Source organism: Microcoleus sp. Pol7_A1 (genome assembly GCF_036701085.1).
Taxonomy (GTDB): domain Bacteria; phylum Cyanobacteriota; class Cyanobacteriia; order Cyanobacteriales; family Microcoleaceae; genus Microcoleus; species Microcoleus asticus.
In genome coordinates, this window is sequence record NZ_JAUBQD010000008.1 from 100,230 (window position 1) to 152,838 (window position 52,609).

General features: G+C 46.8%; 44 protein-coding genes and 2 tRNA genes. 23 read left to right on the forward strand and 23 right to left on the reverse strand.

All coding sequences use genetic code 11. The annotated features are described in order from the left end of the window. Nucleotides 1-159: 159 nt before the first annotated feature. The gene (locus tag QUA20_RS07515; protein WP_172185910.1) at nucleotides 160-357 is read right to left on the reverse strand and encodes a hypothetical protein; all 198 of its coding nucleotides are present in this window, start codon (nucleotides 355-357) and stop codon (nucleotides 160-162) included. A 386-nt stretch (nucleotides 358-743) separates the two neighbouring features. Between QUA20_RS07515 and QUA20_RS07520 the strand changes: the two genes are divergently transcribed. The 5 genes from QUA20_RS07520 (at nucleotide 744) to QUA20_RS07540 (ending at nucleotide 8,270) form a co-directional block, all read left to right on the forward strand. Further along, nucleotides 744-1,097 (forward strand): STAS domain-containing protein, encoded by a 354-nt coding sequence (locus tag QUA20_RS07520; protein ID WP_333187180.1) that lies wholly within the window; start codon nucleotides 744-746, stop codon nucleotides 1,095-1,097. 140 nt (nucleotides 1,098-1,237) lie between these two features. Further along, on the forward strand, nucleotides 1,238-4,054 hold the full coding sequence (locus QUA20_RS07525) for a TIGR03960 family B12-binding radical SAM protein (RefSeq protein ID WP_333187183.1): 2,817 nt from the start codon (nucleotides 1,238-1,240) through the stop codon (nucleotides 4,052-4,054). A 671-nt stretch (nucleotides 4,055-4,725) separates the two neighbouring features. After that, a complete protein-coding gene (locus tag QUA20_RS07530; RefSeq protein ID WP_281363593.1) occupies nucleotides 4,726-4,854 on the forward strand; it encodes a hypothetical protein in 129 nt (42 codons plus the stop codon). A 421-nt stretch (nucleotides 4,855-5,275) separates the two neighbouring features. Then, on the forward strand, nucleotides 5,276-7,585 hold the full coding sequence (locus tag QUA20_RS07535) for an Rne/Rng family ribonuclease (protein ID WP_333187187.1): 2,310 nt from the start codon (nucleotides 5,276-5,278) through the stop codon (nucleotides 7,583-7,585). A 1-nt stretch (nucleotide 7,586) separates the two neighbouring features. Next, complete coding sequence (locus tag QUA20_RS07540; protein WP_333187277.1) at nucleotides 7,587-8,270, forward strand: ribonuclease HII; 684 nt, start codon at nucleotides 7,587-7,589, stop codon at nucleotides 8,268-8,270. A 135-nt stretch (nucleotides 8,271-8,405) separates the two neighbouring features. Here QUA20_RS07540 and QUA20_RS07545 read toward each other — a convergent pair whose 3' ends face one another. The 5 genes from QUA20_RS07545 to QUA20_RS07565 all read right to left on the reverse strand — a co-directional run bounded on the left by QUA20_RS07545 (nucleotide 8,406) and on the right by QUA20_RS07565 (nucleotide 13,646). After that, a complete protein-coding gene (locus QUA20_RS07545; protein WP_333187189.1) occupies nucleotides 8,406-8,573 on the reverse strand; it encodes a hypothetical protein in 168 nt (55 codons plus the stop codon). A gap of 584 nt (nucleotides 8,574-9,157) precedes the next feature. Next, the gene (locus QUA20_RS07550) at nucleotides 9,158-9,403 is read right to left on the reverse strand and encodes a hypothetical protein (protein ID WP_333187190.1); all 246 of its coding nucleotides are present in this window, start codon (nucleotides 9,401-9,403) and stop codon (nucleotides 9,158-9,160) included. Between the two features lie 672 nt (nucleotides 9,404-10,075). Beyond that, nucleotides 10,076-10,162: transfer RNA gene (locus QUA20_RS07555), tRNA-Ser, on the reverse strand. 60 nt (nucleotides 10,163-10,222) lie between these two features. Next, nucleotides 10,223-12,835 (reverse strand): ComEC/Rec2 family competence protein, encoded by a 2,613-nt coding sequence (locus QUA20_RS07560; protein WP_333187192.1) that lies wholly within the window; start codon nucleotides 12,833-12,835, stop codon nucleotides 10,223-10,225. A gap of 331 nt (nucleotides 12,836-13,166) precedes the next feature. Beyond that, nucleotides 13,167-13,646 (reverse strand): DUF4079 domain-containing protein, encoded by a 480-nt coding sequence (locus tag QUA20_RS07565; RefSeq protein WP_333187194.1) that lies wholly within the window; start codon nucleotides 13,644-13,646, stop codon nucleotides 13,167-13,169. Nucleotides 13,647-13,883: 237 nt separating this feature from the next. Here QUA20_RS07565 and QUA20_RS07570 point away from each other — a divergent pair, with 237 nt between their 5' ends. Then, a complete protein-coding gene (locus tag QUA20_RS07570) occupies nucleotides 13,884-14,945 on the forward strand; it encodes an endonuclease/exonuclease/phosphatase family protein (protein ID WP_333187197.1) in 1,062 nt (353 codons plus the stop codon). An 833-nt stretch (nucleotides 14,946-15,778) separates the two neighbouring features. Here QUA20_RS07570 and QUA20_RS07575 read toward each other — a convergent pair. From QUA20_RS07575 to QUA20_RS07590, 4 genes are all read right to left on the reverse strand, one after another. Next, complete coding sequence (locus QUA20_RS07575) at nucleotides 15,779-16,117, reverse strand: DUF1815 family protein (protein WP_015176985.1); 339 nt, start codon at nucleotides 16,115-16,117, stop codon at nucleotides 15,779-15,781. Between the two features lie 315 nt (nucleotides 16,118-16,432). After that, the gene (gene radC, locus QUA20_RS07580) at nucleotides 16,433-17,164 is read right to left on the reverse strand and encodes a RadC family protein (RefSeq protein WP_333187199.1); all 732 of its coding nucleotides are present in this window, start codon (nucleotides 17,162-17,164) and stop codon (nucleotides 16,433-16,435) included. A gap of 233 nt (nucleotides 17,165-17,397) precedes the next feature. Next, nucleotides 17,398-18,021 (reverse strand): excalibur calcium-binding domain-containing protein, encoded by a 624-nt coding sequence (locus QUA20_RS07585; RefSeq protein WP_333187201.1) that lies wholly within the window; start codon nucleotides 18,019-18,021, stop codon nucleotides 17,398-17,400. A gap of 448 nt (nucleotides 18,022-18,469) precedes the next feature. Next, nucleotides 18,470-18,712, reverse strand: coding sequence for a hypothetical protein (locus tag QUA20_RS07590; protein ID WP_333187204.1), 243 nt, complete (start codon nucleotides 18,710-18,712; stop codon nucleotides 18,470-18,472). A gap of 240 nt (nucleotides 18,713-18,952) precedes the next feature. Here QUA20_RS07590 and QUA20_RS07595 point away from each other — a divergent pair, with 240 nt between their 5' ends. Then, nucleotides 18,953-19,969 (forward strand): succinate dehydrogenase/fumarate reductase iron-sulfur subunit, encoded by a 1,017-nt coding sequence (locus QUA20_RS07595; RefSeq protein ID WP_333187206.1) that lies wholly within the window; start codon nucleotides 18,953-18,955, stop codon nucleotides 19,967-19,969. A gap of 94 nt (nucleotides 19,970-20,063) precedes the next feature. Beyond that, complete coding sequence (locus QUA20_RS07600; RefSeq protein ID WP_172191677.1) at nucleotides 20,064-20,255, forward strand: chlorophyll a/b-binding protein; 192 nt, start codon at nucleotides 20,064-20,066, stop codon at nucleotides 20,253-20,255. Between the two features lie 120 nt (nucleotides 20,256-20,375). Here QUA20_RS07600 and QUA20_RS07605 read toward each other — a convergent pair whose 3' ends face one another. Continuing rightward, nucleotides 20,376-20,522, reverse strand: a complete 147-nt coding sequence (locus QUA20_RS07605; protein ID WP_333187212.1) for a hypothetical protein — start codon at nucleotides 20,520-20,522, stop codon at nucleotides 20,376-20,378. A gap of 142 nt (nucleotides 20,523-20,664) precedes the next feature. After that, nucleotides 20,665-21,285, reverse strand: a complete 621-nt coding sequence (locus QUA20_RS07610) for a pre-peptidase C-terminal domain-containing protein (RefSeq protein WP_333187214.1) — start codon at nucleotides 21,283-21,285, stop codon at nucleotides 20,665-20,667. On the opposite strand from QUA20_RS07610, the gene QUA20_RS07615 reads away from it, so the two are divergent. After that, nucleotides 21,284-21,469 (forward strand): hypothetical protein, encoded by a 186-nt coding sequence (locus QUA20_RS07615; RefSeq protein ID WP_333187216.1) that lies wholly within the window; start codon nucleotides 21,284-21,286, stop codon nucleotides 21,467-21,469. The genes QUA20_RS07610 and QUA20_RS07615 overlap by 2 nt on opposite strands. On the opposite strand, the gene QUA20_RS07620 is transcribed toward QUA20_RS07615, so the two are convergent. From QUA20_RS07620 to psbX, 4 genes are all read right to left on the reverse strand, one after another. Beyond that, nucleotides 21,455-22,903: a trypsin-like peptidase domain-containing protein gene (locus QUA20_RS07620; RefSeq protein ID WP_333187218.1), complete on the reverse strand. Its 1,449-nt coding sequence runs from the start codon at nucleotides 22,901-22,903 to the stop codon at nucleotides 21,455-21,457. The two genes, QUA20_RS07615 and QUA20_RS07620, sit on opposite strands and share 15 nt — an antisense overlap. Before the next feature lie 111 nt (nucleotides 22,904-23,014). Then, complete coding sequence (locus QUA20_RS07625; protein WP_333187221.1) at nucleotides 23,015-24,139, reverse strand: redoxin domain-containing protein; 1,125 nt, start codon at nucleotides 24,137-24,139, stop codon at nucleotides 23,015-23,017. A 282-nt stretch (nucleotides 24,140-24,421) separates the two neighbouring features. Continuing rightward, complete coding sequence (locus tag QUA20_RS07630) at nucleotides 24,422-25,240, reverse strand: Ycf66 family protein (RefSeq protein ID WP_333187224.1); 819 nt, start codon at nucleotides 25,238-25,240, stop codon at nucleotides 24,422-24,424. Between the two features lie 280 nt (nucleotides 25,241-25,520). Next, nucleotides 25,521-25,640: a photosystem II reaction center X protein gene (gene psbX, locus QUA20_RS07635; protein WP_172191671.1), complete on the reverse strand. Its 120-nt coding sequence runs from the start codon at nucleotides 25,638-25,640 to the stop codon at nucleotides 25,521-25,523. 124 nt (nucleotides 25,641-25,764) lie between these two features. Here psbX and QUA20_RS07640 point away from each other — a divergent pair, with 124 nt between their 5' ends. Further along, nucleotides 25,765-26,049, forward strand: a complete 285-nt coding sequence (locus QUA20_RS07640; protein ID WP_015176974.1) for a YggT family protein — start codon at nucleotides 25,765-25,767, stop codon at nucleotides 26,047-26,049. Nucleotides 26,050-26,190: 141 nt separating this feature from the next. On the opposite strand, the gene accC is transcribed toward QUA20_RS07640, so the two are convergent. Continuing rightward, the gene (gene accC, locus QUA20_RS07645; protein ID WP_333187227.1) at nucleotides 26,191-27,546 is read right to left on the reverse strand and encodes an acetyl-CoA carboxylase biotin carboxylase subunit; all 1,356 of its coding nucleotides are present in this window, start codon (nucleotides 27,544-27,546) and stop codon (nucleotides 26,191-26,193) included. A gap of 229 nt (nucleotides 27,547-27,775) precedes the next feature. Here accC and QUA20_RS07650 point away from each other — a divergent pair. The 4 genes from QUA20_RS07650 to QUA20_RS07665 all read left to right on the forward strand — a co-directional run bounded on the left by QUA20_RS07650 (nucleotide 27,776) and on the right by QUA20_RS07665 (nucleotide 29,475). Then, nucleotides 27,776-27,859, forward strand: a tRNA-Leu gene (locus tag QUA20_RS07650). Between the two features lie 465 nt (nucleotides 27,860-28,324). Next, a complete protein-coding gene (locus QUA20_RS07655; protein ID WP_333187229.1) occupies nucleotides 28,325-28,723 on the forward strand; it encodes a DUF433 domain-containing protein in 399 nt (132 codons plus the stop codon). Then, nucleotides 28,716-28,967 (forward strand): DUF5615 family PIN-like protein, encoded by a 252-nt coding sequence (locus QUA20_RS07660; protein WP_333187232.1) that lies wholly within the window; start codon nucleotides 28,716-28,718, stop codon nucleotides 28,965-28,967. The genes QUA20_RS07655 and QUA20_RS07660 overlap by 8 nt, the downstream gene beginning before the upstream one ends. Before the next feature lie 109 nt (nucleotides 28,968-29,076). Beyond that, nucleotides 29,077-29,475, forward strand: a complete 399-nt coding sequence (locus QUA20_RS07665) for a hypothetical protein (protein ID WP_333187235.1) — start codon at nucleotides 29,077-29,079, stop codon at nucleotides 29,473-29,475. Here QUA20_RS07665 and QUA20_RS07670 read toward each other — a convergent pair. Beyond that, a complete protein-coding gene (locus QUA20_RS07670) occupies nucleotides 29,456-32,506 on the reverse strand; it encodes a CHAT domain-containing protein (RefSeq protein ID WP_333187237.1) in 3,051 nt (1,016 codons plus the stop codon). The genes QUA20_RS07665 and QUA20_RS07670 overlap by 20 nt on opposite strands. Before the next feature lie 323 nt (nucleotides 32,507-32,829). Here QUA20_RS07670 and QUA20_RS07675 point away from each other — a divergent pair, with 323 nt between their 5' ends. Beyond that, nucleotides 32,830-33,072 (forward strand): AbrB/MazE/SpoVT family DNA-binding domain-containing protein, encoded by a 243-nt coding sequence (locus tag QUA20_RS07675; RefSeq protein WP_333187239.1) that lies wholly within the window; start codon nucleotides 32,830-32,832, stop codon nucleotides 33,070-33,072. Continuing rightward, entirely contained in the window at nucleotides 33,069-33,413 is a 345-nt protein-coding gene (gene mazF, locus QUA20_RS07680; protein ID WP_333187280.1) for an endoribonuclease MazF, read from the forward strand. Before QUA20_RS07675 ends, mazF begins: the two co-directional genes overlap by 4 nt. A 102-nt stretch (nucleotides 33,414-33,515) precedes the next feature. On the opposite strand, the gene QUA20_RS07685 is transcribed toward mazF, so the two are convergent. Beyond that, nucleotides 33,516-34,784 carry an FAD-dependent hydroxylase gene (locus tag QUA20_RS07685; RefSeq protein ID WP_333187242.1) on the reverse strand — a complete coding sequence of 423 codons (1,269 nt, stop codon included), beginning with the start codon at nucleotides 34,782-34,784 and terminating at the stop codon, nucleotides 33,516-33,518. Between the two features lie 407 nt (nucleotides 34,785-35,191). Further along, the gene (locus QUA20_RS07690) at nucleotides 35,192-38,674 is read right to left on the reverse strand and encodes a PAS domain S-box protein (RefSeq protein WP_333187245.1); all 3,483 of its coding nucleotides are present in this window, start codon (nucleotides 38,672-38,674) and stop codon (nucleotides 35,192-35,194) included. A gap of 357 nt (nucleotides 38,675-39,031) precedes the next feature. Between QUA20_RS07690 and QUA20_RS07695 the strand changes: the two genes are divergently transcribed. Further along, entirely contained in the window at nucleotides 39,032-39,211 is a 180-nt protein-coding gene (locus QUA20_RS07695) for a hypothetical protein (RefSeq protein WP_333187247.1), read from the forward strand. A 31-nt stretch (nucleotides 39,212-39,242) separates the two neighbouring features. Here the strand turns inward: QUA20_RS07695 and QUA20_RS07700 are convergent, their stop codons facing one another. After that, nucleotides 39,243-40,412, reverse strand: coding sequence for a serine/threonine-protein kinase (locus QUA20_RS07700; RefSeq protein ID WP_333187250.1), 1,170 nt, complete (start codon nucleotides 40,410-40,412; stop codon nucleotides 39,243-39,245). 556 nt (nucleotides 40,413-40,968) lie between these two features. Between QUA20_RS07700 and QUA20_RS07705 the strand changes: the two genes are divergently transcribed. The 3 genes from QUA20_RS07705 to QUA20_RS07715 all read left to right on the forward strand — a co-directional run bounded on the left by QUA20_RS07705 (nucleotide 40,969) and on the right by QUA20_RS07715 (nucleotide 43,745). After that, a complete protein-coding gene (locus QUA20_RS07705; RefSeq protein ID WP_333187253.1) occupies nucleotides 40,969-42,663 on the forward strand; it encodes a S8 family serine peptidase in 1,695 nt (564 codons plus the stop codon). Nucleotides 42,664-42,862: 199 nt separating this feature from the next. Further along, the gene (locus tag QUA20_RS07710) at nucleotides 42,863-43,399 is read left to right on the forward strand and encodes a GUN4 domain-containing protein (RefSeq protein WP_333187256.1); all 537 of its coding nucleotides are present in this window, start codon (nucleotides 42,863-42,865) and stop codon (nucleotides 43,397-43,399) included. A 172-nt stretch (nucleotides 43,400-43,571) separates the two neighbouring features. Further along, nucleotides 43,572-43,745: a hypothetical protein gene (locus QUA20_RS07715; RefSeq protein WP_333187258.1), complete on the forward strand. Its 174-nt coding sequence runs from the start codon at nucleotides 43,572-43,574 to the stop codon at nucleotides 43,743-43,745. Nucleotides 43,746-43,882: 137 nt separating this feature from the next. Here the strand turns inward: QUA20_RS07715 and QUA20_RS07720 are convergent, their stop codons facing one another. Continuing rightward, nucleotides 43,883-44,551 (reverse strand): glycosyl hydrolase 108 family protein, encoded by a 669-nt coding sequence (locus QUA20_RS07720; RefSeq protein ID WP_333187261.1) that lies wholly within the window; start codon nucleotides 44,549-44,551, stop codon nucleotides 43,883-43,885. A 99-nt stretch (nucleotides 44,552-44,650) separates the two neighbouring features. Here QUA20_RS07720 and QUA20_RS07725 point away from each other — a divergent pair, with 99 nt between their 5' ends. The 3 genes from QUA20_RS07725 to QUA20_RS07735 all read left to right on the forward strand — a co-directional run bounded on the left by QUA20_RS07725 (nucleotide 44,651) and on the right by QUA20_RS07735 (nucleotide 48,232). Beyond that, nucleotides 44,651-46,840, forward strand: a complete 2,190-nt coding sequence (locus QUA20_RS07725) for a tetratricopeptide repeat protein (protein ID WP_333187264.1) — start codon at nucleotides 44,651-44,653, stop codon at nucleotides 46,838-46,840. A 209-nt stretch (nucleotides 46,841-47,049) separates the two neighbouring features. Then, nucleotides 47,050-47,646 carry a tRNA isopentenyl-2-thiomethyl-A-37 hydroxylase MiaE gene (locus tag QUA20_RS07730; RefSeq protein WP_333187268.1) on the forward strand — a complete coding sequence of 199 codons (597 nt, stop codon included), beginning with the start codon at nucleotides 47,050-47,052 and terminating at the stop codon, nucleotides 47,644-47,646. A 91-nt stretch (nucleotides 47,647-47,737) separates the two neighbouring features. Then, nucleotides 47,738-48,232, forward strand: a complete 495-nt coding sequence (locus tag QUA20_RS07735; protein WP_333187271.1) for a GNAT family N-acetyltransferase — start codon at nucleotides 47,738-47,740, stop codon at nucleotides 48,230-48,232. Between the two features lie 10 nt (nucleotides 48,233-48,242). Here QUA20_RS07735 and QUA20_RS07740 read toward each other — a convergent pair whose 3' ends face one another. Next, on the reverse strand, nucleotides 48,243-52,097 hold the full coding sequence (locus QUA20_RS07740; protein ID WP_333187274.1) for a PAS domain S-box protein: 3,855 nt from the start codon (nucleotides 52,095-52,097) through the stop codon (nucleotides 48,243-48,245). Nucleotides 52,098-52,609: the final 512 nt, after the last annotated feature.

The following is a 52,609-nucleotide window of genomic DNA, read 5'->3' on the forward strand; positions in this document are numbered from 1 at the left end:
ACGATCGCCCTTAACAGTATCTCCTCAAATCTCAACTTCAGTAACTAGCTGCTTAAGTTGGAAAATATTCTGCTGGGGTCAAGGCTTCTGACACTCCTCTATTTCCCGGCGTGCAAGGATTTTTCCCCTCTTTGATATTCACTGGTCGTCCCGTTGCAACTATCCACAGGTAGATACCAATTGCACCCTGCCAGCATCCATTTCATCCATTAATAACTCTAAAGCCTCATAATCAATATCCGAGATGTACCCCAAACGGGTGAGCTCGTAGTTGATTTCGTTTTCAATGTCAGGTGTCAACTGCTTAATGTAGAGGGCTTTTTCTACAAGTTGACGAATAGCATGAGTTGCTTGCATAGTAGGTCGGAGAACTCCGTACAGTTTTATTTTCCTCTGAACAGTCCAGCGAGCAAGTGATCTAAATCAGAACTAACAAGTGATTCCAATTACATTGTTCAGTTTAACCTAACAGCTAGCGCAAGGTCGATCGCAATGTTTACACTTACCAATACTAAACCTACTGGCATAAATAAAAAATAGTATAGTAGCTTACTTTTCCTCCGCAAATCTTACGCAAAATTTCATAAAAAACAGTCAATAAATAAAGATTACGTAAAAATACTGAAAACAACTGGTCGGTTTCCCTTATAGTAAGTTAGGCTCAGAGTAATCAAGTAGGTTTAGGCTTACACCTGTCCAGCGCAGTAGTTGAAAATACGTAGCAACCATAGGTTTGACATATTATGCAGACACTTCTTGCCCATAAACCAATTACGGTGATTCGACCCCTAGACCACCTGAATGCAGCCACCTCCGGAGAATTCGGACGGGAACTCATCACAGCAATTGCAGCCCCCGGGGTTGTAGCGGTACTCGTAGATTTGGGCGCAGTAACATTTATTGACAGTGCCGGTTTGATGGCATTGGTTTCGGGCCTCAAGCAGGCGAAAAGAATGGGGCGCAGGTTTAGTATTTGCTCGGTATCCCCCGGGATTAGGATGATTCTGGAACTCAGTCAACTCGATCGAGTTTTTGAGATATTTGACAATGTGGATAGCTTTGAAGCCGAAAACTCCTGCGAAAACCAGCACTGGTAGAGGTTCCTCCTCGGCGAAAACAAGCAACAAAACCCAGTAAATTCGCTTAAATGCCCCAAAAGACAGAGGACTGTCGTTGGCGTGTTGGCAGATTTTAAGGTAGGCTGCTTAAGAGTCGCAGATATTTAGCGAGTCGAGCCGTGGCAGTAAAAGTCGAAGAATTACTTTCAGCAGAAATCAATCAGCCTGCTCGTTATCTGGGAAACGAATTGGGGGCTGCCCACAAGGATTGGGACGGGGCGTCTGTGCGCTGGGTGCTCACTTACCCAGAAGTGTATGAAGTTGGTGCTTCCAATCTGGGGCACATCATCCTTTACAACATTTTGAATGCCTTGCCGAGGCAGTTGTGCGATCGAGCTTATTTGCCCGCACCAGACTTGGCAGCAAAACTGCGATCGACCAAAACTCCCCTGTTTGCGGTAGAATCCAGGCGATCGCTCACAGAATTTGATATTCTGGGCTTCAGCCTCAGCTACGAACTGGGAGCAACAAACATTCTGGAAATGCTGGATTTAGCCGGCATTCCTCTAACTTGGCAAGAAAGAGCGACAAATGACCAAAACGGTCAAATGCCGCTGATTTTTGCTGGCGGGCAAACAGCAACTTCCAATCCCGAACCCTACGCTGACTTTTTTGACTTCATCGCTTTGGGAGATGGAGAAGAATTGCTGCCAGAAATTGGCTTGATTTTGGCAGAAGGCAAAACTAATAATTTGAGCCGAGAAGCATTGCTGCTGGATTTAGCGCAAATTCCAGGCGTCTACGTCCCGCAATTTTACGATATGGCGGCCGACGGTTCTGTTCATCCCAACCGCCCGCAAGTTCCAGAACGAATTCTGCGCCGCGTGGCGACTCCGATACCAGCTTATTCGATCGGCCTGGTTCCCTACGTCCAGACAGTACACGACAGACTGACAGTAGAAATCCGCCGGGGATGCACCCGCGGCTGTCGCTTCTGTCAGCCGGGAATGCTGACTCGCCCCGCGCGCGATGTCGAACCGCAGCAAGTCGTAGAGGCGATCGAACAGGGGATGCAAGCCACCGGGCACAGCGAGTTTTCCCTGCTTTCCCTCAGTTGTTCCGACTATCTGGCACTCCCAGCAGTCGGGATGGAAATCAAAAATCGCCTGAAAGATAAAAATATTTCTCTGTCTCTACCCAGCCAGCGGGTTGACAGATTTGACGATAATATTGCCGACATTCTCGGCGGCACGCGGCAAAGCGGTTTGACTTTTGCCCCGGAAGCTGGTACTCAGCGGATGCGCGACATAGTTAACAAAGGTTTGACAAACGAAGAATTGCTCCGGGGTGTCAAAACTGCGGTCGATCGCGGCTGGGATAAAATCAAGCTGTATTTTATGATCGGTTTGCCTGGGGAAACAGATTTTGATGTTCTGGGCATCGCCGAAACAGTCCGCTGGCTGCACCGCGAATGCAGGCTCGATGGCCGGCGGGGACTGAATTTTAACTTGACAATTTCTAATTTTACGCCTAAGCCTCACACTCCTTTTCAGTGGCACTCGGTTTCTACTGCTGAGTTTTCCCGCAAGCAAAAACTCCTGAAGGGAGAATTTCGGGGGATGCGGGGCGTCAAGGTGAATTACACTGATGTGCGGATTTCGGCAATGGAGGATTTTGTCGGACGGGGCGATCGGCGTTTGGCTGCTGTAGTCCGCCGCGCTTGGGAACTTGGCGCGGGTATGGATGCGTGGTGGGAAAGTTTGGATCAGGCTTACAAAGCTTGGACTCAGGCGATCGATGAGTCGGGCCTTACCTGGAAATACCGCCAAGTCGAAAGCGGCGAGTGGAATCTTTTTGAGAAGGAAGAGGAGAAGGAAGAAGGAAGAAGGAAGAAGGAAGAAGGAAGAAGGAAGAAGGAAGAAAGAAGAGAAATCAAGGAAGATTTTCCCAATTCTCCGGATCTCGCCCTCTCCCTCTCCCCCACTCTCCCCCTCTCCCCCTATCTCCCTCTCTCTCTCGATCGGGCCCTGCCTTGGGATCACTTAGATACGGGAATCGACAAAAACTGGCTGAAAATTGACTTGCAAAAGGCTTTAGAAGCAGCGACGGTTCCCGACTGTTCCTTTGAAGGGTGTTCGCGCTGCGGGGTTTGCGGCACCGATTTCGGACACAATGTGGTTGTGGATGCGCTGCCAATTCCAGAGTTTGCTGGGGAGTTCGTGCCGAATACGGAGCGGAAACAGCGTTTGCGGGTTTGGTTCGGGAAGGTGGGCGATATGGCTTTGGTTGGTCATTTGGATTTGCTCCGATTGCTCGATCGAGTAGTCCGCAGAGCTGATTTGCCCATTTCTTTTACCGGCGGGTTCCACCCGAACCCTCGGATTTCTCTGGCAAATGCTCTGCCTCTGGGCGTTACCAGCACTGGGGAAATTGCCGACTTTGAGCTAACTGAGCCGATCGATATTGAGAGTTTTCGGGAAAAGTTGGCCGCTAAGCTGCCGGAAAATATTCCGATTTACAAGGTTGAGTCGATCGATCTCAAGGCTCCTTCTGCCAGTCAGTTGTTGGAAGCAGCGGAGTACGTGATTACTGTCGCTGTAGCGGGTTCGTTGACAGAAAATGGTGAATCAGACCGTGAAAATTCTGCTCCTGTCTCCGTGGCTCCTGATGCCAACTGGGAAGCTTGGGTCAAGACGATCGCCGAAACCGAGGCTTTTTGGCGGGTGCACACTACTAAGTCGGGAAAGACGCAGGATGTCAATTTGCGCGATCGGCTGCACAAACTAGAACTTGTAGATCAGAAAGCAGAAAGCAGCACCTCTGCCTCTGGCTGTACATCCGAAAGTAGAGCCGTCTTGCGCTTTACCGGCAGTTGTCGCAGCGACGGCAACTTGCTAAAGCCAGAACATATTGTTTTCATGCTCGAACAAGTCAGCCAGCAGCAAATTCAGCTTCAGCAGGTTGAGCGTAGTCAGCTAATACTGGGTTATGGTTAAAATAGGGGAGCTGTGGTGGAATATTCACCTTCGGCTCTAGTCGATCGGGATGTTTCGTTTCACGCTATAATCGCTTGTTATGGAAGCCACGGCGGCTCGAGCGCTTTAGTCGCTCGCCGCCCTCGTCAACCAGCAACGCGGGCTGGGTGCAAATTGCTTCTGTTCAAGACTTCAAGCCTTTTTGTTGTACATTCACAGGCTAAATCTAGCGCCAAACCCGCAGGAGCGGGGTATGAACCAAATTTAGCGATTAATTTCGACCGATCGACTGGTTGTCGGCCGTCGGCTTACTCAAAAATCTAACGGTTCAAGCCGCAGAGCGGGTATTCAACAATAGATGTTTTTGCCCTGTCAAAAAACGGAGATAAGCCCCCGACTTAAGTCGTGGAGAACCAAAAATTTTAGATTTTAGACTAAAGTTCAATCTCCCAGATTCATCTGTGGAGTAAATCTAAAATCTAAAATCTAAAATCTAAAATCGACTGACCCGTCAAAAAACGGAGATAAGCCCCCGACTTAAGTCGTAGAGAACCAAAAATTTTAGATTTTAGACTAAAGTTTAATCTCCCAGATTCATCTGTGGAGTAAATCTAAAATCTAAAATCTGAAATCTAAAATCTAAAATCGATTGACGAGGTTTTAGGGTTGGCAGGGGCGGAGGTTGCAGTCGAATGCCAATCAGGGGTGTGTTGAGTGCGATCGCGCAAGAATTCAACAAAAGTCTAGGCGCTTTCACTCCTACCTACTTTCGCTCAAAACCAGCCCTCAACCACCACGCAAGCGGAGTTATCAGTTCGTAGTGTTAAGTTGTGTGTTAAGAAATTGGTACGGTGTCACTGAATTTATTCCCTGAGTTCAAAGGAAGAGTTCTAAGTGTTGAATTTTGAGTATTGATTTCGCAATTCTCAACTCAAAACTCAATATTACTAACTCGATAAAAGCCTCCTTATTTCTATCTCTCAGATTTATCTGCTGAGCATAACTCATAACTCTGTACGGGCGGGTTTAACTACTTTATCTGTAACAGTGAACCGTTAACAATGAACAGTTATCTGTAACAGTTAACAGTGAACGGTGAACGGTCAACAGTTAAATTTCCTTCCTCCCTGCACCAACTCACAGCTCATAACTCTTCAAGCTACTACTAATTACAGTCAAAGTCAGAGGCACTATGAGTGCGTAAGTGTCTCTAACTTGCTGCCAGTTTTGTGAGGAAATTGAATGACAAAGCAGATAGTTATAGCAGAGCAGCATCGCATTGCTGCCGTCTTTTCAGAAGATCAAATCCAAGAACTTGTGGTAGCCACAGGCAGCCACCAAGTCAGCGACATTTACTTGGGAATTGTCGAGAATGTACTCCCCGGGATAGATGCGGCATTTGTCAATATTGGCGACCCAGAACGTAACGGGTTCATGCACGTAACAGACCTCGGCCCGCTGCGCCTTAAACGCTCGGCAGGAGCTATTACAGAACTCCTGACCCCCCAGCAGAAAGTGGTGGTACAGGTGATGAAAGAACCGACGGGCAGCAAAGGCCCCCGGCTGACAGGTAACATTACCCTGCCGGGCCGCTATTTGGTACTGATGCCCTACGGCAGGGGAGTCAATCTTTCACGGCGGATCAAGTCGGAAGCCGAGCGCAACCGCCTTAGAGCCCTGGCTATTTTGGTGAAACCGGCCGGGATGGGGCTGCTGGTGCGCACCGAAGCTGAAGGGATGACTGAAGAAGCGATCATGGAAGATTTGGAAGTCCTCCAAAAACAGTGGGAAGCCGTTCAACTCGAAGGCGGTACCTCGCGGGCACCGGCACTGCTCAACCGCGATGACGATTTTATCCAGCGGGTGCTGCGGGATATGTTCAGCGGTGACGTGAATCGGATTGTGGTGGACTCGCAAAATGGAATTAAGCGGGTGAAGCAGCAGTTGATGAGCTGGAACGGCGGTAAACTGCCTGCGGGAGTTTTGATCGACCACCACCGAGAGCGCGCCTCGATTTTAGAATTTTTCCGCGTTAACGCTGCGATTCGAGAAGCCCTCAGACCGAGGGTTGATTTGCCTTCGGGGGGTTATGTGATTATCGAGCCGACTGAGGCGCTGACGGTGATCGATGTCAACTCTGGCTCGTTTACTCGATCGGCCACGGCTCGGGAAACGGTACTCTGGACAAATTGCGAAGCAGCAACGGAAATTGCCAGACAACTGCGGTTGCGCAATATTGCCGGGGTGATTATTGTTGACTTTATTGACATGGAATCCCGCCGCGATCAGTTGCAGGTGCTGGAACATTTCAATAAAGCTCTCAAAGCTGACAAAGCTCGGCCGCAAATCGCTCAACTGTCGGAATTGGGACTGGTAGAACTGACCCGCAAGCGCCAAGGTCAAAATATTTATGAGTTGTTCGGCCACACTTGCCCTACTTGCAGCGGGTTGGGTCATCTGGTGCAACTGCCCGGGGAAGAAGACTTCGCCGCAGCGGTGCGGGAATCGAGCGATCGCACTGTTGCTACGTCGAACCGCGTTTTGTTGAATTTGCCCGAAGGATTGGAACGCCGCAGCTTGACGCCTGTGGCTGCTGCAACTCCTGCACCAGTGCGGGAAGAACGCCCCCCAGAACCTGCTCGGGCTGCTTGGGAACCTCAGAGCGAAAGTTTGGATTTTGAGACCGGCAGCAACGCCTCGCCTTTGGACTTGCTCAACCATCCCAGCTATCAGGATTTGGGGAACGGAACGAGACGCCGCCGCCGCCGCCGGATTGGTGAAGAGCCTTTTGCCCTCCCGGTGGAGGAGGAACCGGTGCGCAGCAAGTTGCGGCTGCCGAATACTTCGAGCGCGCCCGTTGCGGAGACGCGCTCTGAGTATCTGGCACCCCCCGGTATCCGGGCAGCTTCGGAGGGCTTCGGGTTGGTGAATATGGCGACTGTTGGCAGGCGCGAGGATTTCGATCGCGTGCGTCCGGCTAAGTCTGAGTTGATGAAGCCGATGGTGGAGCCTCCGGAGGTGATTTCGGTGGAAATGACGGCGGAGGAGCAAGATGTTTATGCGCTGATGGGAGTTTCTCCTTTGGTGCTTACGGATCGCAGCGTCAAAAATCCTAAGAATGCGATCGTTTCGGTGACTCTCCCGGGAGCGGCCCCGAACAAGCCGCCTTTCGAGCAGCTCGAATTTGAATTTGAACCGGCGGCGCCTGCTGAGAATGCACAGGAACGCGATTATTATCCAGAAATGTCGGTAGCTGAGCCTGTATTTTCTGAGGATGATGAGGCTGAAATTTACGGCGAGAGTTCGATCGACGAAACTGATGATTTTGCTCATATCGAGGAAACCAGCGATGTGATGGACGAATCCTATGAGCCGTTTGAACTCAATGAGTCGAATGAATCGATCGAGCCGCATGAATTGATCGAGCCGCATGAATCGATCGAGCCGCATGAATCGATCGAACCCAGCGAACCCAGCGAACCCAGCGAACCCGAGGAGCCTGCTATCAACCGGCGGCGCAGGCGTCGCTCGTCAGCCGTTTTGGATGAGTGATATGAAGTCCGAGGGAAGAAGGAAGAAATCCGAGGTTCGAGGGAACAAGGAAGAAGTAGAAATTTTTACTCTATTCCCATCTTTCCATCTTCCCCTTTCCCCCTCTCCCTCTAACACTCTGGTAATTGCAGGTGTGGATGAAGTCGGACGAGGGGCTTTGTTCGGGCCGGTGGTGGCTGCCGCCTGCATTTTGCCCGACGAAGTTCTCGATGAATTAGCAAGTTGCGGGGTGCGCGACAGCAAGCAGTTAAGTGCCGCAGCCCGGAGTCGGTTAGCCGTAAAAATCCGGGCTGTGGCGGTTGACTGCCAAATTGGTGCGGCTTCGGTGCGGGAGATCGATCGTTTGAATATTTTGCAGGCTTCTTTGTTGGCGATGAAACGCGCAATTCTGAAGCTGAATGTTACTCCTGATTTGTGTTTGGTTGACGGGAATCAAAGGATTCCCAATTTGTCGATCGAGCAAGAGACGATGGTAAAGGGCGATTCGCGATCGATTCAGATTGCTGCTGCTAGTATTGTGGCGAAAGTTTGGCGCGATGAATTAATCCTGCGGATGGCTGTTAAGTACCCTGAATATGACTTGACAAATAACAAAGGATATGGCACTGCTAAACATAAATTAGCTTTGCAACGTTGCGGTGTATCTGTCTTTCACCGGGTGTCCTTTAGTCCTTGCCGAAAATAGTTAGTTGTATCTTACATCTAGCACCATTTTCAATAAAACTTTCACGGACGGGCTCTGGGGCTCACCGCACAAGAAACTTGATGTGTTGTGGAACAGATCGGAAAGCCTGTTCTTGACAATGGTGCTAGATATCATTTACAACCAAAACCAATTTTGGGTGTATGGCCCAGAGTATCCAAATTTACTTCGCACAGCCTGCCAGTTGGTCATAAGTTGAGAATTGTTTTTAACAACAGCAGGAGCATCTATCCCGACAATATAAACTTCGCTCGTTTCTAATACCAAATTAATATGAAGCTGCATAGAATAAAGCTTCAAAAATGAAATTGTAAGAAGATAGCGAACTGCCACAGTTTAGGGGTGATTTGTTGTAGAACTTGCTGCCAGTCGTTCGCGTAATTCCATAAGTGTCAGAAACACTTTTCCTTTGAATTTTTGTTTGATAAATTGCGAATGCAATGTTTCTGGCAATCCGGCGAGAGCCTAGCAGACTCAAGTGGGGCGATTTTCACTCTTTTACTGTTGACTACCAACAATTGGGACAATCCTCCTTGACGATACTTTTGCAGCCACGCCCGTTACCGTTGAAGCATCGCGTCCGAAAGGTTCGGCAAGGGTCTTATGCGATCGTGATTTCTCCAGTTTTAGCTCAGCATAACATTTGCAATCATTCTTTCTCGCTAGCAGTGAGACTGGTTTTTATTTGTTGGTCCAAACTCTCTCCACTTTCTGCGATCGCCATAATCAGTTGGCGTGCCATAACTAATCACCTTTAAACAGTATTTTTATTCTAGTATGCAACTTCATATAAAATTGGTAGAGTGTGAATTCTTGGGAGCGAAATATCCAATCTATTAGCCCATAAAAGTGTTAATTTTGGCTCGCTTTCAAGCGGTTTCAAAATCCCTTTTGCTGATGTGATGATGATATTTGTCGCAGTGAACTTGTAGTGAGTGAACCATCGATCGAGCTAGGATCGCCGGGTCAATTCCTAGAACTGACCCGCGAAAAGCAGAGGCATCACACAAATGGTAAGGCGTTAGGTCAACGCCTTGGTTGCGGATGCCGGAAGTAATTTTCTCGCCAAGTTCTTGATTGTTCTTGCCATCAGTTTTGATGTTTGGCAACTTCACGTTTTACAACTTCCACTCCGATCGGCAGATAGGTCGCAACGGCAAAATAAGGCGATCGGCAGTTTTGCTATCAGGTAGCACTAGCAGCCAGCCCGGTTAAGATTCAAGTTCAGAGCAGTCGAGTTTAAAGATTTGATGCGAGCGCAGACCACAGGCAGCCAACATCCCGAAGACCGATTCCCAACCAAGATTGGCGATCGCATTGCGCATCGTTTCAATTTCTTAATCCAATGGCAAATCCCTGGGCATTTTAGATCTGCACCCAGCGACTAATTCAGTAAATTTAACTTCGAGGCGCGCAAATTTGGCAAGTGCTCCATTGGTTGTTGCTTGCCGTTGACCCACGGTGTCCAATCAAATATTCCACGCAATAGCTGAGCTTCAATTTTCATAGAGCCTTAGCTTTAGCAAATCTCAGCCCCTCTGAATGCGCTGCATATCCATTGCTAATCTCATACCGTTTCGGTTTATCACCATGACCGGGCTGAGGTGGGAAAGTGGCTCGCAAGTAAAACCTCTTCCCCTTGGATCAGATCTGGACTCGATCTAGGGAATCATTAATCTTCCGCAAATCTTCCGCAAAAGCTCCCATAAAATATACCAAGTTATCTTATTTTGCTGGTTGTATCTTAAGCAGGGAGATGCCAGAAATATTGATTTTTAAAGGAAAAACGGAGAGGGTGGGATTTGAACCCACGTTAGAGTCACCCCTAAAGTAGATTTCGAGTCTACCGCATTCAACCGCTCTGCCACCTCTCCAATTGATTTGAGATGTGAGCTAAAAGTATTTTACCGCACAGTGCGCCACATTGTAAATCTTTACAGAAAAGAAGTTTGATTTTCTTCAGATTCTAGGGTGGTCTTAAATCCGGCTGCTGGCGTCCACTGGAGGGCTCCGTCGCGCCCTGTCCAGAATATTTGGGTTTTGTTTTGGCGCAGTTGGGCGACGGTTTCTGGGTCGATTTCGTTAGCAGATGCGATCGCCACTTGTGGCCCAACCGCGCTTAATAACTCAGCCGTCAGGGTTTTTCCCGACCACCACAGCACTTGAGCGGGCTTCAAGGTTCCCGTTGCTGCCAATTTTTTTTGCGCTTCCGGTGTCATTTCACCGACGAGCAACCAAGTTCGATTTCCCACCAGGAATTCTACCACCGGAATCTCCGCATTCACGAACTGCAATCGCGTCGAACCCAGATCGACTGTACTGTTAGTTTCTAAAGGAAAGTAAACACCTTGGCGAGATTGCACAGCCGTCATAAATTCCTGATTGTTGCCACGGTGAATTTGTTTCGGAGCAGTATTATCATAAAATGTTTTAATTGGCAAGCGTTCTAGTAATTTTCCCCAACCGCCGCTCAAACCTAAATGACCGTGAGTGGCGATCGCAAAATTCACAGAATTAACTCCTTGCTTCTGCAAAAAAGGCAACACTGTAAACCTTACGGTATTTTCATCACCGCTATTAATTAGCGCCACTTTTCCCCTATCTTGAATTACTAAAACAGGCTCGCCAGATGTCGCCAGCAAAGTAACTTGAAATAAAGATGCTTGAACGTGCCAAGCTGGCAAAACTATGATGCTAATTCCCGCCACAACCGCCAGCGGTAAAATCCAAGCCGCAGAAAAAACAGGCAGCGCGATAACTCTGTTTTTCCCCTTCTTCCCTCTTCCCTCTTCCCTCTTCCCTCTTCCTTCTTCCTTCTTCCTTCTTCCTTCTTCCTTCTTCCTTCTTCCCTCTTCCTTCTTCCTTCTTCCTTCTTCCTTCTTCCTTCTTCCCCCGATCCAAACCCAGCAAATTAAACTGTAAAGCGCGATTAGCTGAAACACCGATACTTGACCGACAGCTACCGAATTACCAGGCAATTGCGAGAAATATTGAGCGATCGCAATTAACCCTTTTGCCGGATAGTCCAGCAGTTGCGCTAAAACACTGCCAGCCGGCGGAAAAATCAATCCAGCTAAAGCGCTAACCATCCCCCCAATACTCAAAATCCACAGCAAAGGAGCCGCAATAATATTGACTAAAATACTGTAAGGTGATACCACGCTAAAAACGTAAAGTAGCAGCGGTAGCACCCAAATTGAAGCCGCGATCGGAACCACAATAATCGAAGCGATCGCGGGCGGCATCCAATCTAACTTTGCCATCAGCGGCGGCGTCGTCACTATTAACCCCAAAGTTGCCAAAAAACTCAGTTGAAAACCTAAATCCCAAATCCACAAAGGGTTAACTAGCAGTAAAATAGTAGCAGCGATTAACAGCAATCCCAGCGGCTTAACTTGGCGGCTCAGCACCAAAGCAAATAGTGTTCCAAATCCCATCAAAGCGGCGCGGCATACTGAAGGTTCAAAGCCAGTTAATCCCACGAGCAAAAATAAAGCACCGACGCCAAAACAAAATTGCAATTGTTTGGAAAAACGCCTGGTTAAAGCTAGAACTAAAGCCAAAACCATCGAAACTTGAGTGCCGGAAGCTGCGATCGCGTGGGCCAATCCAGCCTGCACAAAATAGTCGCGGATGTTGTAAGGTAAATCTACGGCTTGTTTGCCGAGGGCGATCGCACCGATCAAGGGCCCTTCGGGAACATTTAACTGCGATAGTTGCGATCGCACGATCCGCTGCCGCATCGCTTGAATTTTCGATGGCCGCATTCCGCTTGGCTCCCAGAAAGCATCCGCTTGACCGTTAACTCGATTTACATCCGCGATCGCATTTTCTCTCGTCCAGTCAATTTGACGCCCTTTGAGCCCTGCAAAAGCTCCTTCTCTGGCTAAATATGCTTGAAAATTAAAAGCCCCCGGATTCGACGGCGGCTGCGGTTTGTACAAAGAGCCCACAACTGCGATCGTATTGTCGGCGTACAAACCCGTTGCTTGCAGCAGGGGCACTGTAACGTAGAGTTGACCGGATACTGGGCGGTTTACGACTGCTCCTCCCTCGCCGCCGTTGATTTCGCTAACTAAATCTGTTTCTAGCCAAAATTGCGATCGACCCGATCTAGTCAATCGGGGCGTACTGACAACTCTACCGCGAACTGTCACTGCCACTTCTTGAGTGTTCCCGCCAGCCGGAATCACTTTGCTGATGTCATCTATTGCCGGTTGGGGCGATCGAACTGCAAAATAAACGCTAGCTAGAAATGCCACCAAACCCGCAACTGCCCACACCCATTTCGCTCTCGGCAGCATCTCCAACAAACTCAATTCTTCCCTCGCCTCTAAGGGTTCTTCAAGAGCATTTTCTTTTTGTCTGCTGCGTCTTTTCTTGGTGACTTTGACAGCATTTTTAGTAAATTTTCGCAACAATTTTGGCAGGGCGATCGCCACCGCTATTCCCAAAGCAAGTATCCCGTATCTACCCCAAGGAACCGCTGTAGAAATCAATCCCAAAATGTAGGCAAGACAGAAAATGACACCCGTTGCTTGATTCATTAATTAGCAAGTAATTAGCAATTTTTACTGTCACAAATAAAGTTAGTTTAAGGACTTACGCAGAACCTCTATAAGTAGGGTTCCATGCACACCGCACCTTACAGCTATCTGTAGGGCTATGTACACCGCACCTTAGGGCTATATGTAGCGTGTCAAACCACTTTTTGCGTAAGTTTTGTGTTTGATTTCCCAAGCGGAACAACTTAAGCTTAAAACCCAGACAAATTTCGCTTTGATAGTTGGTCTATATCCCCCTAACAGATCTTTTTAATGGGTTAGGGGGGATCGAGGAGCTAATCTGAACGATAAAAGACAAAAGACCGGTACTGCGTTAAATAGACAACCCCAATTTTAAACCGAAAGCCGCGTGTAGCACCATAAGTGCAAGAGCCGTCGTGCCTAAATAAGCGTGAACCGCGCGCAGTGCTGGCTTATCGCCCCCAAAACCCGTTAGCGAAATCAAGCTACCAACAGCCAGTAAAACCAACACTGCCGAACCCGTCCAAAAATGCGGGCTTTCCATGACAGGCTGGTGCTGCATCACCAGCGACAGCAAGCCGCCTGTATAGCCCAAAGCTAGAAACAGAAACATCCACGGTGCCAGCTTGCGGTGATCCGATCGACTTTTTAGTGCGACATCTTTATCGGTTGCCAAACGTCCTTGCCATCCCGTATACCCGACAAAACTGCCCATCGCCACTACCACGATCCCCATCATTACAGGGTGGCCCCAATGGGTAATTGGTTCGGGAATTCCCAGACTGCGAAATTGACTGGCGATGGGTTCTAGTAGTTCGCTGAGATCGATCATTTGCTTGAGATTCCTAACTTTGCGATCGCTAATTTTGGTTTAACCAACAACTTACTATAAATAGCAATATACCAATCGTGATTTTCAATCACTGTTTCCAGCCAGAAGTCTGTATAAAATAAAAGAACCGGACACAGGAGAAGTGTATTGCCTAGCCTCAGCAGAGGATCTGCCATTTTAGTTAATTTGAGCTGAGCAGTATCCAGTTTTTTGTCCCCACACCAGTAAGAGGATGCTATGGCAGACGGCGCTATGATTAAGCCTTACCGATTTTTGCAGCGAATTGCTCAACTGTTCGCCTACGCCTACTCCGCACTGATTGTCGGCTATCTGATTCTGAGACTGATCTTTTGGGACAGGCTGTGGCCGGTTGCCTTGATGGGGGATTTTGTTCCTTGGATTTTCTTGCCAATCTTCCTGCTGCCAATTCTAGGGTTTTTTCTCATAAAGAAACGCTGGTTCGCGATTGTTTCATCTGTGGCTAGCCTCTGCCTGCTGGGTTGGCTACACGTCACTTACTTTTCTCCCCAGCCGGCGAACATCAGTGACTCCCAACCAACGCTCAAGGTTTTTTCTCTCAACCTCGGCTGGCATCGCGAATCCCGACAAGCTTTGGTTAACCTGATTCAGGAAGAAAAACCAGACCTCATTTGTTTGCAAGAAATTAACGAGGATTACGCCACAGAAGTATTCTCTAAGTTGGCCGCATTCTACCCGCACCACCTGGGGCGCGGATACCATGTGATTCTCAGCAGATATCCCATTCGCTCTTTCCAAAAGTTACGGCTAGCCGGTGGGAACGAACCACAGCAACGAGCTATTATCGAGATGAACCAGCAAGATGTAGTTCTTTATAACATTTCAACAACTCCACCGTGGTTTCGCCAGCATAAAATTTTGCCTTTCCTCAAGATCCCAGTTTACGAGTACGGCGACCGACCGGCACAAATTCAAGATTTAGTGCGGCGACTCCAGAAAGAAACGCTGCCGACTATTGCCACCGGGGACTTTAATCTGACTGACCAGTCTCAAGACTACTATTATTTGAAAGCGGTTATGCAAGATGCTTTCCGAACAGCAGGAGTGGGTTTTGGCTTTACTTTTCCTAACGGATGGGATCTGAAGTTACTGGTTAAACAGTTAAACTGGAAATTAACTTTTCCCCTGGTGAGGCTTGACTATGTTTGGTATTCTCAGCACTGGGGGGCGAAATCAGCCAAGGTTTTACCGGCAATCGGTTCAGAGCATCGACCGGTGTCGGCCCAACTGCGGATGCAACCGGAAATTGGACGAGTATAGAGGGTTGGCAACACTTTGGTGGGGCGATCGCAAGGGGATTGGTGTCAATTTAAGCTCCGGGCGAAGATGGTGATGATCTTGGCGAATCCGTGAAGGGTGACGCCTCACATTTGCTCCCGTCGCACCCCTCTTAGAGCGTGTCCGGATAATTGCCCGCCATTAATTTTTCTATCCTTCTTCCACTTTCTTCTTCCTTTTTGGCGTACTTGGCGTCTTGGCGGTTCATTATTAAACACCCCAAAGAAACAAAGTATTGATTCGCCAACAGTCTCATGGAATTCGCGACTATACAAACAGGGAATTTTAGACAAATGAAGATGTTTTCAACCAAGCACAGACTAATGGCTCGAATTAAGCCTTACCGACTTTGCAGTTGACTGCTGAATCGCCCGTATGCCATAGCCCTTGGTCTGCGCTTCACCCAATCTTCACAGCCTCATCCTCACTCGGGATGTTAAATCCTACCTGCTTGCTCAAAGTTAATTTCAATTCCTTGACTTTTGAATGGCAAAGTGAGAAATTAACATCGCAGCCGACGAGCAGTCGCACTTCTACATTTTGCTAATCGCTCTCAAGGGAGAATCAACTGCTGAAAAAAACTAGAGGTTCCAAGTTTGAGACTTTTTGCATAAAGTATGCCGTCTGCCCGATGAGAGTTCGATCGACTGAGCGCTAAACAGTCTCAAGGCACCCTGAAAGCACCCTTGTCTGTTGAGCAGCCATCGCTGTGCACCTAAATGAACCCTATCAACTAACTCGCTGGGGATTCGGTTTTAGCAGACAAGCACCCACTTTCTTGCGTCGCCTTCCTCGGAACCGTGCAATCGCTACACTCACTGCGCCGTCGCTAAAGTAGCTTCCGAAGGTTGGATTTGATACTTTACGAGATTTGCCAGTTCTTGTAACTGATTAATCGCTTCTGCACCTTCTAGTTTCATGAGTTCGCGGTCGTCCCGCATCTCAGTCCAAGTGATACCGTAATCTGACACTAAAAATCGAATCAGATGGTTGTCCGTCAAACTGACCATAAATGAGGCACTGTTCATCTGACCCCCGCAAGTGTAGCAGGATGCCAGATAACCCCTATGCTCTAGCACGATCGCTAAAGCTTGCAGGTTCATTACCAAATCTTGAACGAATTTACGGTGTTGTTCTGCAAGTCTCAGAAACACGTTCTCCTCCTATCACCACACCGTGTATTTTACATCCCATTTAAGAATTTCTTAATAACTGGGTATTTAGGTGCTGGTTCAGTATACGTTTAGTATGCTAAAAAAAAATCGGATTAGCGACCTCTTCAGCCTACCTATAATAGATTAACCGAGTTGCGATCGAAACTAAGTATCAGCAGCGACATTCAGCCAAAACACGCTCTCGCCCGGGACTCCAGCCTCAAAATTTGCCTCCTGTAACAGGTGATTCAGCCGTCGGCAGCCCAAAGATACAAATAACTAATGACAGCAATCAAATTAGTTAAGTATAAGAGTTCAATCCCCCTGGGGATACTCGTCCCAAAGCGTCGTCGTCTGTCGCAAGCTCCGAAAATCCCCATTCCCCAAAATCAAGTGATCCAGTAGCGGAATCGACAAAAACTGCGCTCCCGCCAGCAACTGCCGCGTCAAAGCAATATCCTCCGGGCTCGGCTCCACAATTCCCGAGGGGTGATTGTGCGAGATAATCGCCCGCGTCGCCCCTTGGCGGATCACCTCCCGAAAAATATCCCGTGGGTGAGCCAAAGTTTCCGTAGCCGTGCCGATCGTAATTACCTGAGTACCCAGCAGCCGATTTTTCACATCCAGCAGCACCACAGCAAAACGTTCCTGAGACTGCCACATCAAATCGTGACTCAGAGCATCCGCCGCCGCTTGCGGAGAGTCAACCACAGCCATTTCCGGCGGCCGCGACTGAAACACCCGCTTTCCCAACTCCACTGCAGCCAAAATCGAAGTCGCCTTAGCAGGGCCAATCCCGTGAATCTGCGTCAACTCCTGAACGCCAATACTGCGCAGCACAGCCAGAGGATCGCGAGAATGCAAACTCAACTGATTTAAAATATACTGTCCGAGCCCGACGGCGGAAAGTTTGCCTTGTCCCTGACCAGTACCCAGCAGAATCGCAATTAATTCCGCAGTAGCCAAACTTTTCGGGCCACCCGCCATCAGCCGCTCCCGCGGCCGTTCACTCGTTGGCAAATCGACAATTCTCAAGCTGTAAGTCATAGACGCACCAGCACCGCAAGCTCAACAATCAAATCATGTTAGCCGATCGATTTCCATCTTCCAATCAGTACAAGCACCGAAAAAAGCCTTCATCATTAACCGAGGATTTTGGCAGATTCAGTTCGCGATCGCACGCTACCCAAAAAAACCCGGTTTCTCGTGTCGCGAGCGAGCGTATATGACCAAATTACATGAAGAAACCGGGTTTTTGCGATCGCGAACTGAGATCGAATCTAACGCAGCGTTTCGCAAGCGATCGAGTCTTTATCTCGATCGAGCTTAAACGGATCGCCCGGATATGCCTCTAACACTTGTTGCGCTTCGGCTTGAGTCGCAAAGTCAGAACAATTGCAATCCGAGTTAACGCAACTGGGAAAATCGGCACTTTTAACATTCGGTTTAGAAGACTCGTAAATAACTTTCTTGGTATCTTCCTTTGGCTGCTGTGGTGCATCAAGAGCAATTTCTGCGGTTCGTTCAACAGATTTGACTGAAGATGGCAATTTGCGATCGGGATCTGGTTTGGCAAGTGCAGGTACCTCCGCAGAAATTGCAGGTTTCGGTGTTTGTAATAGCGTTTTCGCAGTCTCCGGCTTGGGTGTCGGCACTGCCGAAAGCAGTGACGGCTTAGCGGTTTGAGATGATTTTAGCGGAGCGGTTGCCTCCGGCGTCACCGAAACTTGGCTTAGCGGTTTGGGTGCGGTTACACCAACAAGTACAAACGAAGCCGCCATCAACCCGCCGTACATCGCGGCCGATCGCTTGCGGGTTGGTGCGGCCACCCATTTCGGATTAACAATACCCAGAAAAAAGGCAGGGATCGACAATAGAAAGCTTAAAACGAAAAAATTAGACATAGCGATCTTTACCAGTAAAAAATAGAAGTAGTCCAGGACGCAGAAACCGGGTTTGTTTTACCAAAATACGAGGGTAATCACGAAGGATATTTGTTTAAAAAACCCGATTTCTTTAATCCCTGTGCCTAAGTCCTGAGAAGTGAACTTCCTTCTTTATCCGTAGACCCAATCCCAAATCCCTATGATTTACAAAGTAAATAGAACGCTGGATATCCTACGCGGGTGAAACCCGGTTTATGAGTGTATTTCTTCTTACTAAACCCAAGATTTTTTCCTACAGTTCGCGATCGCACTCCGACGCCGAGAAACCGGAGTTTTTAATTACAGTAAATGAGTAGAACCAAGTATTTTTATTAAAAAAACTAGGTTTCTCGCCCCAACCGGGCGTAAGTCCTGGTAAAATTATTTGTAATGCTGCCATAAAAGTGATATGCATACCCAGCTACGTTCAACGCAAAGGTGCGCTGACTCTAAATTCTGGCGATTCAGTTGAGGCCAGCAGCCCCGAGGAAACTGGTTGCGGTGGCTTAGGTGCTGTAATCCCAAGCACAAGGAACGAAACTGCCATCAACCCGCCGTACAAGGCAGTCGATCGCTTGCGAGTTCCCAGTCCCACCCATTGAGGATTTAGCAGACCCAGACAAAAAGCCGGCGTTGAAAACATGAAAGTTAAGACAAACAAGCTGGACATCAGGCACCTCCGACTCGCGAACTGCAGCGCTCAATTACTTGTCTCTCCTATTAACATCTCAAAAAATCCGCTTAAAAAAGTTACAATTTAGGATTTACCACTTTGGACTTATTGCCTTTTATCAAACAATAATAAAACTGGTTAAATCTCTTACTTTAGGTAGTTGTAAAAAACAACAATAGGTTTTTAGAAAACCAGAAAATTCAGTTTAAAATAGACACTAAATTCCTCCCTCAAAATATGAAAGTCCGCTTTAACGTAGTCCGCCAAAATCAAAACGAGGCTCCCCGGGTTCACACATACACCCTAGACGTGGAAGAGAGCAATACCATCCTCGACTGCCTCAACAGCATCAAGTGGGAACAGGACGGCACATTAGCTTTTCGCAAAAATTGCCGCAATACAATTTGCGGCAGTTGTTCTATGCGAATTAACGGGCGATCGGCATTAGCTTGCAAAGAAAATGTGGCCAGCGAACTCGCAAGACTGCAAAAAATAGCTTATTCAAGTTCAGCAGAAAAGCCTGCCGATTTCATCCCAGAAATCACCGTCGCCCCAATGGGAAATATGCCGGTCATTAAAGATTTGGTTGTTGACATGACCAGTTTTTGGGACAACCTGGAAGCAGTGGAACCCTATGTCAGCACCGCCTCGCGAGCAATTCCCGAACGGGAATTTCTGCAAACTCCAGAAGAGCGATCGAAACTCGACCAAACCGGCAACTGCATCCTCTGCGGCGCGTGCTATTCTGAGTGCAACGCCCGCGAAGTCAACCCGGAATTTGTCGGCCCCCACGCCCTCGCCAAAGCTTACCGCACGATCGCCGACTCCCGCGACAGCGAAACCGAAAATCGGCTCGAAAAATATAACGAAGGCACCGCAGGCGTCTGGGGATGCACCCGCTGTTACTACTGCAACTCGGTTTGTCCGATGGAAGTCGCGCCGATGGATCAAATTGGTAAGATTAAACAAGAGATTCTCGATCGCAAAGACGACCAAGCCAGTCGATCGATCCGCCACCGCAAAGTTTTAATCGATCTCGTCAAAGAAGGCGGCTGGATAGACGAGCGCAAATTTGGCATCGAAGTAGTAGGAAACTACTTCCGCGACGTTAAAGGTTTGCTGAGTCTGGGCCCGTTGGGTTTGAGAATGATCGCTCGGGGCAAGTTCCCGCTGTTTTTTGAGCCTTCAGAAGGTACTGAAACGGTGCGAAATCTGATCGAATCGGTTCAAAGTTTAGAAAAGTCAGCAGATTAGCGATCGGCTGTCATTTTCCTGGTAAATTACAAGTTGTGCGATCGCAAAGCTTCCCAAAAATCATCACTCACAACACGAAACTTAAAACTTTTAAATGACTGCTAAAACTCCTCCATCCCCAAAACCGACAACCCCAAATACCCCAAAACAACCAGAACCAGCCTTTGGCTGGAATGCCTACGCCGAACAAATCAACGGACGATTTGCGATGGTGGGATTCGTGGGACTTTTGCTGCTAGAATTCTTCACCCGCCAGGATTTTTTCACCTGGCTGGGTCTGCGTTAAATTGAGCGGTATATGAGGCACTAAAAATGCTCTAAAACCGGGTTTTTTACCGATTATAGGTCTGCCATAAAGTATTTTGGTAAAAAACTCGATTTCAGGGTACCGATGCGTAAATTATATTCATTTAGCAACCGCCAACACGGTTAGGACGTTCTTAATTCCTGAAACTAATGCGGTCGATTCCTTCTTCCTTCTCTCCTCAATAACTAAAACCTTCTTCCTTCTTACTTTTTCTATAAAAAAGCAGGTAAAAAAATAGATAATCATCCATTTTTTACCTGCATTCCTGCTTATAAAAAGCGGAAATCAAGTTAAGTTACTGCAAATTTAACCTGTACTTTTAAGCTTGGTTTCCAGTCGCCTATCGAGAAATTATTCACATAGATAATGGATAGGGATTTCGTTCAAACTAATTTCCAGTTGTTTCGCGGACGGTCAAACTGTACTTGCCTCTACCTTTTGGAGGCGGCTCGTAAGCATTGACAATGACGCGGTAGCGACCGCTCGCAGACAAGGTAACACTAAGCTCAGAATTGGAATTTTGCTGCGTCACATCATCATTTTCTGCAAGTAGCTCGCCCTGGGAGTTGAAAATAGCGAGATAAGTATCAAACTCGGTACTTTCAACGGTAACAACCACTTTCTGACCCTGAGTGCCTTCAAAGGTATACTCATCGTACAAACTGCTGTCCGAGGGCAGTACAGATGACTTAGCAGGGGTGAGTTCTCCGTTTTGCTCTAAAATGACCTTAGATGAACCCGGATCGGGACTTGGCAAAGGTTGTACAGTTGGACTCTGAGTTGGCGAACTCTGTGGTGATGGCGACGGGTTGGGGCTTGCTTGAGCTAAAACAGCCTTACCAGCAGGGTTCGCATCAGGTGAATTTTGAGGAAATTCTGCTGAAATGAGGGTAGAACTGCTGTTAGCAACTCCACCTGAATTTGAAACTGGCGAAGAGAGAGTCGGCTTGCCAGAAAAAGTAGCTACCAGAGCAATTGGCGCGATCGCCCAAAATCTAACTTGACGCATGAATTACCTCGATTTGCAAAGAAGAAAGGAGGAAGAAGGAAAAAGGAAGGAAGCAACAAGGAAGGAAGAAGAAGAAGGAAGAAGGAAGAAAAATAATTCCCCATTACCAATTCCCCATTACCAATTCCCCATTACCAATTCCCCATTACCAATTCCCCATTACCCATTTTCAACGGACAGTTAGAGTGTAACGACCCCGGCCCGAAGCATCATAAGCATTGACAATTACGCGATAGCGACCCGTAGCGGGCAAAGTAACGCTCAGAAACGCATTTTTAGTCGAATCGCTTGCGTCGTCATTTTCTGCCACTAATCGGCCGTTAGGGCCAAAGATAGCCACATAGGGATCGAAATCTGTACTTTCGAGGGAAATGGCTACAGACTGACCCGATCGACCTTCAAAAGTATACTCGCGATACAGACTGTTGTCAGACGGCAATACCGGACCGCCTGCGACTAAAGCAGCTTCTTCTTGCAAAATTGCCCGAGAAGTGCCGGTAGAAGCACTCGCTTTCAGTTCTAACGTATAAGCACCCGACTGCCTAGCTTCGTAGGAATTGGCTACTAACGTGTAAGTCCCGTCTGCAGGCAGCCTAACTGTTATTCTGGCGTCTTTACTGCCTGCTCCGTCATCGTCTTGAGCGATTTCGCGCTGGTTGGGTCCGAGCAATATTAAATAAGGGTCAATCTCTTGACTTTTCATTTCTATTGTGATTTGCTGACCCGCTTTTCCTTCAAACGAGTAGAGGTCAAAAAAGCTGTTGTCGGTGGGCAGAACGCTAGACTGGTTGGTGAGTTTGCCACTGACGGCGGGCCCGTTTAAGGCGAGTTTTTCAGGTGATTTGTTGCCAAAGGGCGATCGGGTTTGAGCCACGCGGGGAGCTCGCCCTTCTCGTACCGCTGTCAGGAAAGCCGATACTTTGTCTGCTGAAATTGCAAAACCGATACCGATACTGCCACCGCCTCGACCGCGAGTAAAAATAGAAGTATTGACGCCGATTAATTCTCCTGAACTGTTGAGCAGCGGCCCTCCTGAATTGCCGGGATTGATGGCGGCGTCGGTTTGAATTAAGCCCCGCTCGAGGTCGATGCGGCTGACAATTCCGACTGTAAAAGTACCTTGAAATTGACCGAATGGATTGCCGATCGCAAATGCTTGTTGCCCGACTTTCACCGAACCGGGACGGGCTAAAGGAATGGTGGGCAAATTGTTTTGACCGCGAATCTTAACCACGGCTAAGTCTAGACCTTCTTCGCCGAATCCGACGACATCGGCCACAAGCTTTCTGCCGTCTGACAGAATTATATTCACGGTACCGCCGGCCGAAACAACGTGGGCGTTCGTTAACACCATGCCGTCAGGGCTGATAATTGTACCGCTACCGTTAGATTTACCGGTATCGACGCTAACAACCGCAGGGCTGGCTTTTTCGTAGACGCGAATATTGGTTTGTTCATCGACATTTTGGGCGATCGCACCCTGGGAATGCACCGAGTTAAATTCCGTTAAATCTGTTGATTGCCGTACAGGGGATGTCGTAACAACCGCACTGGCGCTGGCTGTTACCCCAACCGTTAAAATTCCCGATACTGCTAAAATTAGAAGTGTGAAATTCATGGCGATCGATTTTAGTATTTAGCGATCGGTAGCTAGGAATTAAGTTTTGTTGCTAACTGCTAACTACCCTCTGTAATTATTTTAGGACTTGCACAACGGTAGTGACCTTCCTCACGCCGGTTCTCCAATTCGGGAATCTGAATCAGCAGCAAGATACTTGAAATTAGCTTTCCGCACCTCAGCCTCCTCATCACCGTAAAAAAATGACAGCAAAGCAAAACGCTGACCGCTAATCACGGAAGTCGCTTCATGCAGCAAAGAACACGAAAAAATAATCGCCGTGCCAGAATCGCCTTTATAACCGTGCGGCGCGTACTCTGGAAACCGTAAAAATCCCCCCGTGTACTCTCCCACATTCAAGTTTAGCGTCATCGCAAACTTGCGGTGCAGCGTAGCTTTGCTAGTGTTGTCGCGGTGCGGCAGAAAATAACCGCCACTCTGGGCATCGTAACAACCTATCAAATACCGTTCAAACCTGGTAATTGTAAACTGAAAAGCTTTCTCTATTTCCGGCCGCACCCGGCGCAAAATAATCGCATTCAATTCTCGCCGGAAATCCTCGTCTTTAATAAAGAAATCTCGGCGCTTTTTGAAAGTGTCGTCGTGCAGACCAACGGTTTTCCCCTCTATTTGCCTCATAAAGCCCGATGGACTGCCACCATTAGCTTTGTACATATCGATCAAAGTACGGCAAAACTTTTTGTCCAAAACGTTAGGAATTACTAACACCGGGGCGTGGCGAGTGGCGGCTCGGGCTTCCTCAATTGGAGGCAAAGTTTTGAAAAAATCTAATACTTGCTGGGCGTGTTGGTGCGGTTCGCCCATCGGCAATATATTAATTATCTGAAGGTTTTCGTTGAGAACAAAAGTTTGGGGCGCATAGTGAACTCCGCCAACTCCATTTTGTTCAACATCTTGGGAAACACCGTACTGCTGGCTAACTTTTTTGTCTAAGTCCCAGAAAAAGAGGAAGGACGGAGCAATTGTTGTCGGTCTGTTTTGTTCTTTGTCTGCTGGGTCAACGCTCACTCCGAACCGCGCTACTTGCAAGCTTTGGAATTCTTCTGAAAGCTCTTGAAAGCTTTTGAGGATAACTTGAATTTGTTCAAAAGCTGCGCTGCCAAAGAAAAACAGCACGACTCGCCGGCCGCCAACTGTCGAGAAATTAAATAAGGGGTTATTTGTAGAAGGAATGGAAAACCAGGGAGCCGGATCTCCTATTTCGAGTAAAGGCATCTTGCTGATTTTAGATTGAGGATTTTATATTTAGATTATTATGCTGTCGATTAGTTCCACTGGTTCGGTATGTTAAAAGGTTTTTTTAGAAAAAAATTAGCTTTTATCTGTGTATATCTGCGTTTGTCTGCGGTTTCACACTCCCAATTTACAGTTTTTTTAATAAGTCTAATATCTGATAATAAGTAGATGGGTATCAATAAACGCAACTTAGAGTTCTGCGGTGTCCCAAGCCGGAGCTGGGGGATAAATGTTTAGTTTCACCCACCTACTTATGTTTGCCTATTTGTCGAAATTGGGGGAATTATCCGGTTGGTCTTCCGGGTATTCTACAGGTCGATACTCCACGTAGTCTGACGGCGGTGCTTCCACGTCGCGGTTGCTGGGGCGAGACCTGGATGCTTCCGCAGGACGGGGTTTTTTGGTTCTCGGCGGCGTATCGGAACTGCGGTTTTCCGAAGCAGGGGGGCGACTGCTGCGGCTGCGGGTCGGTCTTTCTTCGGGGTTGTCTGAAACGTCCCAGTTGTCAGACTCTTGGGCAGGCGAGGCTTCTGCTTCTGGACGAGAGGGACGTTTGCGCGATGCTCGTCGATCGGACGACTCGGGCTTGGAGGTGTTAACGCTGCCGTTGCGATTCGAGGGACGGCGGCGGGGTTCGTCGTCGTAGGCTTCCCGGGAGGAACGGTAGTCTTGGCTGCCTCTGATCCGGGGACGCTGCGGATAGTCTTCCTCTGGTTCTAGCTGCTCGATGTCGGAATCGTAGCTTTCGTAACCGTAGGCGTTGCTGACAGGTCGCTCTTCATCTACATATTGAGCGCGACTTTTGGCTTGGGCGGTGGTTGCTCCCCGTAGCTTAATGCTTTCTGCTGCAAAAAATATGGCCGAACCGGTGAGCAGAAATTGACCGAAGGCCAGAATTGGGTCAAGCCGCCATCCTTGAAATAACAGAATACCGCCGCACAGCAGGCCGACTGCTGCAAAAAAAATATCGTGGTCTCGGGCTAGTTTGGGACGCCACGATCGCAGAAAGTACAGTCCTGCCCCTGCTACTGCTAGGATGATCCCTAACAGGCTGCTCCAGTTCAATCCTAAATTGACCATTAGCCTATCTCCTATGTCTTTCCTATGTTAGCGAGTTAGATTTTACATCTATCATTAAGTCTGTTATCCCGACTGTGCTTTCTGGGGCAGCGTCCGGTCAGGGTTTCAGCTTAGGAACTGAGTATAATAATGAGTTTAACGGGAAAAAACCTCAGCTTGGCAGTCAACCGAAGGTTTTGCCTTCACAGTTGCTGGTAGCCGAGGTTTCTCAGATCTCGAAAAGGCCCGACGTGCAGGCGAAAATTGACTTTTACGCCTGACTGGAAGCCCCCCAGACTTTTTAGGTGCGCTTGATTTTGTCTTTTTGGCTGATGAAGATCAGGGCGACCGTTGCTGGAATCACTACTACCGCCACGCCGACCAGCAGGCTGTACAAAAAGTTCGCGAGAGAAGGAGTCATAGATTCAAAGCCTTTGTTACAACAATTTGATTTTTATTAATTTTATACTTTCGATCGCACCTGTGAAACGGTTAAAATTATGAACGGCTGACTTAACAAAACTTAAGATTTCGAGATAAGACCCATGACTGGTATTACCGTTGCAAGTTGGATTCTGGGCTCTGTCCTAGTGCTGATGACTTTGCTCTTTATTTTTCGGATCGTTCTGACTTGGTATCCCGAGGTGAACCTGAGCAAGTTGCCGTTGAGTCTGATTGCTTGGCCGACGGAACCTTTTTTAGCCGTAACTAGAAAGATTGTACCGCCGATCGGCGGGGTGGACATTACGCCGATTATTTGGGTCGGTATCTGTAGCTTGCTGCGAGAAATGATTCTCGGTCAGCAAGGACTCCTGACGATGATGATGTAAAAGTTGGCGGTTGACTGTTGACTGTTGACTGTTGACTGTTGACTGAAAGCAGTCTGGGTAAAAACCCCCGGATCGATCCGTGGGGTTGCTTTCTTCAATCCAAAATCCAAAATCCAAAATCTAAAATCCAAAACCGATTGACTAATGATTGTTTTGGTTCATGAACTGTTCGACGAAATTGGTGTAAACCTCGCCGTTGAGAAATTCAGGGCTATCGAGGATTTTTTGGTGGAAGCCCAGGGTGGTGGGGACGCCGGTGATGGCGCATTCCCGCAGGGCGCGTTTCATGCGCCGGATCGCTGAAGGTCGATCGCGCCCCCAGACTATCAATTTACCGATTAAAGAATCGTAGTAAGCGGGTATTTCGTAATCGGTGTAAACGTGAGAGTCCATCCGCACACCCGGGCCGCCGGGAGGCAAATAACCGCTGATTCTGCCGGGGTGAGGTCGGAAATTGCGATCGGGATCTTCGGCATTGATGCGGCACTCGATGGCGTGGCCGTTGAGAATTACTTGGTTTTGCTTGATTTGCAGTTTTTCGCCTTGGGCGATCCGAATTTGTTCGGCTATCAAGTCGAGGCCTGTAATCATCTCGGTGACGGGATGTTCTACTTGGATGCGGGTGTTCATTTCCATGAAGTAGAACTTGCCCGATTTGTCAAGCAAAAATTCGACAGTGCCGGCACCGGTGTAGTTGATGGATTTGGCGGCGGCGACGGCTGCGTGACCCATCTGATCTCGGAGTTTCTGGGTGAGGGCTGGGCTGGGGGCTTCTTCGAGGAGTTTCTGATGTCGGCGCTGAATGGAACAATCTCTCTCGCCGAGGTGGATGACGTTACCGTAGTTGTCGGCGAGGATTTGGATTTCGATGTGCCGGGGTTTTTCGATGAATTTTTCGAGGTAGACTCCGGGATTGCCGAAGGCTGCATCGGCTTCGCCTTGGGCTGCGGAGAATAGTTTGGGGAGTTCGGATGCTTCTCTCACTAACCTCATCCCCCGGCCACCACCGCCGGCTGTGGCTTTGATCATCACAGGATAGCCGATGTCGCGGGCGATCGACAAAGCTTCGCGTTCGTCCGCCAGCAATCCGTCGCTACCGGGAACTGTGGGGACTTTCACCCGCTGCATAGTTTCTTTAGCGGTGGATTTGTCGCCCATCGCCCGCATCGCGGCAGGAGAAGGGCCGATGAAGGTAATTTGATGGTCGGCGCAGATTTCTGCAAATCGGGCATTTTCCGAGAGGAATCCGTAGCCCGGGTGAATGGCTGCGGCGTTGCGCGTCAGGGCGGCCGCGATGATGTTGGGGATGTTTAAATAGCTTTTGCTGCTGGTGGGGGGGCCGATGCAAACGGCTTCGTCTGCCAACTGGACGTGCAAGGCGTGTTTATCTACGGTGGAGTGAACGGCGACCGTGGCAATCCCCATTTCCTCGCAGGTGCGCAGTATGCGGAGAGCTATTTCTCCCCGATTAGCGATTAAAATTTTCGAGAACCCCATCTTCGCTGCTTAATTCACTCAATATTCTGTACAATAATGCCTTTCGGTATGTTCTGGATAATGCTTTTGCAGAAATTGTTCATAAAAGTTTATTTTACATTTGGCTGGTAGTGGTGCTATGATTGTAAATCGGCGGTGCAAAAGGGCAAGTCACAAGTTAAATGTCAGGAACCTCAACCTGTGGATCTTTAACTCGTAACGCAAAAAATCCCGGAGATTGCCAGAAAGAGCGGATGTGGCGGAATTGGTATACGCGCACGCTTGAGGTGCGTGTGGCAATATGTCCTTGCGAGTTCGAGTCTCGCCATCCGCATTGAATGTATAAAACAACTGTTGACAGTTTTTGCTGTTGGCAGTTGTTTTGTATTTGATGGGTGGGTGGCCAGAAACCGGGTTTTTGCGAGAATATTTGGTTACAGGCGAAGATTTGGTGAAAAACCGGGTTTCTTTGATTTGTGGGTGAGTGGCGAAAAACCGGGTTTTTGCGATCGGACTTCGTTACAGCCCACAGACTCGGGAAAAAACCCGGTTTATGAAAGTCCTAGTGCGTAAGTCGAGATTAATTGAGGTAAAAAGTCGATCGCCCTTTGGTGTTTTTAGGGAAAGGGCGATCGGCTTTTTTATCAGTAGGTATGGACTCTGAATAATCACCGAACATCCCCTAGAGATATTGCGCTAAGATAGAAGCTAAAGTTTTTCCAAGATTTTAAGAATTGAGAAACTCTCAAACTAAACTACTGCCCATCTGCAATTCTCTTAGCAAACGGAAGTTATATCAATGACATCCTACGCCTTAAACTTACCCGTTCAGTTACAGCAAGAAGCTGAAAAATTGGCAACACTCCAAGGCATTTCCTTCGATCAGTTTATCCTCTGGGCTGTAGCCGAAAAAGTCGCTACCCTCAACCAGCGGAATGACGATCCGGCTTTTCCTGAAATCACCTATGTGCGCGGCGCTAGCGGCGAACTCGTTCCCGTTTTGCGCGGCACTCGGTTGCGGGTGCAAACAGTAGTCATCGCAGCGCAGAAATGGGGTTTTTCTCCAAACCAAATTGCCACTGAGTATGACTTAAGTGAAGATCGAGTGAACGATGTTCTCGCTTTTTATGCGGCTCACCATCAAGAAATAGACGCATCTATTGCCGCTGAGCAAATTATCGAAGCTGCTCATGTCTAAACCGCTCTTGCATCTAGATGCCGATACCTCTATTAAAGCTTTGCAAGCCGCCCTTTTATCTCGCAGTCACGATGTCACTCGGACACCGACTGAGTGGATGGCTTTAGATGCTAGCGATGAGGCTCAATTGCTAGAAGCAACAGCGCGAGGGCGGTGTATTTTTACGTTTAATATCCGGGATTTTCAGGTTTTAGCTCAGCGTTATCCCGAACATGGTGGCATCGTTTTGACTGCTCAAAGATGAAGTTTCTTTGTTTGTGTAGCCGCTTTCAACCGCCGGGTTTCTACACAAAAGAAGTACAATAATTATGGCAAAATAAGAATTACTCATTTATTTGATCGCCATTATCCCAATGATTACCGTTACCCAAGCAGAAATTGAACAGTATCGCTCCGAATTACAAGAATATCCCGATGCTCTAAAAGATCTTGATGTACTTGAAGAGTGTGAAGGCGATTTAGAATATGCAGCCGAAACCTTAGCAATTAAGTCAGGAGAATTAGACAACGATCTAGATGCAAGAAACCCAAATGAGCCTAGCTGGTTAGAAAAATTAGCCGATAAATTACGTCCTCATATTTGTACGCAAGCCTTTAAAGACGTATTGAGTCAAGGTTTTGCTGTTGCATTGGGTTCGCTAATAACTGCTGGCGTTTACCCAGGAGTACCATTAACACTGGTACTTATTTACATAAGCACGAAAAATTTGGACAATTTTTGTCAGGGGATTGCTAAACACCGATCGCAGTGAAGCCAGCCCAGTAATGAGGTTGAGCAAAAGGAAACGGCTTGCGGTTCAGTGCGCCCTCCAGAGGAGTATTAATAAAGCGTGCGCGTTCTTTTTTGGGCAACAGTTTAAATGTTTGATCGATTTGCGGTTTGAGGCATTTTAATAATGCTTCAAGCCCCTCAGAGGTCAGATTCCGCAGCCATTGTTGTGCCTCATTGAGAGCAGTAACCGTTGATAGAGTTTCTAGGTTTTCATAGAACCGAATCAGTAACAAAGTGCTGGCGAGTTCATCCACTTTCCAAAGGGTACTGACCATACTAGGGCTACCTGCTAAGAGAAATCCGAAAGGTAAGCCGATATATTCATCGCTGGTTTTGGATTCTGTCAATCCTGTTTCGCAGGCGGAGAGGGTGACAAGACGACATTGATTTAGGTCAAGATTCAAGATTTCCAACAGTGTCAAGCGTTCTTTATTTGCGAATACCAGGGATGATTCCAAAGGCGAGTCAGGCTCAAATTCGCCGTGACAACCGAAATGGGCGCAGTTGGCAAAGCTGAGTTTCGCGTTTAGAATTGCGTTTTTATTAGCATCATCTTTTGCCAAGAAATCATTAGATTTGAATTTGTGACGGATGTTAGCGGCTTGCAGTTCAAGTAAGTAGCGGTCTTTGGTAGGATTGGCAATAGCAAATAGGTGAGAGAAATTAGGGCGTTGTCGCTGTTTCGCCTGTTGCAGTAGTTGGCAACTGGGGGCATAGCTGACTCCACCAGGGAATAAGTCGAGAAGGCACGATTCGGATTTGGACAGGGATACAGTGATAGAAGAATCGATTTCATCGGTGCATCCGCTTTCAAAATCCCTTTCGTGGGAGATTGGCAACGCATGAAGGGGGAAAAGATGCAAGAAGCGATGGGGAATTAAAATCAGTCGATCGCACGGTTTCGGAATATTCTTTAAAATCTCATCAAGATGCAAAATCTCAGCTAGGTTTTGGAGGCGGGAGGCTAGTTTTTGCTTCCATTGGGGTTTTATCTCTTTGTACTCTTTGCGATACTCGTTCTCCCAATTTACCAAGGCTTGAAAGTCTGCTGTTGAAGATTGCCAGATTATTGGTGTTGGGGATTGTGGGGTGATGATGAAAGTTAGAAATTTATCGCCTATGATGTACCACTCAAGAATAGCGGTGTTTTCACCGATCAGAGTTTGAATGTCTTTGTAGAGGATGGGCTTAACTTTTTGGGTTAGGCTAAAATCAGGATCAATTAATGTAATTTCATGAGCAATCAATTCATCGAGTTGTTTACGCAATTGGGTGAGATTGGTAGAATCGCGGCTGGTAGTTTGTAGGCTGTCGATTGGGAGGCTGCGTTCTCCCGATATTGTGCCACTGTTGCTGTTACGGTTTGTCTGTTGCTTGTCTAGTCGGCGCTGTTCGACATCAATTTCTCGACGCAGGCGCGAGAGTTCGTTGAGAACGGTTTCGGGAATATTGCCTTTGGGGTATAAGTCGCGGGTGGCGAGGAGTTCGACTAAGTTTCGGGCTTTGCTGCGTTCGACGTATTCTAGGGCTTTGGTGTAGCGTTTCAGTTGGATGCAAACTTCTACCATGCCCAGATAAAGCTTATTCCATTCTTCGGCTAATTTCTGTTTGCTTTCATCCCCAGATTGAATCTCGCCCCGTAAAATTTCTACTGTTTCAATAGCTGGGTCATAGGTATCATAAGCGAGTTGCCATTGCTGGTTACTTCGGTAAAGATTACCTAAATTAGATAAAGTCTCTGTATGTCGTTGTGGGAAAGCCTCGCGAGTTCTAATAGTTAAAGCATTGCGATAAAGTGCGATCGCCAGTTCGATATTCTCTGCTTTCTCTCCCCTGATTCTGTCACTGTAGGCAATTGCCAGATTATTTTGCGTCGTTGCCCAATATTCGGGAAAAGCATCGCGGGTGTAGACGGTTAATGCAGCAGTGCAAGATGCGATCGCCAGTTCGATATTCTCTGCTTTCTCTCCGCTGATTCTGTAAATGTAGGCTGTTGCCAGATTATTTTTCGTCATAGCCCAATCTTGGCGAAAGGCATCGCGGGTGTAGACGGTTAATGCGTCAGTGTAAGATGCGATCGCCAGTTCGATATTCTCTGCTTTCTCTCCGCTGATTCTGTCACTGTAGGCTGCTGCCAGATTATTTTTAGTCGCCGCCCATTCGGGAAAGGCATCGCGGGTGTAGACGGTTAATGCATCAGTGTAAGATGCGATCGCCAGTTCGATATTCTCTGCTTGCTCTCCCCTGATTCTGTCACTGTAGGCTGCTGCCAGATTATTTTGCGTCGTTGCCCAATATTCGGGAAAGGCATCGCGGGTGTAGACGGTTAATGCAGCAGTGCAAGATGCGATCGCCAGTTCGATATTCTCTGCTTTCTCTCCCCTGATTCTTTCACTGTAGGCTGTTGCCAGATTATTTTGCATCCCTGCCCAGTTTTCGCTTCCGGGTTCCCAATTACTTAAAAGTATTTGATAACCAGTAATGGCAATTTCAAGATTATTCGCTCTTTTCCCCAGCGGAAAGTCACTAATATGAATACTCAAGTTTCCAATAATCCCGAGAATAGATTCAATTGCTTCGGGATGTTTGGCAATAAAATTCTGGGTCACTTGCTGTAAAATCTCGGCAAAACGGTCATTGAGGAGATGTTGCCGCTCGGCCAGCATGGGGTAAATTACTTTAATATCGCTGTTGCTATCTTGTTCTGCTTGCAATAAGTCTCGGATAAACTCTAAATACTCTTGGAGATTTTCACCTTCAGAGTTATCGCTATCTCCCTCATCGTTCATCCCCAAGAATTGCCCTAGCTGACTGGCCAAATTCCGTAAATAATTAGCGTGATTTTCCTCTCCTTCCTCTGCCAGGTTTTTTGCTACTACCTCGCAAACTTGCAGAAACCCCGAATCTACCAATTCTAAGTTATCCTGTAAAATCTGCCGTTCCTCACCGTTGGGGCAATTCAGGAGTGTCTCAATCAATTGCTGATAAGCTTGGGCGCGGGTTTCTTCCATTGTGGGGAGTTGTCAGTAACACCGATGTTTATTTTACCATGATTCGATGGGTGGCCAGAAACCGGGTTTTTTCGAGAATATTTGGTTACAGGCGAAGAGATGGGAAAAAAGCCGGTTTCTTTGATTGTGCGCGGGTGGCTTTATGAAGGAGGCGGTTTCAACCGCGTCTACACAAACGAAGTCCGCCTCCGCGGACTAAGAGATCGCAAAATATTGCAACTTGTCAATCTTTTTCTTAGTTGCTATACTGTAGACACTCTGTATATACATCCTGAAAAAAGGTGAATTCCTCAGAGTAATATCACTAGCTAGAGGATTAGGCTATGGTTGCAACGATCGCCAAATGGGGAAACAGTCTTGCTGTTCGGATTCCACAGCATTTAGCTAAAGAGATTAACTTAGCTGAAGGTTCCCAAGTGCAGCTTGTGTTGATAGATGGTAGGCTGACGATCGAGCCGATAAATCGTCGGCGATATTCACTTGAGGAGTTGGTTGAAGCGATTACCCCAGAGAATCTTCATAATGAGATTGATAGTGGAGTTGCTGTGGGGAACGAAGTTTGGTGACACAATTAAATCCCTACATTCCGAGTCGAGGCGATATCGTTTATTTAGACTTTGACCCAACTAAGGGACACGAACAAAAGGGACTTAGACCTGCTTTTGTGCTGTCGCCTCGTGCTTACAATGAGAAAAGCTGCTTAGCTTTATTTATGCCTATTACAAAGCAACAAAAAGGCTATCCTTTTGAAGTTCCTCTACCGACTGGATTGAAAGTTCAAGGAGTAATCCTTGCAGATCAAATCAAGTGTCTAGACTGGAAGGTTCGCGGTGTTCGATTCGTTGAGTCTGTATCTGAAGATGTGATTGAGGAGGTGCAAACCAAAATTGAGCCATTGTTACTGTAAAACCCGGTTTCTTTGATTTTGATACGCACAGGTGGCCAGAAACCGGGTTTTTGCGAGAATATTTTGTTACAGGCGAAGAAATGGGAAAAAATCCGGTTTCTTCTAATTTTTCGCTAATTCCGGCGGCCGCCCCATTAAACCGGTCATCAAGCGCAAGGCTAGAAACCTCACTGGGGGAATTGTCCGCAAACACCACAATCCGAAGCGGCGAAATGCTACAATTGGCAGCCAAGTATTAGAAAATAATCTGTCTAGAAAATCGGTAAATCCTAACACGATTAAATTCTCTTTTTTCCGCCAGTTGTGATACCGTTTCAATACTCGCAAGTCGCCGATATCTTCGCCTTTTTGGTGGGCTTGCTGCAAGATTTGGGCGATCGCCCCAGCGTCTCGAATGCCCATATTCAATCCCTGGCCGCCCACGGGATGGCAGCAGTGGGCCGCGTCGCCAATTAGTGCTAATCTGGGCAAAACGTAGCGATCGCTCTGCATTAACTGCACCGGAAACAAAAAGCGATCGCTCTCCAATTCCAAACGCCCTAAAAGCCCGCCCGTGCGCTGTTCCAACAAAGTCAAAAACTCTGTTTCATCCATTTGTTGCAAAGCTTTCGCTTCCGCGTGGGGTGCTGTCCAAACTACTTGACAACGGTTCCCAGGTAATGGTAAGACTCCCATCGGGCCGCTCGGCCAAAAGCGCTCAAAAGCGATATCATTGTGCGGTTTTTCTGCTTTAATAGTGATAGCAACGCAGGATTGCCAGTATTTCCAGCCGCGAGTGCTGATGTTGGCTTCGGTGCGGATGCGCGATCGCGAACCGTCGGCGGCGACTAATAATTTGGTGCGAATTATCCGAGTTTCTCCGTGTTGTTGGACTTCTATTTCAGCGCAATTAGTTAAATATTTTACCTCGACTACTTCCGCCGGACATACCCAACTAAAATTCGGGTTTTTTGCCAAACATTCGTGCAAAGCTGACAGCATGACTCGGTGCTCGCCGACATAACCTAAAGCTGTTTTTGGTACGGGTAATTTGCCAGTATTTCCCAAGTCTGGGCGGTGGAATTCGACGACGCCGGGATAGTCGCCGTCGCAGAGGCTAATTTGCTCGAAGGTGGTAATTTGCGGCAAGATTTGTTGCCACACGCCGATACCTTCTAAAATCATTCCTGATAGTAAGGTAATTGCATAAGCTTGTTTTTTGGCTGCTGCCACTGCGGGGAGTTGGGTTTCGATTATGGCGATTTTTAAGCCGGAATCTTTTAAGGCGCTGGCTAAGGTTGCCCCAACTATGCCGCCTCCGACGATGGCTATGTCAAAGTCGAGTGTCTGTGTTTCGGTGGAGGCTGTTGGAGAAAGTTGGTTTACAGGCATTTTCAAGGGAATTTGTCAAAGTTAATTGGATTGTTACTTTTTTATTGTAAAGAATTATTTCGATTTAGGGCGATCGAGAAGCGGAGAGTAACAGGATTCGTGAAAATCCAGGTTTTCAGACTACGATCTCAAAATGCAAGCCCTGGATGCACTCGCTACCTCAGAAACCCGGTTTCTCCCTATATTTCTCGTCACTAAACGCAAAACTCTTAGAAACCGGGTTTCTAGCCCCCCCGATGGGTGAACCCTGAAACTAATGACTAATGACTCATGACTACTGACTACTGACTAATGACTGAAAGCCTCCGGCTTCATCCGTCCAGAAATAAAAAACGTGTATCCTATAAACAAGCCCCCGAATTTATCCGTGGGGTCAATGCTTCAATCTAAAATCTAAAATCTAAAATCTAAAATCGATTGACCATTTCCTTTGTGTTTTCCGCAGCCAGCGCTGATACTTTTTGGGAAATGGGAATCTCTATGACAAACTCTGCACCTTCCCCGGGTGCGGAAACACACTGCAAATTGCCTCGGTGTTTTTCAACTATAATCTGATAGCTGATTGACAGTCCCAAGCCTGTGCCTTTGCCGACGGGTTTAGTAGTAAAAAATGGGTCGAATAACTTGTGAATAACTTCTTGATTGATTCCCATCCCGTTGTCGGCAATCCGAATTGTTACTGTGTCTGAATTCGCACTGGTGCTAATCCGAATTGTCTTGGGGCGAAAAGAGATTTCGATTTCGTTTGAAGCATGATTGTTGTACTCTTCGAGGGCGTCGATCGCATTTCCTAAAAGATTCATAAATACTTGATTTAGCTGACCTACATAGCACTCGACTTTTGGGAAATTGCCGTATTTTTTGATAATCTCAATCGCCGGACGAACTACATTAGCTTTGATCCGGTGCTGCAAAATTAGCAAAGTGCTTTCGATTCCTTCATGAATGTCTACTAGCTTCATCTGCGATTCGTCGAGTCTGGAAAAGTTGCGTAAGGATACAACTAAGTCGCGGATGCGATCGGCTCCTACTTTCATTGATTCCAAAATCTTTGTAAAGTCTTCCATTAAAAAATCGATTTCAATATCTTCGGCTGCTTCTACAATTTCCGGGACGGGATTAGGGTATTTTTCCTGGTAAAGGTGGAGCAAACCGAGCAAGTCTGTGGCGTATTCGCTGGCGTGGGTGATGTTGCCGTAGATGAAGTTAATCGGATTGTTAATTTCGTGGGCGACGCCGGCGACTAGCTGCCCGAGAGAAGAGATTTTTTCGGTTTGGATTAGTTGAGTTTGAGCTTGGTGCAACTCCTGGACAGCTTTTTCGAGCTCGGCTGCTTGCGATCGATACAGTCCCTCGGACTGCTTGAGTGCTTCCAAAACTTGGACTCGATCGCTAATGTCGGTGTGAGTTCCCACCCATTCGCGAATGCTGCCGTCTTCTGCTAAAACTGGAACTCCGCGCACCCAGAAGTGTCTGTAGCTGCCGTCTGCAGCCCGCAAGCGGTGCTCGACTTCGTAGAGACTTTTGGTTTCTGCTGCGCGCTTCCAAGCTTGGGCCGTGATCGGGCGATCGTCTGGGTGAATTGCCGAAACCCAATTGTCTGTAGCTTCCTCCCAACTTTGACCTGTATATGCCATCCAGTCGATCGGTGAGATCGGCTTTCCCTGGCCGTCTGTCGTCCATACCAGTTGCGCCGTGGCCATTGCCAGCGATCGGTATCTTTCCTCGCTCAGACGCACAAATTCTTCGGCTTGCCGGCTGGCTGTCACGTCGCGCAAAATTGCTGTGAATATGATTTCCCCTGCAACTTCGAGTTTGGAAATAGAAGCTTCGGCGGGAAATTCAGTACCGTCTCGGCGGCGGGCGAAAATTTCTTTGCGGTTGCCCATTTTTCGGGCTTGTTTAACGCCGCCGCCGAAATTGCTGACGAGGTGGCTGTGAGGGGCGGCAAAAGCTTCGGGCAACAGCAGGCTCAGGGATTGCCCGATCGCCTCAGCAGCCGTCCACCCAAAAATCCGTTCTGCACCTTGGTTGAACAAGATAATTTTTTGGTCAGCATCTACGGAAATAATCGCGTCGTCGGCAATTTCTAAAATGCCGGCGAAACGAGCTTGAGACAGTTGCAGCGCTTGTTCAGCTTGGAAGCGATCGCTGATGTCGCGGGCGATCGTCGAAATGTATGCGAGTTTGCCGCCCGCTGCGGAGTGAGAGATGATGACTTGGCTGACGGGAATTTCGAGTCCCGATCCTGACACGAAGGCTGTTTCTCCGCTCCAAACGCCCCCGGAAACAGCGGTGGCGATCGCTTGTTTCAAATTGCTGCGGGCTGAGGCTGCCGTGAATTCTGCAACTTGTCGGTTGGATATATCTTCGTTTTCGTTTATACCCACCATTTTTCTGCCTGCTTTGTTGATATAAACCGCGCGTCCTTCGAGGTCGCAGATACCTACAAAATCCGGTGTTGCTTCCAGAATTGCGGCCAGACTGCTGTTGGCGATTTCGGCTTGTTTGCTCTCAGTAATATCGCGCGCGATGCTAACTATACCGCTGATATTTCCTAGTCCATCCCGGTAAGCGCTTTTTGTAGAAAGAAATGTCCTCAAATTGCCTTTAACTGGTAGCTCTTCTTCGATCGCTTGCGTTTTTCCCGCTGCCATAATTGGGCGATCTGTTTTCCTAATATTGCCCGCAATTTCCGGCGGAAATAACTCGCTGTCATCTTTGCCGATAATGTCGTCTACAGACTTGCCAATTATACTGGCTCCGGCAGCGTTTAGCATCATGTAACGGCCCTGAATATCTTTGACAAATAGGGCTGTTGGTGTACTGTTGATGACTGTCAGCAATAGGTTGTAGTTATTTTGGAGTGCCTGCTTTGTTGTTTGAGATTCGATAATTTGCTGCTGCAATTGCTCGTTGGCGAGTTGCAGTTGGAGAGTCCGTTTCTCAACTTTATTTTCTAAGTCGGATTTAGCTTTCCTCAGTTCTAGTTCCGCTCGATAGCGCTTCCGGTCGGCGGTGCAGAGAGTTTTTGCATTCTGCCAAATTAAAACTGTAAAAATAATCACGTTCAATACGCTTAACAGCGATATTCCTACATCAGACCTGTAGGCTTGTAAGCGCTCTCCCGAGATGATGAAATAACCCACTAAAGGCGGGATAATAATTGCCTGCGGCAACAAGCGCCTCGCCATGATGCCGCCAGCGCGATCGCTCGCCATTACTGCTATGAATCCTCGCTCTGGATTAGTAAATAAAATGCCAAAGCTCAGCAACATAAATGCTGCGGACGTGTGCAAAGCCATTCCTGTACTATCGCCAATTCTGTAAAATAAAGCTTTGCCGTAGATGTAGCCGATTAAACCCAGAAATGCAATAAAAAATGCTGAACAGCTTAAGATTTGAACCCCTTGATATTTAGGGCGGCGTTCTGACAGCAGCAGCAGGGCTGTTCCCAGCAATAAAAAAGCAGTAGCAGTATTTGGTGCCATCCGTCCTGGTGTTCCGGGGCTTGTCAAGGTGTAACTTTCTTTAAATAGCAGTTGGTCGATACCTAAGTCTAAATTAAAGCTATATTGAACTAGGGTTAAGAAGGTAATTAATATAATAAAAAATGAGCAGCTAAAAATTAAAAATTTAGTAATTACTTGATGCTTTATTGCTGTTGATTCGGCGCGCCGTCGCTGTTGGATGAACAGAGAAAACCCACTCAAAATAAAGCAGACCGCAGTATTGACTTTCATGGTCACGAGTCCGGGCAGAATGCTCTTTAAGAGTGGCAGATCGAATATCCAACCCAAAATGACTGTACAGCCGATCGCGATTACTGCAATACTAGCTTTTTTGGAAAAAGACTGGACTGCCGCCATTGGGGTTAATGGCGTTTGCACTTGTTGTGCTCCTTCAAAAAGTTCCAATTTCTCGATCCCTCAAATTATTTGGTTTTCTACGTATCCAAGGTAACAATAAACACTGTAGTGATATTGTTGCCCGCTATACAAAGCTGCTTAAGATATTTTTTAAACTGCTAAGCATAAAATATGAATTATTTTATCTAACTTTAGATATATAGTCAAATGAAGGTTGAAGGCTCTTATGTAGAAGGCATCCGGCAGAATTCAATAATTTTTATTGGTTGTAAATTAAAAAAAATTCCTTGTTCCTTGTTCCTTGGGCCTTATATCTCTGAAGTTGGCGCCCGATTCATCGGCAAGACCGAGTGTTTTTACTCAGTGCATCGAGGGATAATGGTAGCGGATGAATCGATCGGCAACAAAATCACTCGCATTGTCAAGTGGCTGATGCGGCTGTGGGAAATGCGATCGGCACAACAGATAAGACTCGCCGGTGTGAAACCGCTACTACACAAACAAAGTCCGCCTGCGCGGACTAAAGAGGGGATATTAAAGTCGGATTTGGTTTGGTAACGGTCAACTATCAACTGTCAACTGACAACTGTCAACTAACTCCCAACTTTTGAAGTGCTTCCAAAGCTTCGGTTGCTGACGGGTAACGCTGGGGGAAAGCGTACAGCACCATCTGGTCTAAAACGCGAGCAAACTCCGGAGTGACAGTTGCATTTTTCTCCCAAATGAGATTCCCTAAATTATCAACTCTGAGTTGTTTCGGGCGCATTCCTGTCAAGGCTTGAATCCCGATAATCCCGACAGCATAGATGTCGCTGCAAAATTTCGGCGAGCCGATGGCTTGTTCGGGGGGAATGTAGTCTTGCTGAGTACCGCCGCGCGATTTCGTTTGACCGATGCTGTTTTGTGAAGTGTTGATTTCTTTAACCGCCCCAAAGTCAATTAATACAATTTTACCATCTGATGTCCGCCTGATTAAGTTTTGAGGGTGAACGTCGCGGTGAATTACATCTTGTTTGTGAACAAAAACAAGCACTTCCAAGATATCTTTCAACAAAGCGATAACCTGATGTTCTTCCCAAGGTTGACCTTCGGTTAGTTCTTGATACAAGGGTTGCCCTTCGATGAATTGATAAACTAAATAAAAATATCCATCTTCTTCAAAGCGAGCTAACAATTCTGGTATCCGATCGTGTTGACCCAATCGATATAAAACCCGCGTTTCTCGATCGAATAGGTGGCAGGTTTTCTCAGACTGGCTTTTCAGGCGCTTGACGAGGCAGAAAGGGCGATCGGGCAAGTTTTCATCTTCAGCAAGATACGTATCGCTGTACTCGGTACTCACCAAATGTTCGGTGATTCGGTAACGCATCCGCATGAGTTTGCCCAACATCGGATCTTGCCGTTTAGGGGGTTGTATACCTTGTTGTAAAGCTCTCATGATAGAGTCCCAAAGATTTGCTGCAACTACTCTTTCTTCTTGTCCGATGATTTCTGCTTGTCTGAGTATTTTTGTGAGTTTTTTCCACAAATTGTAACCGACATACTGCCCCATGTAGCCCACTGTGTACCCGCGGGCGATCGGATCGTTTGCTTGAATTTCTCTGTACGTCCAAGACTGTAGAACACCTCGAATTATCGACTGCTCCAATCGACTTAGGTGTTCTCCTGTGTGTTGGGATACCAAATTATCTAAGAAATTGCTGGCTTCGTCTGGTGTCATAATTTCATGCTTTAAACTAATTGTACTCAATCTGACCATTTTTTTGCTCCTAATTTTGATTTTGATAGTTGCAATCTTGGGACCGGCGCTTAAGCGCAACTACAAACTAATTTTCACTTGCCTGTGGTGTAATTACTGTTATATAGGATTTAGCTGAATATTGCTAACTTGTCTAGCGATCGCAATATATTTTCACAAATATGACTTTTATGACTTTAAGTTATGAACTTTATGAATTGACTTTATAAGAAGTTTGGCTTATTCTAAAAAATCGAAGTTTCAATCAGGGAGTAGATCTAGGATGCTTTTAAAAATATAGCAGTTATAACCGCCCCGCTTAATTGGGGATAATACATCTGAAAGCGTTACTTGGTCGATCGCCAATGCAACGCCAGGAATTCCCACGCTATCTTAGGCGTTGTGGAATATCTAACGCCGACTTAACTTCCAAGCCGTAGGATATCCGTTCAGGAATTTTCATCATTTTTCATAGGTTTGTAGTGAGGGCGCAGATTCTTCTTCAATGGAGATTAAGGACTAAACTCATTATTACAAACAACCTCACCTTTCTGGAAAATTACAAATTTTTTAACTTATGTTAGACATCAACACGAATCCTACCGATAGCATTTATTTCAGTCAACAGCCAAACGATCTCGCTACATCAGCATTTCCGGTTAAAAACGACTTGCTCAAGCGAGCGATCGATCCATTCAAGGTTTCTAGTTATAGTGCTGAATCTAGCTTGACTAATCTCACAGCATTCAGCACCGACCAACAGACACAAACTGCGGATTTTATTGTAGCTGATGCCAGCGCTGGCATCAGCTACTCTGTGAGCGATGCTCAAATCAAACCGCAGTCACAGTCAGCGAGCGCAAGCATAGATCCGCTAACGGGAACGATATCTGCCTCTCAGTTGAATTTCTCCGATTCAGATAACTCTCTTTTGACAGCTCGTAATGTTGTTGGCGTTCAGAACGGTAGCATCAGCTTAACGGAGTTCGTGGGGACAGGCGATATCGACGATTTCTACCGATTTGATACCAACACTAATAGCAATTTTAGCCTGCGTCTCGACGGTTTGACGGCGGATGCTGACGTACGGTTAATTCAAGATAGAAACCGCAACGGTGTTTTTGATTTGGGTGAAAGTATTGGCTCCTCTCTTGAGAGTGGCACCATCCCGGATGTGATTAATTTATCCAATCTGGCACCAGGGACATACTATGTCGAAGTCTCTAGCTACTTAGGCTCTACCAATTACAACCTGACTATTTCTGCAACACCTGTTCCTGTATTGCCAGATATTCCTACACCTAACGGTGCTTTTAATCGCAATTACGGCTACGGTTTAGTCAATGCAAATGCAGCAGTTAGCAGCACCCTGAACAGCTCAACTCTCTTCCCTGATGTTCCTAATTTGAGCGAGAATAATTGGGGGGTAGACGCTATAAATGCGCCCGAAGTTTGGAATCATAACATTACAGGAAATGGGATTGTTGTAGCTGTCATCGATACTGGTGTTGACTACAACCATCCCGACTTGGATAGTAATATTTGGCAGAACCCTGGTGAAATTGCGGACAATGGCATTGATGACGATCGCAACGGATTTATTGATGATATTCGGGGTTGGGATTTTCTGTATAACGACAACTACCCAATGGATCTAGATTTATACGGTCACGGCACTCACATAGCAGGTTCGATCGCGGCGGAACGAAATGATTTTGGCATCACAGGAGTTGCCTACAATGCCAAGATTATGCCTGTCAGAGTGATAGACACCTTTGGTGACGCCTATACGAATAATGTTGCTGCTGGAATCCGCTATGCTGCTGATAATGGAGCAAATGTAATTAACCTCAGCTTGGGAAATGAGTTTTCCCCTTCCAACCTGATGAATGACGCAATTGAGTATGCAAATAACAAAGGCTCTGTTGTGGTGATAGCAGCGGGAAATTCTGGTTTTAGCGAACCAGCTTATCCAGCTCGTAATGCCGATCGCTGGGGAATTGCCGTGGGCAGTATTGATATAAACGGCAGCATGGATTACGACTCTAACCGTGCGGGTTCCACACCTTTGGATTACGTAGTTGCTCCGGGAGTAGACATCTATTCTACAACTCCCTATGACACCTATGACATCCTAACTGGCACATCTATGGCAACGCCACACGTAGCGGGTGTAGCGGCTTTAGTTTTGAATGCCAATCCGACTTTAACTCCGGCTCAAGTTGAGTACATTTTGACAACAACAGCTAATCCAAATGGGTTGACTGTATAGCATTTATCGGGTAAATAAGATACACCTGGGTATTGATGTACCGATGCACTGGTGGTTCCTTCCCCTTCCCTGAATAGGGAATTGGTAAGCGCGTACCTCACGAGTCTTGAGAACCGCTATAGTGGGGGCAATTTACCTGTGGCATCGGTGTCAACCAAAACGAATCATTTGCTAAATCGCTTTTACTCAGAGGAGCATCATGTTTAAACTTGGAAAAACAACCCTCGCATTAATCACCGCATCTGTTGCTGTTTTGCAGCCAGCTTTTCGGGCTCGCGCACAAGAAACCAGCAGCGAATTCAGGCAACTACAAACCTTATTAGAAGCTAAGAAATGGGACGACGCCGATCGCGAAACCGTCTCTATACTCCGCAACAACCCCACGTCTTGTCCGAACCTCCGCGCGATCGACCAATTGTGGATGCAACACAGCAATAATAAATACGGCTTCACTCCGCAGTTAGAGATTTGGCAACAGACGGGGAAGGGTTTAAATTGTCAAACTTGCGAAGAAGAAATTAAAGAATTTAGCAAAAAGGTAGGATGGAAACTTGACTCGCGAGAAACTCCTCTGCTAGGGGATTTTCCCGCTCAGTACCCAACTGTTGCTGCATTAGGTTGGCAAAGCTACGTTGGTAGAGATACAAGTTTTTTTGGCGATCGGCGTAATACATGGCAAGCGTCGAAAGTTCAAGGTTATAACTTGTTCTCTACTTTTGCTAATTGCGGCAAGTAAGTAGACAAACCTAAAAAAACAGAATACTCAGATACCCGACTTCTTTAAGAAGTCGGGTATCTAAAGCGCGAGATCGTTTTACGTTCTTTTGCTTTCATACTTCTGCTTCCTTTAAAAAGCTATTATTTTTGAAGGGGCCGGCAATTTATATGTGCTTAGAAATATAAGCGTTGTGGCATTTGGCTTAGGCTGGGTTCAATCTTTAGCAGTGCAAACTTCTATTGTACGCAATATCCAAATTGGGATCGGCGATCGACGAGCAAATGAAGGACTTTTAGGACAAGATTTCCTTGCTCGTTTTGATGTGCGGATTCTCGAAACCGAAGTAGAGTTTCGCAACCGATAATTTCTCTAAAATAGGCTTTCCGGTCTGTTCCACAAATATCAGCAACAGGCAAGATGCCTGTTCCACAAATATTAAATTTTCTTGTGGGATGGGCTCTGCTAGCCCGCCCTCAAAAGCCTATTGACAAATGAATCGGCTTAATTTTTAAGCTTGTTTACGTAGCCCCACAAACTGTAATCTCGGCTCAGCCAACCCCGGAAAAAAGCCATCTGAGTCGGATCTTCTTGCACCCTTTTGTAGCGGTAAATAATCCGCTCGTTAATCATTTGCAGCGCCGTATTTTTGTTGTTAGCGGCTTTCAATGCTTCCTTGGTGCGCGGATCGAAAATTCCGGTTTGTGGCAATCCTAAGGCTTGCTGGAGAAAGGTAATTGAGTTATTAATACCGAAATTAACGGCGGTGTCAAACATGACGATCGCCAAAGCCGGCTGCATTGTGCCCGACAGGCTCGAATCCCAGTAATATTTATAAATTTCTAGGAGCTCTGCTTCCGACATCTGCGTCACGTCGAGGGGCGGAAGCCCACGACTGTAGCGGTAAGCGTTGTATTCCGTTTGCAAGACACCCCGATAAGTTCTGCCGCCCTTATCGGCAGGGTGATTGCTGAATCCGCCCTCAAAATAGAGGGTGAAATAAAGAGCCGTTTGAAATAATTTCTGCCTAAAGCTGGCTGTTTGCTGCTGCTGTGCGAAAGTCTTTTGGGCAAAGGGTAAGGGAATTGCTAAGGTTAACAAGAGTATCCCCAGCAGGAGGTTTGGTTTCCACTTGATGTTATGTTGGCGCTGTGTCGCTTGCTTGTCGCTCATAAATTCTCTGTGACGATCGCCCGTAGTTCCGCTAAAACTGCTACTCTGCAAAATAATATAGATTCAACCTTTAACTTGATAGCACAGATAGGCCGCCAAATGAATTCCGATTTTCGCAACCAATCCGAAACACCCCAATTTGAAGATGCTGCATCGCTGACAGTAGTTGCAGAAATGTATTACTCTCAAGGCAATTTAGCAGCAGCCGTCGCTGCTTGTCGCCGAGCTCTGGAATTGCAACCGGATTGGGCGGCGGCTTACGTGACAATGGGGAATGTGCAGCAAGCAAGCGGCTACATTGAGGAAGCGATGCGGTTTTATTCTGAGGCGATCGCCCTGAATCCCGACTTTGCTGAGGCCTATGCTAATTTGGGCAGTATGCTCTACAAACAAGGGCATTTGGTGGAGGCGATTGTCAATTACGAAAAGGCGATCGAACTCAAACCGAATTTGGCTGCTGCTTACTGGAATTTGGCAGGCGCACTGAAGCAGCAGGGGCAGCCGGATGCAGCGGTAGCATACGAGCAAAAAGCTCTCGAACTGAATCCCCATCTGGCTGAGGTAGATTTTCACTTAAATTTAGGAGATAAATTAGCGCGGCAAGGGAAGTTAGATGAGGCGGTGGCTGCATGGCAGCAGGCGATCGCATTCAAACCCGATTTAGCCGAAGCATACTGTCAAATTGGCATAGTTTTGCGCCACCAAGGCAAATTTAAAGACGCAATACCCAACCTTCAAAAAGCCCTAGAAATTAAACCCGATTTTATTTCGGCTCACCAACATTTGTGCGGCATCCTCAGAGATACTAGCGATTTAGCGGCCGCGCGACAAGCCGTTCACAAATACAGCCAAATGTGTGCTGAAACCGATCCTATTATGACCGCGATTTACTTCGTCAGCACCTATCAAGTGTCGGGATTGAATCAAATTGCGGGCGATCGATTTTTAGAGCTAGAGTCGTACTTACAGCAAAACTTAGAAACCGCTAGTTCGATAGAAATTAAATCGCTTTATGCAAACTTATTATTCAGCACGCCTTATTTGCGAGATGACTTGGCTGCCAACTCAAAACTTTACAGATTAATTGCCCAAAAGTATATCGACAAATGTATCAAACCTAATTTTTCTCAACCCGCAAATTACAATTTCAAACCAAATGCCCCATCCAGCAAGTTAAAAATCGGCTTTTTGTCCAATCACTTCAGCCGCCATTCTGTAGGTTGGTGCAGCGCTGACATCATTCGCGAATTGTCCGACATCACACCCAATTTGTATTTGTACGCTTCCGAAAGAATTGTTCCTGACGATCGCACTCAGCAATTTGAAAGTTTTGGCAAACTGACTTTTCCGAAAACTTACCCTAACGGACTTGCCAATTCCGCAGAAATTATCGACCAAATTCAGCAAGATGAATTGGACGTTTTAGTCGATTTAGATTCTCTCAGCGTACCAGTTCACGCTGACATTTTATACCAAAAACCCGCACCAGTTTGTGTTTCTTGGCTCGGATTTGATGCGCCTTACATATCGCCGGAAAATTACTTTCTTACAGACTGGCACTCGCACCCAGCAGACCGAGAAAAATATTATGACGAGCAGCTAATTAGGATGCCGGATTCCTTTGTAGCTGTGTCAGGTTTTCAGAGATATGGAGTCGATCCGGTTGCATTGAGAAAGTCGAACCGGATCGGTTTGGATCAGATAGTTTACCTGTGCGTCGCTCCCGGCAGAAAATTTAATCGCGAGTTGGTGAAAGCACAAATTGCGATTCTCAAAGAAGTGCCGAACAGTATCTTAATTCACAAAGCTTTAGGCGATGCTGCCGTGTTTGAGGGTGCGTATCACCAAGCTTGCGAAGCTGAAGGAGTCGGCCGGCACCGAATTAAGTTTTTGCCGAGGTTTGCTACTGAGGAAGAACACAGAATTATCTATTTGCTGGCCGATGTTTTGTTAGATTCTTATCCTTACAACGGAGGAACTCACACTTTAGAGGCTTTGTGGTTTAATTTGCCGGTGGTGACTCGCACAGGAGAGCAGTTTTTGTCGAGAATGGGTTATTCGTTTTTGCAGGCTTTGGGAATTGAAGCTGGTGTGGCTTGGTCTTGGTCGGAGTATGTGGATTTGGGTGTAAAATTTGGTAAAGATCCTGAATTGAGAAACGCAATTAAAGCACAGTTGGTGAAATCTAAAGATGGAGCCAATTTGTCGCCGCTGTGGAATCCGAAAAAGTTTGCTGGAGATATGTATGCGGTGTTTGAAAATTTGTGTAAAATCAATTTTGAAAAGTAGGGACACGGCAGTGCCGTGTCCGGCGCGGGGAGTAGGACACGGCATTGCCGTGTCCCTACAATTAATCTGGCGATGGTTACATTTTTCATCAAGGAACATGGATTATTTTGGGGTAGGGAAACGGCATTGCCGTATCCTCGGTTGCCTATCGTTCCGATGCAAAGGTCAACGATATCATTCGTCATCTAAAATCTAAAATCTAAAATGGTATGAGTTCAACACTACCAACTATTAAGTTTTTAAAACAGCCGACTTCGGAAGCTTGGATAGAACAGGCGATCGCCCATTTAGATACAATCTTATTAGACCATTCTCACTGCGAACGGAAAGCGGCGGGAGTAGCGTTAAATTTAATGTTTCGCTACCCAGCCCGAGAAAAATTGGTGAGGATGCTAACGGCGATCGCCCGCGAAGAATTAGAGCATTTCGAGCAAGTCAACCAGCGCTTAGAACAGCGCAGCATCGCTTTGGGCCCTTTGGCTGCACCTCCCTACGGTGCTGGTTTGTCCGGTCAAATTCGCAAGCAGGAACCGGAGAGACTTTTGGATTCTTTGTTGGTTTCTGGTTTGATAGAAGCGCGCAGTCACGAACGGTTGGGGCTGCTGGGCGATCGCTGTCCAGACGCGGAATTAGCTAAGTTTTACCGCAGTTTGATGGCTTCGGAAGCGCGCCATTACGGGGTATATTGGATTTTAGCAACAACTTATTTCGATCGCGCTCTTGTGGTTGACAGGCTGGAGGAATTATCATTAGTAGAGAGCGAGTTACTGGCAATTCTTCATCCTGAACCGAGAATTCACAGTTAAAAGTTAGCTGCATTTAAAAACTGTAAAACACAAAAAATCAGTAAAATTACAGTTGCTAAAGTCAAAAAATAAATATACATTTCAACCACCAATGAAAACCCAACATCTGGATTTTTTAATTCGTTCCTGGGAAACGCGCGATCGCGCTGAGGCTTTCTATTTAATTCGGGATGTTTTAGCAGAGTACGGTTTAAAATGCGAACCTCACGGGGCAGATCGAGATGTCTATGATGTAGAACTGCATTATCATAATCAAGGCGGCGAATTTTGGGTAGTTGAACGGCAGGATCAAATAGTGGGTACAGCCGCTTACTATCCGATTGAGCGCGGGAATAATGCTGTGGAAATTCGCAAAATGTATATTTTGCCAGCAGCAAGGGGACAGGGTTTGGGGAAATTTTTACTGAAAGAATTGGAATGTAAAATTATCGCTTGCGGATTTGATGAAATCTGGATAGAAACTGCTAGCATTCTCAAAGAAGCTGTTAAACTGTACGAAAATAGCGGATATCTACCGACAACTGGTGTGGAGACGCAAAGGTGCGATCGGGTTTACGTAAAATCTCTAGGTATAAAAAAGCTATAATTACTAAAAATTACACGCTAACTTTAATTTTTTTCTGCCGCAGAGGAATCTCGATCGCAAATTCCGAACCTTCTCCCAATACAGAATTACAAGAAAGCTTGCCGCCGTGTTTTTCTACTACAATAGAGTGCGAAATTGCCAATCCTAAGCCAGTTCCTTTGCCAATGGGTTTAGTAGTGAAAAATGGGTCAAACAAGCGCTTTTTCACATCTTCGCTCATCCCGGAGCCGCTGTCAGCTATCCGTATCGCAACGCAGTTATTGTCCGTTACTTGGGTGCGAATTGTAATTGCGAGATTTTTGGCAGTGATATCGAATTTATTCATCTCCATTTCCAATGCGTCTAGCGCATTGCTCAACAAATTCATAAATACTTGATTTAACTGACCGGGATAACATTCAACTAAAGGCAAATTACCGTATTCTTTGATCACATTAATTGTCGGGCGATCGGGTTTATTTTTCAGGCGGTTTTGCAAAATCAGCAGCGTACTTTCAAGGCCTTGGTGAATGTCAACTTGTTTCATTTCAGCTTCGTCAAGTCTTGAGAAAGTCCGCAGGCTCAAAACTATGTCGCGGATGCGATCGGCTCCGACTTTCATAGATGCTAAAATTTTGGGTAAATCTTCAACAAGATAATCAATTTCAAAGTCTTCTCTTGCCTCTAAAATTCTTGCGGTTGGCTGCGGGTATTCCTTATGGTAAAGTTGCAGAATTTTTAGCAACTTTTGAGTGTATTCGCTGGTGTAGCTGAGATTGCCGTAAATAAAATTAACAGGGTTATTAATTTCGTGGGCGACGCCTGCTACTAACTGTCCCAAACTCGACATTTTTTCACTTTGAATTAATTGAGTTTGGGTGCGTTGGAGTTCGTGCAAAGTTTGTTCTAGCTGTTGAGTTTGAGCTTGAGCTAATCGGGCCGCTGTGCGGGTTTGGGTGTACAGTTCGGCGTGGTCGATCGCGATCGCAATTTGAGCGACCACCGCTTGCATCAGTTCGACTTCCGATTCGCTCCAATTTCGCACGGACATAGCCTGATAGCAGGTAATCACCCCAATATCGCCGGAAGCTGTATGAATTGGCAGCGACAGCACTGAGTTAAAATTTGAAGACTGGAAAAGTTCGCGCAATTCTACATCTTCAAAAGTGCTGACATCATCAATTCGCAGAATTTCTCGCCGCAAAATCTGTCCCACTACGAGAGTAGATTTGTCGTCTACAGGATAAGTGCCGAGAATACTCGGCAAATCTGTATTCTTCGCTTCGCAAGTTACCTCCCAAACGGGAGGATTGGTGTTGGGGCGATACCAAGTGAAGATGCACAAATCTAGGTGCATCAGATTGCGAATTTCTTGAACGGCGGTTTCTAAAATCGTGTCTAAATCCAAAGAAGTGCGGATTTGATTGGCAATTTGATTGAGCAGCAGTTCTCGCTGAGCTTGCTGTATGAGCGCTTGTTCCGATCGCACTAAAGTTTCTTCTGCAAGTTTGCGATCCGTTAAATCTTGAATAACTGCTTGGATAATTTTTTCATTTCCCACCTCGATGATTGTCAGCACGACTTCTGCGGGAAAATCAGTACCGTCTAAGCGCTGGTGAACCCAATCAAAACGGTGGTTTCCCCGCTCAAAGGCGAGATCTATCACTTCGTTAACTAAGCTCAAAGAATCTCTGCCGTTAGGTTGGAAAGGAGGCGACAGTTGGCCGGGGTTTTTGCCGTACAACTGTTGCGGGGTAGTGCAGCCAAATAGTTTTAGGGTGGCTGTGTTGGCATCGGTGATGGCATTGTCACATAACATAAAAACAGGCAAACTGGTTAATTCGTAGAGCGATCGAAATTTGGCTTCCGACTGCTGCAATGCGGCTTCTGTTTGCTTGCGATCGGTAATGTCGGCAACCATTGCCAAAGCACCCACATAGCATCCCTGTTTGTCTGCCAAAGATTTAGTAGAAACTATCGCCCACAAGTCGCTGCCGTCTCGGCGACGGAACTTAAAATCGTGCTGTTCGTTAATTCCTTGACGGCGGCGGTCGAGACTGATTTGTGCGATCGCCATGCCTTCTGCATCCATGAAAGCAAATAGCGACTCCCCGATCATTTCCTCTGGGGTGCAGCAGAGCATATCGGCCATTTTTTGGTTGACAAAAGTAGTTTTACCCTCCGCATCTACGATCCAAATTCCTTCGTCGGCTGTCTCGACAATGCACCTGTATTTTTCCTCACTTTCCTTGAGTGCTTCTTCTGCTAATTGGCGAGCCGTAATGTCTTGAGTCATTAGCAATCCGCCGATGATTTCTTGCCGTTCGTTTCTGAGTGGCAAGGCATAACCGAGGTAGACGCGATCGCTGTAAATCATTTCTGTAACAACTGTTTTTCCTGCCAGTGCTGCCCGATAAGTTGGTTCGAGATAAGCGCAAACATCTGGCTCGAATACATCCCAGATTGTCTTGCCTTCCATCAAATCTTTAGAAAGCCCCACTGCTGCTAATTCTGTACCTTCTACCAGCGTGTAGCGCAGTTCTGGATCGAACAACATCACCGCACCGTTAGGAAAGTTACTTGCCATAGTGCGGTAAAGCTGTTCGCTTTTTTGCAGTGCAGCTTCTGCAAGTTTGCGATCGCTAATGTCAACTACGACTGCACCGATGCCGATCGCTTCGCCATCTTTGTCGAGCAGGGGAAAATAAGAGCCTGTCAGGTGTCGGACTAACCCCGGTTGTCTTGGATTTTCACAACTCATCTCGATGTTAATTAGGGGTTGTTTCGTTATCAAAATTTGTTCGTATAAAGGCTCTACAATTGGAGCGATATTCGGCAATATTTCGCGTACAGTTTTGCCGATGTGCTCTGCTGGACTCAGGCAATTTATTTCTGCTATAAATTGATTAATTTGCACGTACCGCAGTTGGGAGTCCAAAATGCAAAGCCCCGCCGGCGCCTCCTTAAAAAAGGCATCAAATAGTGCTTGTCTCTGTGCTAATTCTTGTTCTAAAGCTTTGCGAGCGCTGAGATCTGTTAAATAGCAAATCATCCCGACAACTTCTCCCGTGCTGTCTTTCAATAGCGAAAGCATCAGGTGCGAGTAAAAATTTTCTCCCGATTTACGGCGTGTTATAACTTCTATTTCTGGCTCGCCTTTTTTTTGTAGCGGTTTGATGACTTGATCTAACAAAAATTCGTGCTGTTCTGGTGAGTAAATTAGAGAAATGTGCTGTCCGATAGCCTCAGTTTTTTGATAGCCGTATAACTTTTGGGAGGCTTGATTCCAAATGCCGATCGAGCCGTCTATATCTGTAGAAATCACCGACTCTTGAATTTGGTCGATAATTTGACTTTGGAGACGCAATTTTTCTTTAGTCTGTTCCAGTTCGGCGATTTTTTCTTCGAGTAGTTTCTGAGTTTTTGCCAGTTCGGCAGTCTGCTCTGCGAGCAATTTTTCTAGATGTGAATTGCTGTGCGGGGGCGCTGATTCCAGCGGCTCGCTATTTTCAGGCTCAGGATTAAAAATTTCTTCAGCAGTCAGCCAAATCGCGCACTCTCCCCCTGTTTCAATTGCCCGCTCGGAAACTCGCACGGGTACGAGATGGTTGTTTTTATGTTTGTATGCTGCTTCGCACAGGTGCGTGTGGCTATTTTTTGCTTGACATTCTAGAGATTTTTCTGGGCGCGCGCACTGTGTTTGCTGAATTTCCCAGTAGTTGAGGTGGAGAGTTTCTGCAACTGTGCGGCCGATAATACTTGCAAAAGCTGGATTTACGTCGAGAAAAGTCCCGTCCGTCCGGCACAATGCCAACCCGATCGGGCTGAGTTCTAACAATTGGCGGCGGGAGCGATCGCGCTTGGCTTTTCCTAACTGGCTTTGCATCTGACATAGCTGGGCTTGAGTTATTTAATTATATCTTTTTATATTGTGTATTGCTGTGACTTTTATCCTTCATTAAGCAAGAGAGAAGAAGGAAGTTCGGCAACGGATTGTATAACGGATGTAACGGATGTAACGGATGGATGCTGAGGTTCGAGGGAAGAAGGAAGAGGTTCGAGGTTCGAGGTTCGAGGGTAGTTCGGCAACGATCCCTGTACTGGATTTAACGGATGGATGTTGAGGAAAAAGACAGGATGGGGAAACAAAAATGAGTAATAATCAACGGGGAGGAGGAAAGAGGGAATGAGAAGAAACCAGAAAAATTACAAAAGAAGAAGTACAAAACTGGTACAAAGACCATTAATTTATACATAGTATCTTCCCTCCCACCTTCTTCCTTCTTCCTTCTTCCCTCTTCCTTCTTCCCTCTTCCTCCCATCTTCTTCCTTCTTCCTTCTTCCTTCTTCCTTCTTCCTTCTTCCTTCTTCCTTCTTCCTTCTTCCTTCTTCCTTCTT

Bases quoted from the DNA above. Each gene is read 5' to 3' on its own strand.
- QUA20_RS07515 (WP_172185910.1), bottom strand. From the start codon at position 357: ATGCAAGCAACTCATGCTATTCGTCAACTTGTAGAAAAAGCCCTCTAC.
- QUA20_RS07520 (WP_333187180.1), top strand. From the start codon at position 744: ATGCAGACACTTCTTGCCCATAAACCAATTACGGTGATTCGACCCCTA.
- QUA20_RS07530 (WP_281363593.1), top strand. From the start codon at position 4,726: ATGCCAATCAGGGGTGTGTTGAGTGCGATCGCGCAAGAATTCAACAAA.
- QUA20_RS07535 (WP_333187187.1), top strand. From the start codon at position 5,276: ATGACAAAGCAGATAGTTATAGCAGAGCAGCATCGCATTGCTGCCGTC.
- QUA20_RS07540 (WP_333187277.1), top strand. From the start codon at position 7,587: ATGAAGTCCGAGGGAAGAAGGAAGAAATCCGAGGTTCGAGGGAACAAG.
- QUA20_RS07545 (WP_333187189.1), bottom strand. From the start codon at position 8,573: ATGCAGCTTCATATTAATTTGGTATTAGAAACGAGCGAAGTTTATATT.
- QUA20_RS07560 (WP_333187192.1), bottom strand. From the start codon at position 12,835: ATGAATCAAGCAACGGGTGTCATTTTCTGTCTTGCCTACATTTTGGGA.
- QUA20_RS07565 (WP_333187194.1), bottom strand. From the start codon at position 13,646: ATGATCGATCTCAGCGAACTACTAGAACCCATCGCCAGTCAATTTCGC.
- QUA20_RS07570 (WP_333187197.1), top strand. From the start codon at position 13,884: ATGGCAGACGGCGCTATGATTAAGCCTTACCGATTTTTGCAGCGAATT.
- radC (WP_333187199.1), bottom strand. From the start codon at position 17,164: ATGACTTACAGCTTGAGAATTGTCGATTTGCCAACGAGTGAACGGCCG.
- QUA20_RS07585 (WP_333187201.1), bottom strand. From the start codon at position 18,021: ATGTCTAATTTTTTCGTTTTAAGCTTTCTATTGTCGATCCCTGCCTTT.
- QUA20_RS07590 (WP_333187204.1), bottom strand. From the start codon at position 18,712: ATGTCCAGCTTGTTTGTCTTAACTTTCATGTTTTCAACGCCGGCTTTT.
- QUA20_RS07595 (WP_333187206.1), top strand. From the start codon at position 18,953: ATGAAAGTCCGCTTTAACGTAGTCCGCCAAAATCAAAACGAGGCTCCC.
- QUA20_RS07600 (WP_172191677.1), top strand. From the start codon at position 20,064: ATGACTGCTAAAACTCCTCCATCCCCAAAACCGACAACCCCAAATACC.
- QUA20_RS07605 (WP_333187212.1), bottom strand. From the start codon at position 20,522: ATGATTATCTATTTTTTTACCTGCTTTTTTATAGAAAAAGTAAGAAGG.
- QUA20_RS07615 (WP_333187216.1), top strand. From the start codon at position 21,284: ATGAATTACCTCGATTTGCAAAGAAGAAAGGAGGAAGAAGGAAAAAGG.
- QUA20_RS07610 (WP_333187214.1), bottom strand. From the start codon at position 21,285: ATGCGTCAAGTTAGATTTTGGGCGATCGCGCCAATTGCTCTGGTAGCT.
- QUA20_RS07620 (WP_333187218.1), bottom strand. From the start codon at position 22,903: ATGAATTTCACACTTCTAATTTTAGCAGTATCGGGAATTTTAACGGTT.
- QUA20_RS07625 (WP_333187221.1), bottom strand. From the start codon at position 24,139: ATGCCTTTACTCGAAATAGGAGATCCGGCTCCCTGGTTTTCCATTCCT.
- QUA20_RS07630 (WP_333187224.1), bottom strand. From the start codon at position 25,240: ATGGTCAATTTAGGATTGAACTGGAGCAGCCTGTTAGGGATCATCCTA.
- psbX (WP_172191671.1), bottom strand. From the start codon at position 25,640: ATGACTCCTTCTCTCGCGAACTTTTTGTACAGCCTGCTGGTCGGCGTG.
- QUA20_RS07640 (WP_015176974.1), top strand. From the start codon at position 25,765: ATGACTGGTATTACCGTTGCAAGTTGGATTCTGGGCTCTGTCCTAGTG.
- accC (WP_333187227.1), bottom strand. From the start codon at position 27,546: ATGGGGTTCTCGAAAATTTTAATCGCTAATCGGGGAGAAATAGCTCTC.
- QUA20_RS07655 (WP_333187229.1), top strand. From the start codon at position 28,325: ATGACATCCTACGCCTTAAACTTACCCGTTCAGTTACAGCAAGAAGCT.
- QUA20_RS07660 (WP_333187232.1), top strand. From the start codon at position 28,716: ATGTCTAAACCGCTCTTGCATCTAGATGCCGATACCTCTATTAAAGCT.
- QUA20_RS07665 (WP_333187235.1), top strand. From the start codon at position 29,077: ATGATTACCGTTACCCAAGCAGAAATTGAACAGTATCGCTCCGAATTA.
- QUA20_RS07670 (WP_333187237.1), bottom strand. From the start codon at position 32,506: ATGGAAGAAACCCGCGCCCAAGCTTATCAGCAATTGATTGAGACACTC.
- QUA20_RS07675 (WP_333187239.1), top strand. From the start codon at position 32,830: ATGGTTGCAACGATCGCCAAATGGGGAAACAGTCTTGCTGTTCGGATT.
- QUA20_RS07685 (WP_333187242.1), bottom strand. From the start codon at position 34,784: ATGCCTGTAAACCAACTTTCTCCAACAGCCTCCACCGAAACACAGACA.
- QUA20_RS07695 (WP_333187247.1), top strand. From the start codon at position 39,032: ATGGTAGCGGATGAATCGATCGGCAACAAAATCACTCGCATTGTCAAG.
- QUA20_RS07700 (WP_333187250.1), bottom strand. From the start codon at position 40,412: ATGGTCAGATTGAGTACAATTAGTTTAAAGCATGAAATTATGACACCA.
- QUA20_RS07705 (WP_333187253.1), top strand. From the start codon at position 40,969: ATGTTAGACATCAACACGAATCCTACCGATAGCATTTATTTCAGTCAA.
- QUA20_RS07710 (WP_333187256.1), top strand. From the start codon at position 42,863: ATGTTTAAACTTGGAAAAACAACCCTCGCATTAATCACCGCATCTGTT.
- QUA20_RS07720 (WP_333187261.1), bottom strand. From the start codon at position 44,551: ATGAGCGACAAGCAAGCGACACAGCGCCAACATAACATCAAGTGGAAA.
- QUA20_RS07725 (WP_333187264.1), top strand. From the start codon at position 44,651: ATGAATTCCGATTTTCGCAACCAATCCGAAACACCCCAATTTGAAGAT.
- QUA20_RS07730 (WP_333187268.1), top strand. From the start codon at position 47,050: ATGAGTTCAACACTACCAACTATTAAGTTTTTAAAACAGCCGACTTCG.
- QUA20_RS07735 (WP_333187271.1), top strand. From the start codon at position 47,738: ATGAAAACCCAACATCTGGATTTTTTAATTCGTTCCTGGGAAACGCGC.
- QUA20_RS07740 (WP_333187274.1), bottom strand. From the start codon at position 52,097: ATGCAAAGCCAGTTAGGAAAAGCCAAGCGCGATCGCTCCCGCCGCCAA.